General features: G+C 66.2%; 52 protein-coding genes and 2 pseudogenes (1 of these 54 running past the window's edge). 38 read left to right on the forward strand and 16 right to left on the reverse strand.

Annotation, left to right across the window (positions count from 1 at the left end; all coding sequences use genetic code 11):
- Positions 1–143: 143 nt before the first annotated feature.
- The gene (locus tag P5W99_RS15200) at positions 144–956 is read right to left on the reverse strand and encodes a GntR family transcriptional regulator (protein WP_421026022.1); all 813 of its coding nucleotides are present in this window, start codon (positions 954–956) and stop codon (positions 144–146) included.
- 373 nt (positions 957–1,329) lie between these two features.
- Here P5W99_RS15200 and P5W99_RS15205 point away from each other — a divergent pair, with 373 nt between their 5' ends.
- Both P5W99_RS15205 and P5W99_RS15210 read left to right on the forward strand, forming a co-directional pair.
- Positions 1,330–2,316 carry a malate dehydrogenase gene (locus P5W99_RS15205; protein ID WP_035531254.1) on the forward strand — a complete coding sequence of 329 codons (987 nt, stop codon included), beginning with the start codon at positions 1,330–1,332 and terminating at the stop codon, positions 2,314–2,316.
- Between the two features lie 96 nt (positions 2,317–2,412).
- The gene (locus P5W99_RS15210) at positions 2,413–3,444 is read left to right on the forward strand and encodes an HpcH/HpaI aldolase/citrate lyase family protein (protein ID WP_421026023.1); all 1,032 of its coding nucleotides are present in this window, start codon (positions 2,413–2,415) and stop codon (positions 3,442–3,444) included.
- Here the strand turns inward: P5W99_RS15210 and P5W99_RS15215 are convergent.
- Positions 3,422–3,610 (reverse strand): hypothetical protein, encoded by a 189-nt coding sequence (locus P5W99_RS15215; RefSeq protein ID WP_421026024.1) that lies wholly within the window; start codon positions 3,608–3,610, stop codon positions 3,422–3,424. The genes P5W99_RS15210 and P5W99_RS15215 overlap by 23 nt on opposite strands.
- Here P5W99_RS15215 and P5W99_RS15220 point away from each other — a divergent pair.
- The 6 genes from P5W99_RS15220 to P5W99_RS15245 all read left to right on the forward strand — a co-directional run bounded on the left by P5W99_RS15220 (position 3,609) and on the right by P5W99_RS15245 (position 10,070).
- The gene (locus tag P5W99_RS15220) at positions 3,609–4,109 is read left to right on the forward strand and encodes a hypothetical protein (protein WP_421026025.1); all 501 of its coding nucleotides are present in this window, start codon (positions 3,609–3,611) and stop codon (positions 4,107–4,109) included. The genes P5W99_RS15215 and P5W99_RS15220 overlap by 2 nt on opposite strands.
- 24 nt (positions 4,110–4,133) lie before the next feature.
- On the forward strand, positions 4,134–5,585 hold the full coding sequence (locus P5W99_RS15225) for a bifunctional 2-methylcitrate dehydratase/aconitate hydratase (protein WP_434663624.1): 1,452 nt from the start codon (positions 4,134–4,136) through the stop codon (positions 5,583–5,585).
- A gap of 69 nt (positions 5,586–5,654) precedes the next feature.
- Positions 5,655–8,372: an aconitate hydratase AcnA gene (gene acnA, locus P5W99_RS15230; RefSeq protein WP_421026027.1), complete on the forward strand. Its 2,718-nt coding sequence runs from the start codon at positions 5,655–5,657 to the stop codon at positions 8,370–8,372.
- A gap of 524 nt (positions 8,373–8,896) precedes the next feature.
- Positions 8,897–9,490, forward strand: a complete 594-nt coding sequence (locus P5W99_RS15235) for an IMPACT family protein (protein WP_421026028.1) — start codon at positions 8,897–8,899, stop codon at positions 9,488–9,490.
- Entirely contained in the window at positions 9,487–9,669 is a 183-nt protein-coding gene (locus P5W99_RS15240; RefSeq protein WP_421026029.1) for a hypothetical protein, read from the forward strand. The genes P5W99_RS15235 and P5W99_RS15240 overlap by 4 nt, the downstream gene beginning before the upstream one ends.
- A gap of 161 nt (positions 9,670–9,830) precedes the next feature.
- Entirely contained in the window at positions 9,831–10,070 is a 240-nt protein-coding gene (locus tag P5W99_RS15245; protein ID WP_052148373.1) for a DUF2964 family protein, read from the forward strand.
- A gap of 10 nt (positions 10,071–10,080) precedes the next feature.
- On the opposite strand, the gene P5W99_RS15250 is transcribed toward P5W99_RS15245, so the two are convergent.
- Entirely contained in the window at positions 10,081–10,365 is a 285-nt protein-coding gene (locus tag P5W99_RS15250; protein ID WP_421026030.1) for a hypothetical protein, read from the reverse strand.
- Between the two features lie 686 nt (positions 10,366–11,051).
- On the opposite strand from P5W99_RS15250, the gene P5W99_RS15255 reads away from it, so the two are divergent.
- On the forward strand, positions 11,052–11,456 hold the full coding sequence (locus P5W99_RS15255) for a helix-turn-helix domain-containing protein (protein WP_421026031.1): 405 nt from the start codon (positions 11,052–11,054) through the stop codon (positions 11,454–11,456).
- A gap of 23 nt (positions 11,457–11,479) precedes the next feature.
- On the opposite strand, the gene P5W99_RS15260 is transcribed toward P5W99_RS15255, so the two are convergent.
- Entirely contained in the window at positions 11,480–13,099 is a 1,620-nt protein-coding gene (locus tag P5W99_RS15260; RefSeq protein ID WP_434663629.1) for a sensor domain-containing diguanylate cyclase, read from the reverse strand.
- A gap of 265 nt (positions 13,100–13,364) precedes the next feature.
- Here P5W99_RS15260 and P5W99_RS15265 point away from each other — a divergent pair, with 265 nt between their 5' ends.
- Positions 13,365–13,634, forward strand: coding sequence for a hypothetical protein (locus P5W99_RS15265; protein ID WP_434663632.1), 270 nt, complete (start codon positions 13,365–13,367; stop codon positions 13,632–13,634).
- Here P5W99_RS15265 and ppk2 read toward each other — a convergent pair.
- The 3 genes from ppk2 to P5W99_RS15280 all read right to left on the reverse strand — a co-directional run bounded on the left by ppk2 (position 13,628) and on the right by P5W99_RS15280 (position 15,842).
- Positions 13,628–14,548, reverse strand: a complete 921-nt coding sequence (gene ppk2 / locus P5W99_RS15270) for a polyphosphate kinase 2 (protein WP_421026034.1) — start codon at positions 14,546–14,548, stop codon at positions 13,628–13,630. The two genes, P5W99_RS15265 and ppk2, sit on opposite strands and share 7 nt — an antisense overlap.
- Before the next feature lie 87 nt (positions 14,549–14,635).
- On the reverse strand, positions 14,636–15,022 hold the full coding sequence (locus P5W99_RS15275) for a VOC family protein (protein WP_421026035.1): 387 nt from the start codon (positions 15,020–15,022) through the stop codon (positions 14,636–14,638).
- Between the two features lie 76 nt (positions 15,023–15,098).
- Positions 15,099–15,842 (reverse strand): FadR/GntR family transcriptional regulator, encoded by a 744-nt coding sequence (locus tag P5W99_RS15280; protein WP_421027036.1) that lies wholly within the window; start codon positions 15,840–15,842, stop codon positions 15,099–15,101.
- A 236-nt stretch (positions 15,843–16,078) separates the two neighbouring features.
- On the opposite strand from P5W99_RS15280, the gene P5W99_RS15285 reads away from it, so the two are divergent.
- The 11 genes from P5W99_RS15285 to P5W99_RS15335 all read left to right on the forward strand — a co-directional run bounded on the left by P5W99_RS15285 (position 16,079) and on the right by P5W99_RS15335 (position 27,921).
- Entirely contained in the window at positions 16,079–16,897 is an 819-nt protein-coding gene (locus tag P5W99_RS15285; RefSeq protein WP_421026036.1) for a (Fe-S)-binding protein, read from the forward strand.
- 11 nt (positions 16,898–16,908) lie between these two features.
- Positions 16,909–17,694, forward strand: coding sequence for a LutC/YkgG family protein (locus P5W99_RS15290; protein WP_434664485.1), 786 nt, complete (start codon positions 16,909–16,911; stop codon positions 17,692–17,694).
- Positions 17,691–19,169 (forward strand): LutB/LldF family L-lactate oxidation iron-sulfur protein, encoded by a 1,479-nt coding sequence (locus P5W99_RS15295; RefSeq protein WP_421026037.1) that lies wholly within the window; start codon positions 17,691–17,693, stop codon positions 19,167–19,169. Before P5W99_RS15290 ends, P5W99_RS15295 begins: the two co-directional genes overlap by 4 nt.
- 78 nt (positions 19,170–19,247) lie before the next feature.
- Positions 19,248–20,969, forward strand: coding sequence for a lactate permease LctP family transporter (locus P5W99_RS15300; protein ID WP_434663636.1), 1,722 nt, complete (start codon positions 19,248–19,250; stop codon positions 20,967–20,969).
- A 127-nt stretch (positions 20,970–21,096) separates the two neighbouring features.
- Positions 21,097–21,582 carry a carboxypeptidase regulatory-like domain-containing protein gene (locus P5W99_RS15305; protein ID WP_421026039.1) on the forward strand — a complete coding sequence of 162 codons (486 nt, stop codon included), beginning with the start codon at positions 21,097–21,099 and terminating at the stop codon, positions 21,580–21,582.
- 232 nt (positions 21,583–21,814) lie between these two features.
- Positions 21,815–24,616: a monovalent cation/H+ antiporter subunit A gene (locus P5W99_RS15310; RefSeq protein ID WP_421026040.1), complete on the forward strand. Its 2,802-nt coding sequence runs from the start codon at positions 21,815–21,817 to the stop codon at positions 24,614–24,616.
- On the forward strand, positions 24,616–24,993 hold the full coding sequence (locus P5W99_RS15315) for a Na+/H+ antiporter subunit C (RefSeq protein ID WP_421026041.1): 378 nt from the start codon (positions 24,616–24,618) through the stop codon (positions 24,991–24,993). The genes P5W99_RS15310 and P5W99_RS15315 overlap by 1 nt, the downstream gene beginning before the upstream one ends.
- Positions 24,990–26,693 carry a monovalent cation/H+ antiporter subunit D gene (locus tag P5W99_RS15320; protein ID WP_421026042.1) on the forward strand — a complete coding sequence of 568 codons (1,704 nt, stop codon included), beginning with the start codon at positions 24,990–24,992 and terminating at the stop codon, positions 26,691–26,693. The genes P5W99_RS15315 and P5W99_RS15320 overlap by 4 nt, the downstream gene beginning before the upstream one ends.
- Before the next feature lie 2 nt (positions 26,694–26,695).
- Positions 26,696–27,190, forward strand: coding sequence for a Na+/H+ antiporter subunit E (locus P5W99_RS15325; protein ID WP_434663641.1), 495 nt, complete (start codon positions 26,696–26,698; stop codon positions 27,188–27,190).
- Positions 27,184–27,459 (forward strand): K+/H+ antiporter subunit F, encoded by a 276-nt coding sequence (locus P5W99_RS15330; RefSeq protein WP_421026044.1) that lies wholly within the window; start codon positions 27,184–27,186, stop codon positions 27,457–27,459. The genes P5W99_RS15325 and P5W99_RS15330 overlap by 7 nt, the downstream gene beginning before the upstream one ends.
- A gap of 24 nt (positions 27,460–27,483) precedes the next feature.
- Positions 27,484–27,921: a Na+/H+ antiporter subunit G gene (locus P5W99_RS15335; RefSeq protein WP_421026045.1), complete on the forward strand. Its 438-nt coding sequence runs from the start codon at positions 27,484–27,486 to the stop codon at positions 27,919–27,921.
- Here P5W99_RS15335 and P5W99_RS15340 read toward each other — a convergent pair.
- Positions 27,909–28,832: a LysR family transcriptional regulator gene (locus P5W99_RS15340; protein ID WP_421026046.1), complete on the reverse strand. Its 924-nt coding sequence runs from the start codon at positions 28,830–28,832 to the stop codon at positions 27,909–27,911. The genes P5W99_RS15335 and P5W99_RS15340 overlap by 13 nt on opposite strands.
- 170 nt (positions 28,833–29,002) lie before the next feature.
- Between P5W99_RS15340 and P5W99_RS15345 the strand changes: the two genes are divergently transcribed.
- From P5W99_RS15345 to P5W99_RS15375, 7 genes are all read left to right on the forward strand, one after another.
- Positions 29,003–31,150 (forward strand): 3-hydroxyacyl-CoA dehydrogenase NAD-binding domain-containing protein, encoded by a 2,148-nt coding sequence (locus P5W99_RS15345; protein WP_434663644.1) that lies wholly within the window; start codon positions 29,003–29,005, stop codon positions 31,148–31,150.
- Between the two features lie 41 nt (positions 31,151–31,191).
- Complete coding sequence (locus P5W99_RS15350) at positions 31,192–32,400, forward strand: acyl-CoA dehydrogenase family protein (protein ID WP_421026048.1); 1,209 nt, start codon at positions 31,192–31,194, stop codon at positions 32,398–32,400.
- A gap of 21 nt (positions 32,401–32,421) precedes the next feature.
- Positions 32,422–33,558 carry an acyl-CoA dehydrogenase family protein gene (locus P5W99_RS15355; protein ID WP_421026049.1) on the forward strand — a complete coding sequence of 379 codons (1,137 nt, stop codon included), beginning with the start codon at positions 32,422–32,424 and terminating at the stop codon, positions 33,556–33,558.
- Between the two features lie 85 nt (positions 33,559–33,643).
- A complete protein-coding gene (locus P5W99_RS15360; RefSeq protein ID WP_434663648.1) occupies positions 33,644–34,858 on the forward strand; it encodes a CaiB/BaiF CoA transferase family protein in 1,215 nt (404 codons plus the stop codon).
- Between the two features lie 43 nt (positions 34,859–34,901).
- Entirely contained in the window at positions 34,902–35,225 is a 324-nt protein-coding gene (locus P5W99_RS15365) for a DUF485 domain-containing protein (RefSeq protein ID WP_421026051.1), read from the forward strand.
- Positions 35,222–36,913: a cation acetate symporter gene (locus P5W99_RS15370; RefSeq protein WP_421026052.1), complete on the forward strand. Its 1,692-nt coding sequence runs from the start codon at positions 35,222–35,224 to the stop codon at positions 36,911–36,913. Before P5W99_RS15365 ends, P5W99_RS15370 begins: the two co-directional genes overlap by 4 nt.
- A gap of 247 nt (positions 36,914–37,160) precedes the next feature.
- Entirely contained in the window at positions 37,161–39,215 is a 2,055-nt protein-coding gene (locus P5W99_RS15375; protein WP_421026053.1) for a VTT domain-containing protein, read from the forward strand.
- A gap of 43 nt (positions 39,216–39,258) precedes the next feature.
- On the opposite strand, the gene P5W99_RS15380 is transcribed toward P5W99_RS15375, so the two are convergent.
- Positions 39,259–39,528, reverse strand: coding sequence for a hypothetical protein (locus tag P5W99_RS15380; RefSeq protein ID WP_421026054.1), 270 nt, complete (start codon positions 39,526–39,528; stop codon positions 39,259–39,261).
- Positions 39,529–39,746: 218 nt separating this feature from the next.
- Here P5W99_RS15380 and P5W99_RS15385 point away from each other — a divergent pair, with 218 nt between their 5' ends.
- Both P5W99_RS15385 and P5W99_RS15390 read left to right on the forward strand, forming a co-directional pair.
- The gene (locus P5W99_RS15385; protein WP_421026055.1) at positions 39,747–40,826 is read left to right on the forward strand and encodes a Dyp-type peroxidase; all 1,080 of its coding nucleotides are present in this window, start codon (positions 39,747–39,749) and stop codon (positions 40,824–40,826) included.
- Entirely contained in the window at positions 40,819–41,619 is an 801-nt protein-coding gene (locus tag P5W99_RS15390) for a family 1 encapsulin nanocompartment shell protein (RefSeq protein WP_421026056.1), read from the forward strand. Before P5W99_RS15385 ends, P5W99_RS15390 begins: the two co-directional genes overlap by 8 nt.
- Positions 41,620–41,724: 105 nt before the next feature.
- On the opposite strand, the pseudogene P5W99_RS15395 reads toward P5W99_RS15390, so the two are convergent.
- Positions 41,725–42,790: pseudogene (locus P5W99_RS15395) on the reverse strand (TonB-dependent receptor); the annotation flags it as partial.
- Positions 42,791–43,118: 328 nt separating this feature from the next.
- Here P5W99_RS15395 and P5W99_RS15400 point away from each other — a divergent pair.
- The gene (locus tag P5W99_RS15400; RefSeq protein WP_421026057.1) at positions 43,119–43,439 is read left to right on the forward strand and encodes a pyrimidine/purine nucleoside phosphorylase; all 321 of its coding nucleotides are present in this window, start codon (positions 43,119–43,121) and stop codon (positions 43,437–43,439) included.
- 140 nt (positions 43,440–43,579) lie between these two features.
- Here the strand turns inward: P5W99_RS15400 and P5W99_RS15405 are convergent, their stop codons facing one another.
- The 4 genes from P5W99_RS15405 to P5W99_RS15420 form a co-directional block, all read right to left on the reverse strand.
- Complete coding sequence (locus tag P5W99_RS15405) at positions 43,580–44,761, reverse strand: enoyl-CoA hydratase/isomerase family protein (RefSeq protein WP_421026058.1); 1,182 nt, start codon at positions 44,759–44,761, stop codon at positions 43,580–43,582.
- Between the two features lie 3 nt (positions 44,762–44,764).
- Positions 44,765–45,550 (reverse strand): enoyl-CoA hydratase, encoded by a 786-nt coding sequence (locus P5W99_RS15410; protein ID WP_421026059.1) that lies wholly within the window; start codon positions 45,548–45,550, stop codon positions 44,765–44,767.
- Between the two features lie 19 nt (positions 45,551–45,569).
- Positions 45,570–47,285 (reverse strand): AMP-binding protein, encoded by a 1,716-nt coding sequence (locus tag P5W99_RS15415; RefSeq protein WP_434663655.1) that lies wholly within the window; start codon positions 47,283–47,285, stop codon positions 45,570–45,572.
- A 72-nt stretch (positions 47,286–47,357) separates the two neighbouring features.
- On the reverse strand, positions 47,358–48,491 hold the full coding sequence (locus P5W99_RS15420; protein WP_421026061.1) for an acyl-CoA dehydrogenase family protein: 1,134 nt from the start codon (positions 48,489–48,491) through the stop codon (positions 47,358–47,360).
- A 121-nt stretch (positions 48,492–48,612) separates the two neighbouring features.
- On the opposite strand from P5W99_RS15420, the gene P5W99_RS15425 reads away from it, so the two are divergent.
- The 4 genes from P5W99_RS15425 (at position 48,613) to P5W99_RS15440 (ending at position 52,430) form a co-directional block, all read left to right on the forward strand.
- On the forward strand, positions 48,613–49,737 hold the full coding sequence (locus P5W99_RS15425) for an AraC family transcriptional regulator (protein WP_434663660.1): 1,125 nt from the start codon (positions 48,613–48,615) through the stop codon (positions 49,735–49,737).
- A 112-nt stretch (positions 49,738–49,849) separates the two neighbouring features.
- Positions 49,850–50,104 (forward strand): DUF4148 domain-containing protein, encoded by a 255-nt coding sequence (locus P5W99_RS15430; protein ID WP_421026063.1) that lies wholly within the window; start codon positions 49,850–49,852, stop codon positions 50,102–50,104.
- A gap of 315 nt (positions 50,105–50,419) precedes the next feature.
- Positions 50,420–51,721 carry an NCS2 family permease gene (locus tag P5W99_RS15435; RefSeq protein WP_434663665.1) on the forward strand — a complete coding sequence of 434 codons (1,302 nt, stop codon included), beginning with the start codon at positions 50,420–50,422 and terminating at the stop codon, positions 51,719–51,721.
- A gap of 175 nt (positions 51,722–51,896) precedes the next feature.
- Entirely contained in the window at positions 51,897–52,430 is a 534-nt protein-coding gene (locus tag P5W99_RS15440) for a cytochrome b (protein ID WP_421026065.1), read from the forward strand.
- Between the two features lie 94 nt (positions 52,431–52,524).
- Here the strand turns inward: P5W99_RS15440 and P5W99_RS15445 are convergent, their stop codons facing one another.
- A complete protein-coding gene (locus tag P5W99_RS15445; RefSeq protein ID WP_421026066.1) occupies positions 52,525–52,818 on the reverse strand; it encodes a DUF1488 domain-containing protein in 294 nt (97 codons plus the stop codon).
- Between the two features lie 300 nt (positions 52,819–53,118).
- Positions 53,119–53,337, reverse strand: coding sequence for a DUF2964 family protein (locus tag P5W99_RS15450; protein ID WP_421026067.1), 219 nt, complete (start codon positions 53,335–53,337; stop codon positions 53,119–53,121).
- A gap of 356 nt (positions 53,338–53,693) precedes the next feature.
- Between P5W99_RS15450 and P5W99_RS15455 the strand changes: the two are divergent.
- The 3 genes and pseudogenes from P5W99_RS15455 to P5W99_RS15465 all read left to right on the forward strand — a co-directional run.
- A pseudogene (locus P5W99_RS15455) lies at positions 53,694–54,323 on the forward strand (sigma-54-dependent Fis family transcriptional regulator); the annotation flags it as partial.
- Between the two features lie 231 nt (positions 54,324–54,554).
- On the forward strand, positions 54,555–54,884 hold the full coding sequence (locus tag P5W99_RS15460) for a helix-turn-helix domain-containing protein (protein ID WP_421042717.1): 330 nt from the start codon (positions 54,555–54,557) through the stop codon (positions 54,882–54,884).
- A gap of 93 nt (positions 54,885–54,977) precedes the next feature.
- Positions 54,978–55,403, forward strand: partial view of a VIT1/CCC1 transporter family protein gene (locus P5W99_RS15465; RefSeq protein WP_434663670.1) — the start only. The gene runs 708 nt beyond the window's last position; the window shows 426 of its 1,134 coding nt (coding positions 1–426); the start codon lies at positions 54,978–54,980; its stop codon lies off the right edge, out of view.

Below are 55,403 nucleotides of genomic sequence, written 5' to 3' on the forward strand. Positions count from 1 at the left end.
ACTATGTGTTAACACTAATACGCAATTTTAGCGCCTTTTCATATCGCGCTGCAGCGAAATCCCCACCCTGGAACCGCGCGTGCGCGTGCGAGATGTCAGCGCATGAGGTGCGTCCGCCCCTTCCTGCGCGGGCGCTTACCTCATCAACTCAAGTCATTCTGATAGTAGTACCCAGTTGTGACATACCAACCGCGGCGGACCTCGACCGGACGATCTCCATAGGTATAGGACACCCGCTCGACAGATAGCAAAGGAAAACCGGCCGGAATGTTGAGCAGGTCTGCAACCATGGGCTCGGCGGCCACGGCGCGAATCTTCTCGCTCGCACGAATCATGCGCGTGCCGAAATCCGCTTCGAACATGGCGTAGAGCGGTCCTTTGTATTCGGCGAGACGCTCGGCGGTCAGGCCGCGGAACACGCCGCCGGGCAACCAGATTTCATCGAGCACGGTGCTCTCGCCGTCGAATTCCAGCAGGCGTCGGATCAGCACTACCGGATCGGCGGGCTTGAGTTCCAGTTGACGCGCGATGTCGGAGGACGCGCGCATGCGCCGGCACTCGAGCAGTTTGCTCACGTGCGGGTGCTCCGCGCCGTCGTCGGCCAGCAATCGCAAGAAGCGAAACTGCGCGCGCTCTTCATTGTGCGTTGCAACAAACGTGCCCTTGCCCTGACGGCGCACCAGCAGGTTATCGGCCGCGAGTTCATCAATCGCCTTGCGCACGGTCCCCTGGCTCACCTTGTAACGGGCGGCCAGTTCGACTTCGCTGGGGATGATCTCGCCGGGCTTCCATTCGCCGGACACGAGGCTCTGTGTAATGAGCCCCTTGATCTGCTGATAGAGCGGACTGAAGGTGGGAGACGTTGCCGCTGCTGAAGCGGACGCAGACGCGTTGGCGCCACTCTCGGGAGCGGATGAATTCGCGTTGCTGACCGGGTTCGCACTCATGGCGCGCATTTCAACATAAAGCCCCCCGGAAATCTACCCTTTTGGACGCAATAGATATGTCTTATATAAGACATAAGATACTGTTGACTTTACCCATCCCGGCTCCTAAACTGCCGGTCGAGCAAGGGTTTGCGGGCGACTCCGCGAGGGCTGGCAGGCAGCATACACCTCGTAGCGAAATGCGTCGCAGGATCGCCCCGCACACGCTGTTCCTCCGTGCTCACGGGTTATATGGCAGCCCGCCTCCGGGCCGCGGCGCGATGCGCGAAAGCCTCGCACGCCGCCCGGAAGAAGGTTCGCCGGATTCATGAACGCCTGGTGTAGCGCGCATATAGAATGGCGTTTTACCCTGGCGTCTAACGCATCTTCCTGGAGATTTTCAATGGCTAAGTCCGCAAAGCGCGTTGCCGTCACCGGCGCCGCAGGTCAGATCGCTTACTCCCTGCTGTTCCGCATCGCGAACGGCGACCTGCTCGGCAAGGATCAGCCCGTCATCCTGCAACTGCTCGACCTGCCGCAAGCGCAAGCTGCCGTCAAGGGCGTCGTCATGGAACTGGACGACTGCGCATTCCCGCTGCTCCAAGGCGTGGTCATCACCGACGACCCCAAGGTCGCGTTCAAGGACGCCGACGTCGCCCTGTTGGTGGGCGCACGCCCCCGCTCGAAGGGCATGGAGCGCAAGGACCTGCTGTCGGCCAACGCCGAAATCTTCACGGTTCAGGGCAAGGCGCTCAACGACGTCGCCAGCCGCGACGTGAAGGTGCTGGTGGTCGGCAACCCGGCCAACACGAACGCCTACATCGCCATGAAGTCGGCTCCGGATCTGCCGAAGAAGAACTTCACCGCCATGCTGCGTCTGGACCACAACCGCGCGCTCTCGCAACTGGCCGCCAAGTCGGGCAAGCCGGTCGCATCGATCGAGAAGCTCGCCGTGTGGGGCAACCACTCGCCCACGATGTACCCCGACTACCGTTTCGCCACGGTCGACGGCCAATCGCTCAACGCGCTGATCAACGACGACGAATGGAACCGCAACACCTTCATCCCGACGGTCGGCAAGCGCGGCGCGGCGATCATCGAAGCGCGCGGCCTGTCGTCGGCGGCTTCGGCGGCCAATGCAGCGATCGACCACGTGCGTGACTGGGTGCTCGGCACGAACGGCAAGTGGGTCACGATGGGCATTCCGTCGGACGGCTCGTACGAGATCCCCGAAGACATCATCTACGGCGTGCCGGTGACCTGCGAAAACGGCGAGTACAAGCGCGTCGAAGGCCTCGAAATTGATGCATTTTCGCGCGAGAAGATGAACGGCACGCTCAACGAGCTGCTTGAAGAGCGCGAAGGCGTCGCTCACCTGCTCGGCAAGTAAGCCGTTGCAAGCAAACCGGAGTCCGCGGCGGCACAGCGGGTTCCGGTTTTTTTTCGTTCAGGCTCCTGACCCAACACTCGTCTCCTGACGCCGAAGATGCGCGCCCTCTCCCCCGCCGAAGTGCTGTTTGACGGCGAAGCGCCGCCTGTCCTCCTGCCCGTGTGCGACCACTACGCCGGCAGCGAGAAGCTGATGCTGAAATCGCTCGCGCTGCAACAGGAGCTTGGCCCGGTATTCGACATCACGCTCGATTGCGAAGACGGCGCCCAGGTCGGCCGCGAAGCCGAGCACGCGGAACTCGTCGCGTCGCTGATCGGCGGCGAGCACGACCGCTTCGGGCGCGTGGGCGTGCGCATCCACGACTTTCATCATCCGCACTGGCGCGACGACGTGCGCCTGATTCTGCGCGCCGCAAAGCGTGCGCCCGCCTACATCACGCTGCCGAAGATCCGCACCGTGGCCGACGCCGCGGAAATGACAGCGTTCGTCGAAGCCACGCGCACCGAAATGGGCATCGACAAGCCGATTCCCGTGCAGTTGCTCGTCGAAACCCACGGCGCGCTCGCGCGTGTGCTGGACCTCGCCGCACTGCGCGGCGTGCAAGCGCTCAGTTTTGGACTGATGGACTTCGTCTCCGCGCACGACGGCGCGATTCCCGACACCGCCATGCGCTCGCCGGGCCAGTTCGACCACCCGCTCGTGCGCCGCGCCAAGCTGGAGATCGCGGCGGCCTGCCACGCGTTCGGCAAGGTTCCGTCACACAATGTCAGCACCGAAGTGCGCGCCATGGACGTCGTAGCGAACGATGCACGCCGTGCCCGCAACGAATTCGGCTACACGCGCATGTGGAGCATCCATCCGGCGCAGATTCCGGTAATCATCGCCGCCTTTGCGCCGCGCGACGAGGAAATCGCCACCGCCGCCGAAATCCTGCTGGCCGCGCAAGCTGAAAAATGGGGTCCGATTCGCCATGGCGACACGCTGCACGACCGCGCGAGCTACCGCTACTACTGGTCCGTGCTGCGCCGCGCGCGCACAACGGGGCGCGCCGTGCCAGCCGAAGCTGCGCCGCTGTTCGATCGGTGCGACGCTACGCCGGGCCCTGCTATACACGAAGCGGATTCATGAAGGACGGGCTAAATTTTTTCAAATCGCAAAAGTCCTGGCTCATATCGGCAAATAGGTGAAAATAGCGTCCGCTGCGCGCTTTCGGCGCGCGCGCAATGCAACCGGCGGCTGCGCCACGCAGCCTCGCCTGATCAACCGATTTAAAGAGATAAAGGTCCGACTCCATGAAAAAACTGCTGATCGCCACCGTTATCGGCGCGCTGTCCACCACGATGATGCTGGCGGCCACCGAAGCCGCCGCGCAACCCACGACGGCCACCCCCAAGAAGCCGGCACCGAAGCACAAGATCATCAAGCGCAAGGCCAACCCGGCCAAGGAAGCGAAGGTCGATCCGATTCCGGCAGGCTCGGAACACTGGTCGTGCAACGAAGGCCTGGCCTTCGACCTGAAGGGCGACATGGCGCGTGACCAGATCGTCACCGTTCACTGGGCGAACAAGAACTACAACCTGCCGCGCCAGACCACGACGACGGGCGCCGACCGCTTCCACGACGCCGCCACCGGCCTCGACCTGGTCGTGATCCCGACCAAGGCCATGCTGTTCTCCGACAAGGACAGCTCGCGTCTGGCCGACGAGTGCAAGACCGTTGCAATGCAGCAAGGCGCGATGGCGCCGACCCAGGCCAACGCGCTGCGCGCGCCGGCAGCGGGCGCCAGCCAGTAAGCACGGCACATCGGGAACGCCTCGATGTCCGCACACGTCTCCAACGTCAGGCCGCAGCCGGATCGGGTACTGGTCGACATCGTCGACTACGTGCTCGATTTCGAGATCGACAGCGCACTCGCCCTGTCGACCGCCCGCTACTGCCTGCTGGACACGCTCGGCTGCGGACTCGAGGCGCTCTCCTACCCTGCCTGCACCAAGCTGCTGGGGCCCATCGTGCCAGGCACGGTCGTCCCGCACGGCGCGAAGGTGCCCGGCACCTCGTTCCAGCTCGACCCGGTTCAGGCCGCGTTCAACATCGGCGCGATGATCCGCTGGCTCGACTTCAACGACACCTGGCTGGCCGCCGAATGGGGCCATCCGTCGGACAACCTGGGCGGCATCCTCGCGACCGCCGACTGGCTCTCGCGCACGGCCATCGCTCAGGGCAAACCGTCGCTCACCATGCGGCATGTGCTCGAAGCCATGGTGAAGGCGCACGAGATCCAGGGCTGCATCGCGCTGGAAAACTCGTTCAACAAGGTCGGTCTCGACCACGTGCTGCTGGTGAAGCTCGCCTCGACCGCGGTAGTCGGGCAGATGCTCGGGCTCACGCGCGACGAACTGATCAACGCCGTTTCGCTCGCGATGGTCGACGGCCAGGCGCTGCGCACCTACCGCCACGCGCCCAATACCGGCTCGCGCAAGTCGTGGGCCGCCGGCGACGCCACCTCGCGCGCGGTGCGCCTCGCGCTGATCGCGAAGACCGGCGAGATGGGCTATCCGTCCGCGCTCACGGCAAAGACGTGGGGCTTCTACGACGTCTCGTTCAAGGGCCAGCCGTTCCGGTTCCAGCGTCCGTACGGCTCGTACGTGATGGAGAACGTGCTGTTCAAGATTGCGTTTCCCGCTGAATTCCACGCGCAGACTGCCGCCGAAGCGGCGATGATGCTGCACGGCGTGCTCGCGCAACAAGGCAAGAGCGCCCAGGACATCAAGCGGATCACCATCCGCACGCACGAAGCGGCGATCCGCATCATCGACAAGAGCGGGCCGCTCGCGAATCCGGCCGACCGCGACCACTGCATCCAGTACATGGTGGCCGTGCCGCTCATATTCGGGCGTCTCACCGCCGCCGATTACGAAGACGACGTCGCGCAGGACCCGCGCATCGACGCCTTGCGCGCGAAGACGGTCTGCGTCGAAGATCCCCAGTTCACGAAGGACTATCACGACCCGGTCAAGCGTTCGATCGCGAATGCGCTCACCGTCGAACTCAACGACAGCACAACGCTCGAAGAGGTCGTGGTGGAGTACCCGATCGGTCACAGGCGGCGCCGCGACGAAGGCATCCCGCTGTTGATCGATAAATTCAGGACCCACCTCGCGCGCCGCTTCCCCGCGAAGCAGCAGCAGGCGATACTCGATGTTTCGCTCGATGCGGCACGGCTCGAAGCCATGCCGGTGAACGAATACGTCGACTTGTACGTAATCTGAGCAAGCAGGCAGACTGGCAGCAAACGTGTAGCAAAGCGTTATTTCCGCGATTAAACGAAGGAAAACACCATGGCCCACAACCTCCACAAAACGCTAAAGGAATTCGACAGCGGTTCCGGCAAAGGCAAGTTCTACTCGCTGCCGCAACTCGGCAAGCAACTCGGCGTGAAGATCAATCGCCTGCCGGTCTCGATCCGTATCGTGCTCGAGTCCGTGCTGCGCAACTACGACGGCAAGAAGATCGCGGAAGAGCACATCGAGCAGCTCGCGAACTGGAAGCCCACCGCTGCCCGCGTCGATGAAATCCCGTTCGTCGTCTCGCGCGTCGTGCTGCAAGACTTCACCGGCGTGCCGCTGCTCGCCGACATCGCGGCCATGCGTGGCGTCGCGAAGCAGGTTGGCAAGGACCCGAAGGTCATCGAGCCGCTCGTGCCGGTGGACCTCGTGGTCGACCACTCGGTGCAGATCGACTACTTCCGCCAGAAGGACGCGCTCGACCTGAACATGAAGCTGGAATTCCAGCGCAACAACGAGCGCTACCAGTTCATGAAATGGGGCATGCAGGCCTTCGACACGTTCAAGGTCGTGCCGCCGGGCATCGGCATCGTCCACCAGGTGAACCTCGAGTACCTCGCGCGCGGCGTGCACAAGAAGACCGAGGGTGCGGATACGGTGTACTACCCGGACACGCTGGTCGGCACCGACTCGCACACCACGATGATCAACGGCATCGGCGTGGTGGGCTGGGGCGTGGGCGGCATCGAAGCCGAAGCCGGCATGCTCGGCCAGCCGGTGTACTTCCTCACGCCGGACGTGGTGGGCGTGGAGCTCAAGGGCAAGCTGCGCGAAGGCTGCACGGCCACCGACCTCGTGCTCACGATCACGGAAATGCTGCGCAAGGAGAAAGTGGTCGGCAAGTTCGTCGAGTTCTTCGGCGAAGGCACGGCCTCGCTCTCGCTGCCGGACCGCGCGACCATCGGCAACATGGCGCCCGAGTATGGCGCCACCATGGGCTTCTTCCCGGTCGACGACAAGACCATCGATTACTTCAAGGGCACGGGCCGCACGCAAGCAGAGATCTCGGCATTCGAGAACTACTTCAAGGCGCAGGAGCTCTACGGCATTCCGAAGGCCGGCGACATCGACTACACGAAGACGCTCACGCTCGACCTCGGCACGGTTGCGCCGTCGCTGGCCGGTCCGAAGCGCCCGCAAGACCGCATCGAAATCGGCCACGTGAAGTCGACCTTCATCGACCTGTTCTCGAAGCCGGTCGCGGAAAACGGCTTCGCCAAGAAGGCCGCCGACCTCACGGCCGAATACGCGGCGGGCGACAAGGTCAAGCTGCATAACGGCGACGTGCTGATCGCCGCGATCACCTCGTGCACGAACACCTCGAACCCGAGCGTGCTGCTGGCCGCTGGCCTGCTGGCGAAGAAGGCCGTGGAAGCCGGCCTCACGGTCGCGCCGCACATCAAGACCTCGCTCGCGCCGGGATCGCGCATCGTCACGGAATACCTGACGAAGACGGGCCTCTTGCCCTATCTCTCGAAGCTCGGCTTCGAACTGGCGGCATACGGCTGCACGACCTGTATCGGCAACGCGGGCGACCTCACGCCCGAGCTGAACGAATCCATCACGAAGAACGACGTGGTCGCGGCGGCGGTGCTCTCGGGCAACCGCAACTTCGAGGCGCGCATCCACCCGAACATCCGCGCGAACTTCCTCGCTTCGCCGCCGCTGGTGGTCGCTTACGCGATCGCGGGCAACATCACGCGCGACCTGATGACCGAGCCGGTCGGCAAGGGCCGTGGCGGCCGCGACATCTACATCGGCGACATCTGGCCGACCAGCGAGGAAATCAACGCGCTGCTCAAGTTCGCGATGGATGCCGACGTCTACCAGAAGAACTACAGCCAGCTCACGAAGAAGGGCGACCTGTGGAGCAAGATCGAGGGCGAGGAAGGCCAGGTCTACGACTGGCCGAAGTCGACCTACATCGCCGAACCGCCGTTTTTCGGCAACGACTTCTCGATGACGCCGTCGTCGTCGGTGGCCGAGGTCAAGGGCGCGCGGGCACTGGGCATCTTCGGCGACTCGGTCACGACCGACCACATCAGCCCGGCCGGCTCGATCAAGGAAGACTCGCCCGCGGGCAAGTGGCTCAAGGAGAACGGCGTGCAGAAGGCCGACTTCAACAGCTACGGCTCGCGCCGCGGCAACCACGACGTCATGATGCGCGGCACGTTCGCGAACGTGCGCATCAAGAACCTGATGATCCCGGCGAAGGCCGACGGCACGCGCGTCGAAGGCGGCCTGACGATCCATCAGCCGAGCGGCGAGCAGTTGTCGATTTACGACGCCGCGATGAAGTACATCGACGCCGGCACGCCCACCATGGTGTTCGCGGGCGAAGAGTACGGCACGGGTTCGTCGCGCGACTGGGCGGCCAAGGGCACGCAGCTGCTGGGCGTGAAGGCCGTGGTGGCGCGCAGCTTCGAGCGCATCCACCGCTCGAACCTCGTGGGCATGGGCGTGCTGCCGCTGCAGTTCAAGGGTTCGGACAGCGTGCAGTCGCTCGGCCTGACCGGCGATGAAACCTTCGACATCGAAGGCCTGACCGACAACTTCAAACCGCAACAGGACCTGACGCTCGTGATCCACCGCAAGGACGGCAAGGACGAGCGCGTCCAGGTGCTGCTGCGCATCGACACGCCGATCGAGGTCGACTACTACAAGCACGGCGGCATCCTGCCGTTCGTGCTGCGTTCGCTGCTCGCGGCGTAAGCGTCAACAGCGCAGGCAGTTTTGCAGGTGCCGCATCCGGCAACGGATGCGGTCACACTTGGAAGCCCGGTGCAAGCCGGGCTTTTTTTTATTGCCGTGGATTTTTGACAGGCGTAACGTGACATCGCCTCTTGAGAACAGGCGAGCCTTACGACCCCGGCCGATGGACACTGTCCCGACCGGGGTTTTTTCTGTGCGTGATCTTGGGAGAAACGCGGCGCAAGACCTGCGGCGCCGCGACGAATTCGAAATATGACGGATCACCGAATGAGGAGTTCGGCGTCGCTCCAGCCAGAGCTAGATCCGTCATGCAGCGTATTATCGGCCCTGGTGACCGATACGTCATTAGCTCAGGCGCAAGAAACCCTTACGTAATCTGAAAGATTGCGGGACGAATCATGTCCAAGGCGCGTGCCCAAGGCGGCGAACCCCGCGCAAACGCATGCGCCCCATTCCGGCCGCGCAGCCGAATGGCTGCCCGCATCCGCTAACATCACGTTTTTGCTTACGCCGCACTGCCCGCTTTGCCCACTTATACCCTTGCCTCAACCGTCAGCGCGGAACTCGAGATCCGCAAAAGCCGCTTCATCGGCCTCGCGATTCCGGTCGATGGCCGCGAAGCGGCCATGGCCGAGCTGCGCCGCCTGCGCGACGAACACCCCACTGCCACGCATGTCTGCTGGGCGCTGCTCGCGGGCGGCCAATCCGGCATGTCCGACGATGGCGAGCCCTCTGGCACCGCGGGCCGCCCCATTCTCGAAGTGCTGCGCCATCACGATCTCGATGGTGTGCTCGCCGCAGTGGTGCGCTATTACGGCGGCGTAAAGCTCGGCGCGGGCGGGCTCGTGCGCGCCTATACCGACGCCATCGCAAGCGCGCTGCAAAACGCGCAGCGAGTGGAGCGCATCGCCCAGGCGCGTCTGATCGTGGAGGTGAGCTACGCCGACGAAACGCGCGTGCGGCACTGGATCGAGCAAGGGCAGCACACGCTCGTCGACAGCCGCTACACGATGACCGTGCGGCTCACGATCCAGCTTCCCGCCACCGCCCTCGATGCCGCACGCGAGGCGCTGCGCGATCTCACGCAAGGACGCGCGGGCTTTCCAGAACACGAGTGAGCCTGCCCGGCGTGCAAATGGGCAAATGGGAAAAAGCGATGGGCAAAAAAAACCGCCGTATGGCATCGGCGGTTAACAGGGGACGTGAAAAACAAGGAAGCGTGAAGAACAACCGCGAATCGACTATCGAATCGACCCGACGTGTTGATGATGGCGAGACAACATTAAGGCAAACTTAAACGCCCCACAAAGTGCGCACCCCAGCGCGTGAAACTTGCGCCGCGCGACATAACGGAGGCGCGCCGAAAGCGCGAAATCGCCCAATCGCTATAATCGTTTCATCTGGGCGAAGGCCGTATTGCATCGTGCAATCCGCCCGCCATCAACGGGGAATACCGGCATGACTTTCGAACGCTTGAGGGAAGGCGCAGGCCCCGAACGGCGCCATCGCATCTGGAGCAAGCTGCGCATCTTCGTTGCCGCGCTCGGCACACTCGGCTCCGCCACCGGCATTGCCATCGCCGTAACCGGGCTCGTGCAGTTCAATCACACCAAGGTGGTCGCCGGCGTTGCCGTGATCCTCGTCTGCACGGCGGTGTACGTCACGATCCTCGTGCGCGATCGCAATCGCGTCGACTAAATTCACGCCGTTACGCGGGTACCGCAACGTCGGCGTTGCTGCGATAGTGATCGTAGACGCGCTCGCGCTCCTCGCTCGCGAACTGACGCTTCTCCACCAGCTTGAGCATGCGATTGCGGTCGGCGCCGAGCGGCGCGTAATAGCGCTCCGCGTGCAGGCGCCGGAAGCGCTGATAGAAGTCCGGTCCCAGCAGGCCCGAAGCCGTCGCGAGCAGCGACGCGTAGTCGGCCACGTGCGGCTCGCACAAGGCTGCCGCCGCAGCTTCCAGTTTTTCGTAACGCTCGTGCAGCGGCACGCTCGGCGCGAATAGCGCATGAAATGTGCCATAGGATACGAGGCCACGTCGGCTCGCCGCGCGCAGCAGCAGACGTTCAAACCTTTTCGTCCAGTTCTTTGCTCATGCCTTTTAGATCATCAAGCGAATCGTCAATTGGATCTTCAAGTGCCCATGAACCGGTTCGCTTCGAAACACACGGTGAAGCAAAACCAGAAGGCTCATTCGGTCTGAATCGAATTCCCATAAAAATTCATGCAAATCCGAAAAGCGCATTCTGCCCAAAATTACCGATTCGCTCTCGCCAGGTGCCGTGGCAAGGGGCTAAAAACAATGATTACAAACATTTCAATTGCCCGGATGGCGGCGCATCATGTCATGAATGAACAACATTCACAGCATAGTTAAGCGATTTGGATAGGTTCATTTTTTCCGATAGTCCAGGACAATCCGTAAGTCAAGCAGACTATTTTTCCGCTAGCTATACACATTCCCTACAAAAACAATTATTAATATCTCCTGCGGAACGCCAATGCGGTCCGCACGCGCCCTGAGAGGCGCATTGTTTCGCCGTCCGCGACGGCCCGGCATAGAGCAAGAGCCATGCGAGGCCGTGGCAAGCGAGAAGACCCGCACGCACTGAAAGGGTTGACAGGAGCGGCATCCGCAAGCCGCATGTCCGGAATCTTTCGTTGACGAGTGATCACATGCTTACCCGAACCGAGAATTTGCCGAGCGTCGCGCGCAGGATGGCCGCCGGCCAGATGTTGGTGGAAGGCGCGACCGTGCACGCCGTAGCCGACTCCTTGCACCTCTCCGCCCAGACGGTGCGCCGCTACAAGTCGATTGTCGAAGACGGCGGCCTCGCCGCGCTTCAGCAGATGAGCGTGGGCGGCCGGCCCTCCGTGCTCGACAAGGCCGCAATGGGCTGGATCGCGAGCGCGCTACACGGCTCCGCGCGCGAGCATGGCTTTCCGAGCGATGCGTGGACCAACAGCCGCGTGCGCGAGTTGATCGGCCGCCAGTTCGGCGTGCACTATTCGCGCGTCTACACCTGGCAGATCGTCTCGAATCTCGGCCTCGGCCATCGGCTGTCGAAATCGGCGCGCTGAGCAGCCGGCACACGACCATCACACTACGCCGCCGCGCCGCTCCACTGCTTCGCGCAGACCTGGTTGCGGCCCGCGGCCTTGGCTTCGTAGAGCAGGGCGTCAGCGGCGGCGAGCAGCTTCGCGCCGCTTTCGCCTGCGGGCGGCTCGCAGCTCGCGCAGCCCACGCTCACGGTGACACGGCCGTAGTGCGAGCCGCGATGCGCGAGGTTGGCCGTCTCGATGCGCCGCCGGATCTTGTCCGCGATCTTGCGCGCGCCCTCGAGCGCCGTGCCAGGCAACAATACCGCGAACTCCTCGCCGCCGAAGCGTGCCGCCATGTCCGAGGTGCGCTGCGTGCCCGAGGCGATGCGCTCGGCCACGAGTTTGAGCACTTCGTCGCCGGCCGCATGGCCGTAAGCGTCGTTGAACAGCTTGAAGTGATCGACGTCGAAGAACAGCACCGATAGCGGCGTCCGTTCGCGCGACGCGCGGTTCCATTCGGCCTGGAGCCGCAGATCGAGCGCGCGGCGATTCGCGAGACCCGTGAGCGGGTCGGTCACCGCGAGGCGCTGCAATTCGGCTTCGGCGATCACCTTGTCGCGCAGCGCGAACGCGAGCACCCAGGACACCACCACCCAGGCCGCGCCGAAGACCGTCGTCATCGCAACGGCCAGATAAGCGCGGCTTCGCCAGCCCGCGAGAATGTCGTCGATGGCGGGCGCAACGCCCACGATAATGGGCGTGCTGCCCACGTGCGCGTAGGTATAGAGACGCTCCACGCCGTCCGCTTCCGCGTGCGCCGTGAAGGTGCCCGCGTCGTGCCGCGAAATGATTTTGTAGTTGCGCCATACTGAATAATCCGCGCCCACACCGAGCGGCATGGGTGGCTTGCTCGCAACGAGCGTGCCGTCCTGCATCATGATGAAGACGCCGCCATCACGCGCGATATCGACGCGGTCGACGAGCCGCTGAAAGTATTCGAGCCTCACGACGATCAGCGCGACGCCCGCGAACGCGCCATCGGGCGCATTGATGCGCCGCGACAGCGCAACCGAGAGCACGCCGTGACGCAGGCGTGACGCAAAGGGCTTCGAGATGAAGAGGCCCACATCGGGATTGCGCTGCTGGACCCGAAAATAGTCGCGATCCGCGAGCGATACGCCCAGCGTATCGTCGGCCCTCTGCGCAGCCTTCACGTGCCCTTGCGCATCCAGCACATAGGCGCCGCCCAGAAACGATGCCGCCGTCGCACGATCGAACAGCACGCGCTGGCGCAGCGCCGGCGGCAGCGTCCATGTCTCGGGCTGCTGCGCGCCCGCCACCACGGCGTGCAACGAGAGATCGTAGAGCTCGACATTGCGCGCGATGTCGCTGCTCGCGAGACGCACGATGTTGTTCGAGTTCTCGACCGCGTGGCGCAGCTCTTCGGCGCGCCCGGAGTAAAGCGCCATGTAGGTCAAGGCCGCCATCACCGTGGCGACCAGCGTGCCCGACAGCCCTCCGAAGAACGGATTGCGGCCGATCAGCCGCGTGGCCCACTTGCCGCGCGCGAAGATCCAGATGCGCGCGCGTAGTCGCAACTGCGGAACAAATACGGCCTGCGCGGGTGCGGGTGCAGACCTGGCGGATGGCTCTCCTGCAGATTTCTGAACGTGGTCCGGCACGTGCGCAATCTCCGTGAATCGATTCGCGCGAGGACCGCGCAGCACTCGCCCCTCGCGGCGCTGCTGCATGCCTTGCGCAAAAACGTCATCAATGCGTCATAGGCGCTTTGCATGATCGAAGGCGTTGCCTTCGCCGTCGCCTTGCGCCCTCCCTGCCTGCGCGACGCTCCGTGCCCAGTGTGAGAAGCCCGCTCGTCATGCCGGATCTTTCCTTGTACCGCAGCCCGGCGCCGCCTCCACGCGCGGGCGCAGCACGAGCCTGCTGGTGTTTCTGCCCACCGTTGCCGCGGGCGCCGTCTATGTGGGCATGCATCTCGCCGACGACCTCTCGACCGTGCACGAGCACTCCGCGCTGCCGTGGTTCCTGCTCGTGATCGCGCTTTTCATCGCGCTGGGCTTCGAATTCGTGAACGGCTTAAACGATACCGGCGGGTCCTCTATTGGGTGTTCCGCCATACCTTCTGAGACTCTGAATTTCCGGGTTGCGGGCACGCCGCGCGGCCAGCGCGGCATGCCCGGCCAACACCGTCAATAGACGTCCGGCACGATCATGTTCTCGGGCACCGGCTGGCGAATGTAATCGGGGTGATGCACGCGCGCGGGCAGCGTCACGCTCGCGTGCTCGATCTCCTGATACGGCACCTGGGCGAGCAGATGGTGGATGCAGTTCAGGCGCGCGCGCTTCTTGTCGACGCCCTGCACGACCCACCACGGCGCCTCGGGAATATGCGAGCGCTGCAGCATGACTTCCTTCGCATGCGTGTACTGCTCCCAGCGGCGGCGGCTCTCGAGGTCCATCGGCGAGAGCTTCCACTGCTTGAGCGGGTCGTCGATGCGGCTCCGGAAGCGCACTTCCTGTTCGTCGTCCGTGATCGAGAACCAGTACTTGACGATCTGGATGCCGCTCCTCACGAGCATTTTTTCGAACTCCGGCACCGAGCGGAAAAACTCTTCGTATTCCTCGTCGGTGCAAAAGTTCATGACTCGCTCGACGCCCGCGCGGTTGTACCAGCTGCGATCGAACAGCACCATCTCGCCGCCCGCCGGCAGATGCTGCACATAGCGCTGAAAATACCATTGCGTGCGCTCGCGATTGTTCGGCGCGGGCAGCGCGGCCACGCGGCACATGCGCGGATTCAGGCGCTGCGTGATGCGCTTGATGACCCCGCCCTTGCCCGCCGCGTCGCGGCCTTCGAAGATCACCACGAGCCGGTGGCCCGTGCTCACGACCCAGTCCTGCATCTTGACGAGTTCGCCCTGCAGCCGGATCAGCTCGCGGAAATACACGCGGCGCAGCGCGCGCGCCTCGTCGCTGATCTCGAGGCCGATTTCCTGGAGGCGATCGTCGACTTCCATTTCGAGCTCTTCGTCGTAAGCGTCGATCAGTTCTTCGTCGAGACGTCGGCGGCGTTGCCGCTCCGCGCCCGCTTCACGCTCCCGTTCGTTCATGGCGACTGCTCCTCATGCAGTGGATGGCAACCCGCGCCACTATCGGCGCTACGGGTGTCATGCGTATTTCAAATGCATCGACGCGCCTCAGGGCAGCGGCTTCGCGAAGCTCAACTCATGGCCATCCGGATCGACGAGATGAAAATAGCGCTCGCCCCACGGCGCGTCCTGCGGCGCGAAGGCGGGTGTGAGGCCCGCGGCCAGCACCTGCGCGTAAAAGGCGTCCACGTCCGAGACGTGGAAGATCGCGCGGCCCCAACCTTCGACCCGGTCATGCGGCCCTTCGAGCAGATTCAGATAGCACGCGCCGCCCCCGCCTCCACCGCCGAGCACGAACGACGCGAACCCGGCAATCGCTGCACCGGGCCGGTGCACGAAGCCGAGCGCCTCGTAAAAGCGCACGGAACGCACGATATCGCTCACGGTGAACGTGATGGCGCTAAGCGACTCGAGACGCGCGACGGGCGGGTTCATGGCTTGGCTCCTTCTCATCGAGTTCCTGCGGGCGCCGCGCGAACGTCCACGCGCTGCGCCAACCCGAGCGCCAACTTTAGCAGTCTTCAGGCGCGGCAAGCTTCTTGCGTGCCCGGCGTTTCTTCGCACTGGTTGGGCCAGTTGCGGGCGCCCCGTGCTCCTCGCTCACGCGCGTGCGCACGAAGTCGATATGGGTTTGCATCGCCGTGCGCGCCTCTTCCGGACGCCGCGCGAGAATCGCTTCGCACAGCGTGCGGTGCTGCAACAGCAGATGATCCGAGGCATCCGCGTTCTGCTCGCGCAAGCCCGTGCCGTTGATCGTGATGTGCTCGCGCAGCATGCCCAGCACGCTCGTATGCAGATGCAGGAACATCGCGTTGTGCGAAGCCTGTGCGATGACCTCGTGCAGCTTCGCGTCGGCGGCCGCTTCGGCGATCTTGTCGTCGCAGGCGCGCGTGCGCTCCAGTTCCTGCACCAGCGCGCGAATGCGCGCGAGCTCGTCGTCGCTCGCGCGCATCGCCGCGAAATACGCGGTCGCGCCCTCCAGCACACGGCGAAATTCGAGGATGTCGTCGCGCAGCGCCGGATGATCGGCCACCAGTTGCCCCCACGGCGAGGCAACGCCGGTCCGCAACTGGTCGGTCACGAACACGCCCGCGCCCGCGCGACTCGCCACCAGCCCGCGCGCGGCGAGCCGCTGGATCGCCTCGCGCACCGTGTTGCGCGCCACGCCGTACTCCTGCGCGAGCACGCGCTCGGAGGGCAGCTTGGTCCCCGCGCGCCACGTGCCATCGAGCAACGACGTCTCCATTTGCCGCATCACCGTTTCCACGCGTCCGCGCGCGCCGGCCCTGTCCCTCATTGATCGCCCCCGCCCCTCGTGTGCTTCGGCGGTGGCGCGCCTGTCCGCTGTTCAGTCACTGGTCCAACCAGTTTGAGTACGCCACCCGAAGCGGGGATTATGCGCTCACACACCTGCTGTCGCCATCGCGGCGAGGCGCGCCATTCGGCACCGAATCAGGCACCGAACCATACCGAAAGCAATACGAGCGAGACATGAAGCCACGGCAATACCCCACCGGTCCACGCCCGACCGACGTCTACCTGTTCGCGACCTGCCTCGTCGACCTGTTCGTGCCGCAGGCCGGGCTCGACGCGGTCAAGCTGCTGGAGCGCGAAGGGCTCACGGTCCACTTCCCGCGCACCCAGAGCTGCTGCGGGCAGCCCGCCTACAGCAGCGGCAACCCGCGCGAAGCGCGCGAGGTGGCCCGTGCGCAGCTCGGCCTGTTCGATCAACCGTGGCCCGTGATCGTGCCCTCCGGCTCGTGCGCAGGCATGATGCGGCACCACTGGCCCGCTCTCTTCGAAAGCGATGCGGGCGATGAAACCGACGCGGCGGATGCGGCACGGGCTCGTGCGCTCTCGGGACGCATCTACGAACTCACCGAATTCCTCGTGCGCGTGCTGAAAGTAGACCTCGGCATCGCCGGCGCCTATGGCGACGCCGCGCTGAAGCAGCCCGCCGAACGCGTCGTGCTCCATACCTCGTGTGGCGCGCGCCGCGAGATGGGCACGCGCGTGCACGGCGTGGAAGCCGTCGACGCTTTGCCCGGCGTCACCCGCATCGACCACGAGCGCGAATCGGAATGCTGCGGCTTCGGCGGCACGTTCTCGCTAAAGCACCCCGACATCTCGGGCGCGATGGTCGCCGACAAGATCGCCTCCGCGTGCGCGACCGGCTGCAACCGGCTGGTGTCCGCCGACTGCGGGTGCCTGCTCAATATCGGCCATGCCGCCGAGCACAAGGGCGCGCCGCTCGCCGTCGAGCACCTCGCTTCGTTCCTCTGGCGCCGCACCGGCGGGGAGGCCGCATGAGCGCCGCCATGATCGACACCCTGGGCGCCCGCGCGCGCATGCTCGGCCGGCTGCGCGCCAGCGGGAACGCGAATGAAGGCGCCGCGCCGATGCCAGTGGACGCGCTCGACCAGCGCATCGACGCGCACTACGCGGCGCAACGCGCGCAAGCCGCCGGCGCGCTCGCCACCCGGTCGGCCCGCGTCGCGCAATTCCAACGCATGCTGGAGGCCGCGCATGCCCAGGTGATCCGCATGAGCGTAGAGGCGTGGCCCGCCGACCTCGCGCAGCGCCTCGCGGCCGCGGGCGTGAAGCGGCTGCTGCTCGACACGTCGAGCGCGGAAGGCGCGGCACTCGCCAATGCACTGCAGTCCGCCGCAACGGGCATCGAAGCACACGGCTACACAGAGCCGATCGAAGCCTGGAAGTCCGAACTGTTCGACCGCATCGACGCGGGCTTCACCGTTGCGCGCTCGGGCCTCGCGGCCACCGGCACGCTCGTGGTCGTACCCGACGCCCACGCGCCGCGCACCGTCTCGCTGGTGCCGCCGCTGCACGTCGCGCTGATCCACGCGCGCACGCTGCACGCGGACCTGCATGCGGCCGTTGCCGCCGAGCGCTGGCGCGACGGCATGCCCACCAACCTCGTGATGATCTCGGGCCCCTCCAAGACCTCGGACATCCAGCAGACCACGGCTTACGGCGCGCACGGGCCGCGCGCGCTGTGGGTAATCGTCGTCACCGATGACAATGCCGACGAACCCGCCGACGAGACCGGCTCGCCCGCGAATTTTCCCCAGCACGGAGCCGCGCAATGAGCAAGACCGCCAGCCCGGCGCAAGCCGCGCACCACGAAAACCCACTGCATTTCGTGCCCACGGCCGAGTTCCGCGAGCGCGCCCGCGCGGCGCTCCACGACCCGAAGTTGCGCAAGAGCTTCCGCGGCGCGATGGATTTTCTGCAAGGCAAGCGCACCGCGCAATTCCCCGATGTCGACGAACTCGAGCAACTACGCGACCTCGGCGAAGCGGTGCGCCAGCACGCGCTCGCACGTCTGCCCGAGTTACTGGAGCAACTCGAAGCGAAGCTGAAGGAAAACGGCATCCACGTGCACTGGGCCGAGACCGCCGACGACGCCAACCGCATCGTCCACGGCATTGCGCAGCGGCACGCGGCCACGCGCGTCATCAAGGGCAAGTCGATGGCGAGCGAGGAGATCGAGCTGAACCATTACCTCGCAGGGCGCGGCATCGACTGCATCGAGTCGGACATGGGCGAGTACATCGTGCAGCTGGCGGGCGAAAGGCCCTCGCACATCGTGATGCCGGCGATCCACAAAACGAAGGGCGATATCGGGCATTTGTTCGAAGCACACCTTCCCGATACGCCCTACACGGAGGACGTCGACACGCTCATCCAGACGGGCCGCCGCGCGCTGCGCCGCGCATTCGTGGATGCGCAGATCGGTCTATCGGGCGTGAACTTCGCCGCCGCCGACACGGGCACGCTGTGGCTCGTCGAGAACGAGGGCAACGGCCGCCTCTCGACCACGGTGCCCGACGTGCATATCGCGATCATGGGCATGGAAAAGGTGGTCGCGAAGCTCGCGCATATCGTGCCGCTTTCGAGCCTGCTCACGCGCTCGGCCACGGGCCAGCCGATCACCACATATTTCAATCTGATCAGCAGCCCGCGCCGCGCAGGCGAAATGGACGGGCCGCGCGAGGTGCATCTCGTGCTGCTCGACAACGGCCGGACCCAGGCCTACGCCGACGCGCAGTTGCGCGCCACGCTGCAATGCATCCGCTGCGGCGCGTGCATGAATCACTGTCCGGTGTATGCGCGCATCGGCGGGCACGCTTATGGCACGACCTACCCCGGCCCGATCGGCAAGATCATCTCGCCGCATCTGCTCGGGCTCGACGCAACCGCCGACCTGCCGACCGCATCGAGCCTGTGCGGCGCGTGCGGCGAAGTCTGCCCGGTGCGCATCCCGATTCCGGACTTGCTGGTGCGTCTGCGCACCGAGGCGAACCGCTCGCCCGACGAGGCCGTCGCGCATCCGCTGCGCGGCCAGGGCGCGAATCACAGCAGGAGCGAGCAGTTCGTCTGGCGCTTCTGGAGCGGCGCGTTCGCGCATCCGCGCGCCTATCGCGCGCTGCGCTGGGCCGCGACGCGCCTGCGCGCGCTCGCGCCTTCGCAGCAGATGGGCTGGACGCAGCATCGCACGCCGCTCAAGCCCGCGCCGCGCAGCCTGCACGACTTGCTTCGCGAGCGCGATCAACCGCAGTAGGCCGAATACCAGAACATATTTCATCAGGCATGCGAAATTAAATCGCAAATTCGACCCGCATCCATGGAGGAGACCGTAATGCAACCCTGGCATCAGATCTATACCCCGCTCGGCAGCCTCTGGCTGTCCGCGCTCGTGGCCGTCGTGCCCATCGTGTTCTTCTTCGTCGCGCTCGCTGGCCTGCGGCTCAAAGGCCACGTCGCCGCGGCCATCACGCTCGCGCTAGCGCTGGCCGTGGCCATCTTCGAATACGGCATGCCGGTGCGCCAGGCGCTCGTTTCGGCGGGCTTCGGCTTCGCCTATGGCTTGTGGCCGATCGCGTGGATCATCGTGACCGCAGTGTTCCTCTACAAGATCGTCGTGAAGACCGGGCAGTTCGAGATCATTCGCGCCTCCGTGCTCTCGATCACCGACGATCAGCGTCTGCAAGTGCTGCTGATCGGCTTTTCGTTCGGCGCGTTCCTCGAAGGCGCGGCGGGCTTCGGCGCGCCGGTCGCGATCACCTCGGCGCTGCTGGTCGGCCTCGGCTTCGAGCCGCTCTATGCGGCGGGCCTGTGCCTCATCGCCAACACCGCGCCCGTGGCGTTCGGCGCGATGGGCATTCCCATCATCGTCGCGGGCCAGGTGACCGGCATCGACCCGTTCCTGATCGGCGCGATGGCGGGCCGCCAGTTGCCGCTGCTCTCGCTGTTCGTACCGTTCTGGCTCGTCTTCATCATGGACGGCAAGCGCGGCATCAAGGAGACCTGGCCCGCGGCGCTCGTGGCCGGCGCCAGCTTTGCCGTGACGCAATACTTCACCTCGAATCACATCGGGCCTGAGTTGCCGGACATCACTTCGGCGCTCGTGAGCCTCGTCTCGCTCGCCGCCTTCCTCAAGGTGTGGCAGCCGCGTCGCGCGGCGCAGGCAGCGCCGGCCGCGAGCCTGCGCGTGAGCGGCGGCGCGGCGGCGCTGGGCGGCTTCGATGGCGGCTTCGGCAACGCGGCGGCGAACACATTGTCGAGCCGCCAGGCATCGCCTTACAGCATCGGCCAGACCGTGCGCGCCTGGTCGCCGTTCTTCCTGCTGACCGCCATCGTCACGGTGTGGAGCATCAAGCCGTTCAAGGCGCTGTTCGCCGCGAAGGGCGCGCTCGCCGGCACCGTGCTGAGCTTTCATGTGCCGGGACTCGATCAGTTGGTGGTGCGCACCGCGCCCATCGTGGCTTCGGCCAAGCCCTATGAAGCCGTGCTGAAAATCGACTGGCTCTCCGCCGTGGGCACCGCGATCATGCTCACCGCCATCGTCTCCACGATCGTGCTGAAGATGAAGCCGCGCGCCGCCGTTGCAGCATTTTTCGAAACCCTCGGCGAATTGCGCCGCCCGGTGCTCTCAATCGGCCTCGTGCTGGGCTTCGCGTTCGTCGCGAACTACTCGGGCATGTCGTCGACGCTGGCGCTCGCGCTGGCCGGCACCGGCGCCGCGTTCCCGTTTTTCTCGCCGTTCCTCGGCTGGCTCGGCGTGTTCCTGACCGGCTCGGACACCTCGTCGAATGCCCTCTTCTGCTCGCTGCAGCACACCACGGCGCACCAGATCGGCGTGTCGGACACGTTGCTCGTCGCCGCCAATACTTCGGGCGGCGTGAGCGGCAAGATGATCTCGCCGCAATCGATCGCGGTGGCCTGCGCGGCCACGGGCCTCGTCGGCAAGGAAGCGGCGCTGTTCCGCTTCACGGTGCGTCATAGCCTCTTTTTCGCGGCGGTAGTCGGCGTCATGACGCTGATCCAGGCTTATGTGCTCACCGGCATGATCGTGCGGTGAGCAAGCGCGCCGGCAACCGCCGAAAACGCGCTCGCCCTGTGTTTTAAGGGACTTTTAAGCCGCGCTGCCTAGGCTGGATTCGTCCGGCGCGTCACACGCGCCGGCGTATCCGACATAGGAGGTAAAAATGAAAGCACGCTCGACTCCGTGGAAGGGCACGGCCATCTCGCTCGCGGCCGCACTCGCGCTTGCGTTCGGCACACAAGGCGCTTTCGCCGCGACCGCGAGCGCCACGAACACCCCGGCCGCCCCGGCCGCTGCCAGCGCCCTGCCGCCGGCGCACCATGCCGGCAACGTCTCGTACCTGTCCGGCGGCATCGGCAGCGACCAGTCGGCGGCGTTCAAGGCCGCGATGTCGCGCTACCCGCTCTCGCTCGAATTCGCGCGCCAGTCGGCGAACGGCAACGAGTACCTCGCTAACGTGCCCGTGAAGATCGCCGACTCGCACGGCCAGCCGCTCGTCTCCACCCGCACCAACGGCCCGTTCATGCTCGTGACGCTGCCCAACGGCCACTACGTGATCACGGCAAGCCACAACGGCAAGACGGTCCAGCGTCCCGTGGATATCGGCAAGACCTCGCACGCGCACGAAGCCTTCGTCTGGCCGATGTAATCCGGCACGATCGTGCGCCACTGGCGCACGGTCCAGCGGCGCACGCTTCCCTGTCATGATGTGACGCGCCGCGTACATCGATGCCATCCACATCAACTCCGGCCCCGTTTGCGGCTATGATCGTGATCTGCGGCCCACAGGCGCGCCTCGCGCGCCTGCCCAGCCTTACCCGCGCCACGCGGGCAGTCCACGTCCTCAACCCGCACGCAGCGAATTTCCCGGAGGAAGCCGGATGGCATTGGAGTGGCTCGTCGTACTTCCGTTCGTGGGGGCGGCGCTCGTCGCATTCGCGGCCCGGCACGCCCGCGCGCTCGCCACGTGGATCGCGTTCGCGACCGCGCTGCTCGGCCTCGGACTGGTCCTCAGCGAGCGCGTGGGCATGCCCACTTACGGCGTCCTGCAGTGGCGCCGCGAGTGGGTGCCCGAGATCGGCCTCGCGCTTTCGCTGCGCCTCGACGGCCTCTCGTTCATGTTCGCGCTGCTGGTGCTCGCGATCGGCCTGCTCGTGTTCATCTACGCGCGCTATTACCTGGCCGGCAGCGACACGCTCCCGCGCCTCTACCTGCTGCTCCTGCTCTTCATGGGCGCGATGCTCGGCGTGGTCCTCTCGAACAATTTGCTGCTGCTCGTGATCTTCTGGGAACTCACGAGCCTCGTCTCGTTCCTGCTGATCGGCTTCTGGCCATCGCGGCCCGATGCACGGCGCGGCGCGCGCATGGCGCTCACCATCACGGGCGCGGGCGGGCTCGCGCTGCTCGCGGCGGTGCTCCTGCTCGGCCACGTATGCGGTAGTTTCGAACTCAACGACGTGCTCGCGCAAAAGGACACGATCCAGCACGACCCGCTCTTTCCGGCCATTTTGCTGCTCACGCTGTTCGCGGCGTTCACGAAATCCGCGCAGTTCCCATTCCAGTTCTGGCTGCCGCACGCGATGTCGGCGCCCACGCCGGTCTCCGCGTATCTGCACTCGGCGACGATGGTGAAGGCCGGCATCTTCCTGCTCGCGCGCCTCTACCCGGTGTTCGAGGGCACCGCCTGGTGGGCCTATTCGGCCACGCTCGCCGGGCTCGTCACGCTGGTGGGCGGCGCGTCGATGGCGCTGTTCCAGCGCGACATCAAGGGGCTGCTCGCCTACTCGACCATCAGCCATCTCGGCCTGATCGTGCTGCTGTTCGGCCTCGATACGCAGCTTTCCACCGTGGCCGCGCTCTTTCACACCGTCAACCATGCGGTGTTCAAGGCCTCGCTTTTCATGGCCGCCGGCATCATCGACCATGAAACCGGCACGCGCGATCTGGGCCGCCTGCGCGGGCTCGCGAAGTACATGCCGCACACCGCCGTGCTCGCGGGCGTAGCCTCGCTCGCGATGGCGGGCGTGCCGCTCCTGAACGGCTTTCTCTCGAAGGAAATGTTCTTCGGCGAGACGCTCGCGCAAGGCATGTTCGGACCATTCAACTGGGCGATTCCCGTGATCGCGATCGTGGCCGCCGCGCTCTCGGTGGCATACTCGCTGCGCTTCGTCTGGGGCGTGTTCTTCGACGGCGCGGCGCCGCGCGACCTGCCGCATTACCCGCCGCACGAGCCGCCGCGCTTCATGAAGTTGCCGGTCGAGATTCTCGTGGTGGTCTGTTTGCTGATCGGCCTGTTTCCGCAGCGGATCATCGGCAGGATGCTGGAATCGGCGGCGTGGTTCACGCTCGGCGGCAAGCTGCCCGCGTACAGCCTGAGCCTGTGGCACGGCGTGAACACGCCGTTGGTCATGAGCGTGGTGTCGTTCGCGGCGGGCGCGCTGCTGTTCGTGCTGCGCCGCGACGCGTTCCGTCATCATCGATCGATGCTCTCGGACATGAACGCGAGCGAAGGCTTCGACCGCCTCATCCAGCGCCTGGAAAAAGGCGCGGGCGTGGTGGTGCGCGTGTTCGAGACGCGCTCGCTGCCCGACTATCTCGCGTGGATGATCGCGGCGATGATCATCGTGCCCGGCACCGCGTTCGTCGCGCTGGGCGCGTGGGGCGGCGACTTCGTGCGCCTGCCCGTCGACACGATCACGCTGTGGGGCCTCGTGCTGATGGCGCTGCTCGCCGTGGGCGTCGTGATGGTGCGCACGCACACGCTCTACGCGCTCGTGATGCTGAGCACCTGCGGGCTGCTGGTGACGCTCGCGTTCGCGCGCTTTTCCGCGCCCGATCTCGCGCTCACGCAGGTCTCCGTGGAGGTGGTGACGGTGCTGCTGCTGGTACTGGCCATCTACTTCCTGCCCAACCTGCAAACCGCCATCGAGCCGATTCCCGCGCGCATGCGCAACGGCGCGCTCGCACTCGCGGGCGGCGCGCTGCTAGGCAGCGTCGCGTACCAGGTCATGACGCGTCCGCCCGCGCAAGGCATCGCGCCATACTTCCTCGCCAACGCGCTGCCCGGCAGTGGCGGCCACAACGTCGTGAACGTGATCCTCGTGGACTTCCGCGGTTTCGACACCATGGTCGAGGTCAGCGTGCTCGTGGTCGCCGGCCTCGCCGTGAAGGCGCTCTTGCGCGGCCTGCGCCTGAAGGCGCCCGACACTGGGCCGGGCGGTCTGCCGTGGTCGTCGCAGTCGCATCCGCTGCTGCTCGCGATTCTCGCGCGCCTCATGCTGCCGCTCACCGCGCTGGTGGCCGTGTTCGTGTTCCTGCGCGGCCACAATCTGCCCGGCGGCGGCTTCATAGCCTCGCTCATTCTTTCGGTCGCACTGCTGCTCCAATACGTAGCGAGCGGCGTGCTATGGACCGAATCGCGCATCCGCATCAACTACCGCGCGCTCGCGGGTCTCGGCATTCTAGTTGCGGCCGCAACGGGTCTGGGCAGCCTCGTCTTCGGCTATCCATTCCTCACCAGCGCGTTTGGACATCTGCATCTGCCGCTCGTCGGCGAAATCGAGCTGAGCACGGCCATGCTGTTCGATCTCGGCGTACTGGGCGCGGTGGTGGGCACGACGCTCACGATCGTTTCGCACCTGGGCGTGCGCGACAAGGACCTGCAGTCCGTGGAGAAAAGCTGATGGAAGCCGCCTTCGCTGCCGCAATCGGCGTGCTCTGCGCGTGCGGCATCTACCTGTTGCTGTGCGCGCGCGTGCTGCCCGTGATCCTCGGCATCACGCTGTTCTCGTATGCGATCAACCTGTTCCTGCTCGGCATGGGGCGGCTCGCCACGGGCCAGCCGCCCGTGATCGCCGGCGCGGCAGATAGCGCGGCCCGCTACGCGGACCCGGTGCCGCAAGCGCTCGTGCTCACGGCCATCGTGATCGGCTTCGCCATGACGGCGTTTACCGTGGTGCTCGCGCTGCGCTCGCTGGCGCTCACCGGCAGCGATCACGTGGACGGGGAAGGTGGCGAGGCCAATCCGCAGGGCAACGACGGGGAGACGCGCGGCGCATGAACCACGCCCTTCTGCTCCCTATCCTGATCCCGCTGTTCGCGGCGGGCGCCATCGTCGCGCTGCCGCTTCGCGCCAAGCGCTTGCAGCGCGCGCTCAATGCGGCCGCAACCGTGGCGCTGCTGCCCGTCGCAGGCGTGCTGGCCGCGCGCGCGGCGCAAGGCGGGATCGCGAGCTATGCGCTCGGCGCATGGCCCGCGCCATTCGGCATCGTGCTCCAGCTCGACCGCCTTGCCGCGCTCATGCTGCTCCTGACCGCCGTGCTGGCGTGCTGCTGCCTGCTGGGCACGTCGAGCGCCGACGCACGGCGCGGCCGCTATTTCCGCGCACTGTTCCAGTTCGAGCTGATGGGCCTGAACGGCGCGTTCCTCGCGGGCGACATGTTCAACCTGTTCGTGTTCTTCGAACTGCTGCTGATCGCCTCGTATGCGCTGCTGCTGCATGGCGGCGGCACGCGGCGCGTGCGCAACGGGCTGCACTACCTGATCATGAACCTCGTGGGCTCGTCGTTCTTCCTGATCGCGCTGGGCGTGCTGTACGGCATCACCGGAACGCTCAACATGGCCGACATGGGCGAGCGCCTCGCGCACCTGAACGCCGGATCGCTGCCGCTCGCGCAGTTCGCCGGCGCGACCCTCATGCTCGTGTTCGGCCTGAAGGCCGCGGTGTTTCCGATGTCGTTCTGGCTGCCCCAGGCGTACCGCAGCGCGATTGGCCCGGTGGCGGCGCTGTTCGCGATCATGACCAAGGTGGGCATCTACGCGATGCTGCGCTGCGACGCACTGGTGTTCGGCGGCGGCAGCGGCAACGGTGGCGTGCTCGATGCGTTCATGCACGACTGGGTATGGTGGCTCGCCATTGCGACCATCGCGTTCGGCGCGCTGGGCGCGCTCGCCGTGTCGAGCCTGAAAACCACCACGGGCTACCTCGTGCTGGTTTCGGTCGGACTCCTGATTGCAGCCGTCACGCAGCAAACGCCGCTGGCGTGGAGTGCGCTGCTCTACTACCTGATCAGCACGACGCTGTGCACGGGCGCGCTGTTCCTGCTCGCCGATACGCTGGAGCCCGAGTCCGCCATGGCGTCCCACCCGGCGCACGCAGCGAACGCCACAGAAGGCACGAACAGCGTCGAACCTGGCTCGCTCGAAGCGCTCGACGACGCGGCAGCAGCGGCCATCTCGCCCGAGCCGGACCGCGAAGCACCCGCTACGGCAAAGGCGAGCGCGCCGCAACGCATCGAACAGGCGCGCGCCCCGTGGCCCTCGAACGCCGCCGCCCTGCTCTATCTCGCCGCTGCAGTGGGCGCAGCGGGCCTGCCGCCGCTCTCCGGCTTCCTCGGCAAGGCCATGGTCCTCGCGGCCACGCCCACGCACGAGGCGGCCGTGCTATGGCCCGCCGTGCTGGCCTCGAGCCTGCTGCTGATCGTCGCGCTGAGCCGCACCGGCACGCGCCTGCTGTGGGCCGAGCCCGCCGCGCGCGCCGCCGCCTTCGCGCCCGCTTGCGCCCCCAGAGGCAGCGCGGCCAAGCTCGCGGCCTGCGCGCTGCTGCTCGCCTGCGTGGCGGCGGCCACGCTCGGCGCGGGGCCGCTGCGGCAGTATCTCGACGCCACCGCCGCACAACTGTTCGACCGCGACGCCTACGTGCGCGCGATCCTGAGCACGCCCGCACCTGCGCCGGCGCCCACCCAGACCAACGGGAGCTGACGATGCTAAAAAGGCTCTTTGCGCACCCGTGGCTCACCGTCGTGCTGCTCGTCTGCTGGGTGCTGCTCATGAACGATGTCTCGCCCGGCAATCTGCTGCTGGGCGCAGTGCTCGGCACCGTGATCTCGTTCTGCGTGGCCAGGGGGTTGTGGCTGCAGCCGGTGCGCTTCGGCAAGCCGTGGCTGCTCGTGCGCCTGTTCGTGCACGTGCTGATCGACATCGTCGTGGCCAACGTGGAAGTAGCGCTGCTGGTGCTCGGCCCCACCAGGCGCCTGCGGCCCGCGTTCATCGACGTGCCGCTCGACAGCACGCACGAAATCGCGCTCACCATGCTCATCAGCATCGTGTCGCTGAGCCCGGGCACGCTGTGCGCCGAACTCAGCGACGACCGCACGCGCCTCATCGTCCACGTGCTAGACCTCGACGACGAAGCGGCGCTGGTCGCGCTCATCAAGTCCCGTTATGAAGCCCCGTTGATGGAGATCTTCGCATGCTAGCCATCGTGATCCCGGTCTCGTTCGCGATCCTCGGCATCGCCTTCCTGCTCACGCTCGTGCGCCTCGTGCGCGGCCCCTCGCTGCCCGACCGCATCGTCGCGCTCGACACGCTCAATGTGAACGCGATCGCGCTGATCGTCGTGTACGGCATCACCCTGCGCTCGACGGTGTTCTTCGAAGCCGCGCTGCTCATCGCGCTGATGGGGTTTGTGGGCACTGTCGCGCTCACGAAGTATCTGCAGCGCGGCGACATCATCGAACTGAACTGACTGAACTGACGAAGAGGCCAGCCGATGCAAACCGTTGTCGAAGCAATCGTGAGCGCGTTGCTGCTGATCGGCAGCCTGTTCACGCTGATCGGCGCGATCGGGCTCGCGCGCCTGCCCGATTTTTTCATGCGCCTGCACGGGCCGACGAAGTCGACCACCCTAGGCGTGGGCGGAATCGTGCTCGCCTCCGTGATCTATTTCAGCACGCACAACAATTTCGCGAGCCTGCACGAGTTGCTGATTCCCGCGTTCCTGTTCCTCACCGCGCCCATCAGCGCGCACATGCTCGCGAAGGCCGGCATCCAGCAGCGCGTGCGAGTCACGGCGGCCACGCGCGGGCGCCCGCCCACGACCGGCGCGTGCGCGCAACGTGGCGACACGCGCGAGACGCACGAAGCGAGCGATGACGATGAAGCCGCGCAAACCTCGCGCGCGCCAGGCAAACCCGCTCACGACACCTGATCGCCAACGACAGCGCCGCGCCCGCTCTTGCGCGCCTCGGTCAACACGTAGTCGATGAAGGTCGAAGCCGCGCGCGTATGGTGGCGGTTGGGCATGTAGAGCAGGTACATATGCGTGCCGAAGATGCTCAGCCGCCACGCGTCGAGCGAGGTCACGACCAGGCCGTTGCGCAGGTCGTCGTGGACCACGTAGTCGGGCACGATGCCCACGCCCAGCCCCTCCAGAATCGACTGGCGCAGAAACAGAAAATTTTCCGAAATGATCGACGGTTCGAGCAGCACCTCGTGCCGTTCCTCGCCGAGGTAGCCCGCGAGGCGCAGTTGCCGCCCCACCACCGTCGCGGTAATGACTGGCGCACGCGCGAGGTCTTCCAGCGTTTCTGGCATGCCGTGTTCCGCGGCCCAGGGCGCCGACGCGCACGCGACATATCGCACCGCGCCCATGTCGCGCGCCACGAGATTCTGCGGTGGCTCGTGCATCACGCGCACCGCGATGTCCACTTCGTCGCGCAGCAGGTCTTCCACGCGGTTCTCGAACATCACGTCGAGCACGATGCCCGGATACAGGCGCTTGAAGCGGATCAGCCACTCGGACATCACGAGCTGCCCATAGCCGCTCGGCACCGATAAGCGCACGCGCCCCTGGAGGCTTTGCCCTAGCGTGGAAACCGACTCGTGCGCCGCGAGCAGCGCGTTCTGGATCGCGCGTCCGTGTTCGTAGAGCTTCAGGCCGATCTCGGTGGGCTCCACGCGGCGCGTGGTGCGCCGCACGAGTTGCAGGCCGATGGATTTTTCGAGGTGGTTGAGGTGGTAGCTCACATTCGCGCGGCTCATCTTGAGACGCCGCGCGGCCTCGCTCAGGTTGCCGGCGTCGAGGATCTCCACCAGCAAGGTCAATGAATTGACGTCCACGATCGACCTCATTGTCAAATAATCTTTGACAGCATGTCAATCAACCATGGGATTGTCAATTGGCGCTGGCATCCACAGAATGAAGCCCACATTGGAGAACCGCGATCCTGGCCGGCCAGCCGCCGGCCGGCCACCGATCAGGCACCCTAATTCTTCTGGAGACATCCCTCATGGCAATCGACACGGCAGCCCCCTCCTCCGCTTTTTCCCCGGTTAGTCACGAACTGCGCGGCAAGGTGCTGCTCGTCACCGTCGACAATCCGCCCGTGAATGCGCTGGGCGTGGACGTGCGGCGCGGTCTTGCCGCCGCCATCGAGCACGCCGAGGCGAATGCGGCCGTGCAGGCCGTGATGATCGTCGGCGCGGGGCGCAACTTCATCGCCGGCGCGGACATCCGCGAATTCGGCAAGCCGCCGCAAGCGCCCGCGCTGCCCGACGTGGTCAACCGCATCGAGGGCTGCCACAAGCCGGTGATCGTGGCGATTCACGGCGCGGCGCTCGGCGGCGGACTCGAAGTCGCGCTCGCCGCGCACTACCGGCTCGCGGTGGCGGGCGCGAAGCTCGGCCTGCCCGAAGTCCAGCTCGGCCTCCTGCCCGGCGCGGGCGGCACGCAGCGCGCGCCACGCCTGATCGGTGCGGAAGCCGCGCTTTCGCTGATGCTGAGCGGCCGCCACGTGGGCGCGCAGGAAGCGCTCAAGCTCGGTCTGGTCGACCGCGTGGGCGCGAGCGACGACATCCTCGCCGAAGGCCTCGCCTATGCGCAGGAACTGCTGGCGAATCACGCAAACTCGCATGCCCTTGTGCGCCGCACGCGCGACGCACAAGGGCTCGCCGACCGCGCCGCCGCGCAAGCCGCCATCGACGCCGCGCGCGCCGACACCGAGAAGAAGTCGCGCGGCCTGTTCTCGCCAATGAAGATCGTCGATTGCGTGCAGGCCGCGCTCGACGAATCGTTCGAGGAAGGTCTGCGCTTCGAGCGCAAGCAGTTCCTCGCCTGCCTCGAAAGCCCGCAGCGCGCGGGCCTCATCCATGCGTTCTTCGCCGAGCGCGAAGTACAGAAAGCGCCTGAAACGAAGCGCGCCGCGCCGCGCGCGATCGACACCGTCGGCGTGATCGGCGGCGGCACGATGGGCGCGGGCATCGCCGTGGCCGTGCTCGACGCGGGCCTGCCCGTGACGATGATCGAGCGCGACGACGCCGCGCTCGCCCGCGGCCGCGCGCATGTGGAGAAGGTCTACGACGGCCTGATCGCCAAGGGCCGCATGAAGCCCGAAGCGAAGGCGCAGATCCTCGCGCGTTTGAACGGCAGCACCGCGTACGATGCACTCGCGAATGCCGACCTCGTGATCGAGGCCGTGTTCGAAGACATCGCCGTGAAGCAGGCCGTGTTCGCCGAGCTCGACCGCGTCTGCAAGCCGGGCGCGGTGCTCGCGACCAACACCTCGTATCTCGACATCGACGCCATCGCGGCCAGCATCGGGCGTCCGCAAGACGTGGTGGGCCTGCACTTCTTCTCGCCCGCGAACATCATGAAGCTGCTCGAAGTCGTGGTGCCGAAGGCCGTCCGCCCCGATGTGGTGGCCACAGCGTTCGAGCTCGCGAAGAAGCTGCGCAAGGTGCCGGTGCGCGCGGGCGTGTGCGACGGCTTCATCGGCAACCGCATCCTCGCCGTGTACCGCACGGCCGCCGATCATCTGATGGAAGACGGCGCCTCGCCGTACCAGATCGACCGGGCCGTGCGCGAATTCGGCTTCCCGATGGGCCCGTACCAGGTGGTCGATCTCGCGGGCGGCGACATCGGCTGGGCCACGCGCAAGCGCCGCGCGGCCACGCGCGACCCGAACGCGCGCTACGTGCAGATCGCCGACCGCCTGTGCGAGCGCGGCTGGTTCGGCCAGAAAACGGGCCGTGGCTTCTACCTGTACCCCGAAGGGGCACGCGCGGGCACGCCCGATCCGGAAGTGGAAGCCATCATCGCCGCCGAGCGCGAGCGCGCCGGCATCAAGCCGCGCACGTTCAGCAACGAGGACATCATGCGCCGCTACATGGCCGCGATGATCAACGAAGGCGCGAACGTGGTGCACGAAAAGATCGCGCTGCGCCCGCTCGACGTGGACGTGACGCTGCTGTACGGCTATGGCTTTCCGCGCTATCGCGGCGGCCCGATGAAATATGCCGACACCGTGGGCCTCGCGAACGTGCTCGCCGACATCCGCGAATTCGCGAAGGAAGACCCGCTGTTCTGGCGTCCTTCGCCGCTGCTCGTCGAACTGGTCGAGCGCGGCGCGGACTTCGCGAGCCTCAATCACATCGACTGAACACGGCCTGCGCTCATGCGGGGCAGCAAGGAGCAAGACTCATGGATCTGAAATTCACCGCCGAAGAAGAAGCCTTCCGCAGCGAAGTGCTCGACTTCCTGCGCGAGCGCCTGCCGCGGCGGGTGGCCGAAAAAGTGCGCAGCGGCAAGCACCTCACGCGCGATGACATGGCCGCGTGGCACGCCACGCTCAACGAAATGGGCTGGCTCGCGAATCACTGGCCGAAGGAGTATGGCGGCCCGGGCTGGAGCGCCGTGCAGAAGTTCATCTTCGAGAACGAATGCGCGATTGCGGGTGCACCGCGCATCGTGCCGTTCGGCGTGAACATGCTAGGCCCCGTGCTCATCAAGTACGGCAACGAGGCGCAAAAACGCCACTGGCTGCCGCGCATTCTCGACGGCTCGGACTGGTGGTGCCAGGGCTATTCGGAGCCGGGCGCGGGCTCGGATCTCGCCTCGGTGCGCACGAGCGCCGTGCGCAAGACCGACGCGAGCGGCGACTACTACGTGGTGAACGGCCAGAAGACGTGGACCACGCTCGGCCATTACGCGAACATGATTTTCTGCCTCGTGCGCACCGCCACGGACGTGCGCAAGCAGGAAGGCATCAGCTTCCTGCTGATCGACATGAACACTCCCGGCATCGAGGTTCGCCCGATCATCACGCTCGACGGCGAACATGAGGTAAACGAAGTGTTCTTCACCGACGTGCGCGTGCCGGCGGAAAACCTCGTGGGCGAAGAGAACAAGGGCTGGACCTACGCAAAATACCTGCTGACCTACGAGCGCACCAACATCGCGGGCGTGGGCTTTTCGGTGGCCGCGCTCGCGCGCCTGAAGCGCGCCGCGCAACAGGTCACGCGCAACGGCAAGCCGCTCGCGCAGGACCCGCAGTTCGCGGCGCGCATGGCCAAGGTCGAGATCGACCTGGAAAACATGAAGACCACGAACCTGCGCGTGATCGCAGCCGTGGCGGGCGGCGGCGTGCCGGGCGCGGAGAGCTCGATGCTGAAGATTCGCGGCACCGAGATCCGCCAGGAGATCTCGTCGCTGCTGCGCCGCGCGATGGGCCCGTACGCAGCGCCCTTCGTCGAAGAAGCGCTGCAGGAAGGCTACGAAGGCGAGGCCATCGGCCCCGACGAAGCCGCCAGCGCCGCCGCGCTTTACTTCAACAACCGCAAGCTGTCGATCTTCGGCGGCTCCAACGAGATCCAGAAGAACATCATCTCCAAGATGATTCTCGGTCTTTAAGAAAGTAAGAGAGACCCGGTCATGAACTTCCAGCACACCGAAGACCGCCGCATGCTTGCGGACACGCTCAATCGCTTCATCGCGGAGCAATATGGTTTCGACGCGCGCGACAAGATTGCGCGCTCCAGCGAGGGTTTCAGCCCCGACATGTGGCAGCGCTTCGCCGAGCTCGGCGTGATCGGCGCACTGTTCGACGAAGCCGTTGGCGGATTCGGCGGCCAGGGCTTCGATGTGGCCGTCGTGTTCGAATCGCTCGGGCGCGGCCTCGTGGTCGAGCCGTTTCTCGATACGCTGATCGTGGGCCGCGCGCTCGCGCACGCGGGCAGCGAGGCGCAACGCGCGCGCATCGCGTCGTTCATCGACGGCTCGCAGATCGCAGCGCTTGCGCACGACGAACCGGGCTCGCATTACGAAGCTTCGCGCGTCGTCACGCGCGCCGAAAAGCACGCCGACGGCTGGGTGCTGCAAGGCGCGAAAGGCGTCGTGCAGCATGCGGAACATGCGCACGTGCTGCTCGTTTCCGCTCGCGTCGCAGGAAGCGAATTCGACGAAGCCGGCATTGCGCTCTTCCTCGTGCCGCGCGACGCGAAGGGCGTGAGCGTGCGCGGCTATGGCAAGATCGACGGCGGACGCGCGGCGGAAGTCACGCTCGATCATGTGACACTCGGCGCCGACGCGCTCGTGGGCGCGCAAGACGCGGGCTTCGCGACGCTCGAGCACGCGCGCGGCTACGGCCTGCTCGCGCTCGCTTCGGAAGCCGTGGGCGCGATGGACGTCGCGCGCGATCACACGCTCGAATACCTGCGCACGCGCAAGCAGTTCGGCGTGCCCATCGGCAGCTTCCAGGCGCTGCAGCACCGCATGGCCGACGTGCTGCTCGAAATCGAGCAGGCGCGCTCTGCCGTGATCAACGCGGCGGCCGCCATCGACGCACCGCGCGTGCCGCGCGAGCGCGCGCTTTCGGCGGCGAAGTACTCGATCGGGCGCATTGGCGCGCGCGTAGCCGAAGAAGCCATTCAACTGCACGGCGGCATCGGCATGACGTGGGAGCTGCCGCTCGCGCACTACGCCAAGCGCCTCGTGATGATCGACCATCAGCTCGGCGACGAGGATCATCATCTCGCGCGCTACATCGCGCTGGAATCCGCCGCGGCATGACCGTTGCGAGGGCCGACGGCCGCCTTCCCATGGCGGACATGCGCGGCGCGGCCTTTCATTCACAACGAACCAGGAGTGCCTGCTGATGCAGACCGACAACAAAAGCCTGCCGCTCGCAGGCGTACGCATCCTCGATCTTTCGCGCGTGCTGGCCGGACCGTGGAGCGCGATGGTGCTCGGCGACCTGGGGGCCGAGGTCATCAAGGTCGAGCATCCCGGCCGCGGCGACGACACGCGCGACTGGGGCGTGCGCGTCGGCAAGACCGAGACGGCCTACTTCAATAGCGTGAACCGCAACAAGCGTTCGATCACGCTCGATCTGCAAACGCCGGAGGGCCAGCAGATCGCGCGCGAGCTCGCGAAGACCAGCGACATCTTCATCCAGAATTTCAAGTCGGGCGGCGCGGCGAAGCTGGGCCTCGGCTATGAGGCGCTGAGCGCGGAGAACCCGCGCCTCATCTATTGCTCGATCACCGGCTACGACAGCACCGGGCCCGAGGCGAAGCGTCCCGGCTACGACCTCGTCGTGCAGGGCGAAGCGGGCCTGATGGCGCTGAATGGCGAAGCGCATCAGCCGCCGCTCAAGTTCGGCGTTGCCGCCGTCGATCTGTTCACGGGCATGTACTCGGCGCAGGCGATGCTCGCCGCACTGTACGAGCGCGAGCGCACCGGGCACGGGCGCCACATCGAAATGGCGCTGTTCGACTGCGGCCTCATGATCACCGCTTACTACGGGCTCGAAGCGCTGCTGCTGGGCGAAGACCCGCCGCGCTACGGCAATGCGCATCCGTCCATCGTGCCTTATGGCGTGTTCGACGCCGCCGATGGTCCGCTCGTCATCACCGTGGGCAACAACGCGCAGTTCGAGGGCTTCTGCCGCGAGGTGATCGAGCGCGACGACCTCGCCGACGACGCGCGCTACAAGACCAACATCCTGCGCGGGCAGAACCGCGAGACGCTCGTGCCCGAACTCACGCGCGAACTGGGCAGCCGCCCGCGCAAGCTGTTGCTCGAGCGTCTCGCCAACGCCGGCATTCCATGCGGCGAGGTGGCGGGCCTGCGCGAAGCGCTGCTCTCGCCACGCGCCATGCAGGGCGGGCTCGTCACGCAGCAGCCGCATCCGCACACGGCAAGCGGCACGACGCCGGTGCTCGCGCCGCCGTGGCGCTTCGACGGCGAACGCATGCCCGTGCGCCGCGCACCGCCGCAACTCGGCGAAGGCACGCGCGACGTGCTGGAGGAGACGCTTGGATATTCGGCGGAAAGAATCGCCGAGCTGAAGAGCAAAGGCGTGATTTGATCGAGACACTCGACATAAAAACACAAGAGACACAGGAGACACCATGACGACCCCAGCGATCGACACGATCAAGGCACACCCAGAATACCGGCAGCTCGTTGCCGTGCGCCGGCGCTTCAGCTTCACGCTCACCGCGCTCATGATCGCCCTCTACTACGGCTTCATCCTGATCGTCGCGCTCGCGCCGCACCGGCTCGCGCAGCCGCTCTATGCGGGCGCCACCATCAGCGTCGGCATTGTCGTGGGCGTGGCTATCATCGCCGGCGCCATCACGCTCACCGGCCTCTATGTGCTGCGCGCCAACCACCGCTTCGATCCCGCCATGCGCGCGCTCGTCGCGAAGTTCCAGGGCGAGGTGCAGGCATGAAGTCCCTTCGCCTTTTCTGCGCATTCGCACTCGCCACCGCCAGCAGCCTCGCTCTTGCCAATATGCCGGGCGGCGCGGCCGCGCCCATGTCCAAGCCGCAGCACAACCCCGTCGCCATCGGCATGTTTCTGCTGTTCGTGCTCGTGACGCTAGGCATCACCCAATGGGCCGCGCGCCGCACGCGCACCGCGCGCGACTTCTACACGGGCGGCGGCGGCATCAGCGGCTTGCAGAACGGTCTCGCGATTGCGGGCGACTACATGTCGGCGGCCTCGTTCCTCGGTCTCTCGGGCATGGTGTTCATGTTCGGCTTCGACGGCCTCATCTACTCGATCGGATTTCTGGTCGGCTGGCCGTTCGTGATGTTCCTGATCGCCGAGCCGCTGCGCAACCTCGGCAAGTTCACGTTCGCCGATGTCATTGCGTATCGCTTCGAGCAAGGCCCGATCCGCCTGATGACCTCGGCCAATGCGCTGATGGTCGTGATCTTTTACCTGGTTGTGCAGATGGTGGGCGCGGGCAAGCTGATCGAATTGCTGTTCGGCCTGCCGTACTGGATTGCCGAGATCGTCGTGGGCGCGCTGATGGTGATCTACGTGTTCTTCGGCGGCATGAAGGCCACCACGTGGGTGCAGCTCATCAAAGCGGGGCTGCTGCTGTGCGGCGCGACCTTCATGGCCGTGCTCGCGCTCGCGCACTTCGGCTTCAGCCCGAACGAGATGTTCCGCGAGGCCGTCAACGTGCACCCGGGCGCGCTCTCCATCATGGCACCGGGCAAGCTGATCCGCGATCCGCTCAACGCGCTCTCGCTCGGCATCGCGCTGATGTTCGGCACGGCCGGCTTTCCGCACATCCTGATGCGCTTCTTCACGGTGCCCAACGCCAAGGAAGCGCGCAAGTCGGTGTTCTACGCGACGGGGTTCATCGGCTACTTCTATTTGCTCACCTTCGTGATCGGCTTCTCGGCGATCGCGCTGCTCGCGCAGCATCCGGAGTTCTTCCGCGTCGACGCGGCAGGCCACTTCAATCTCACGACCGACCTGCTCGGCGGTTCGAACATGGTGGCCGTGAAGCTCGCCCAGGCGGTGGGCGGCAATCTCTTCTACGGCTTCATCGCGGCGGTCACGTTCGCGACAATCCTCGCCGTTGTCGCTGGCCTCACGCTCTCGGGCGCCACCACGGTCTCGCACGATCTCTACGCAAGCTGGCTTGCGCGCGGGCGCAAGAACGAGCAGCGCGAGATGCGCATCTCGCGCGTGGCGACGCTCGTGCTCAGCGCGGTGGCGATCGGCCTCGGCATCCTGTTCGAGCATGCCAACGTGGCATTTCTCGTGGGGCTCGTCGCAGCCGTTGCGGCCAGCGCCAATTTCCCGGTGCTCGTGATGTCGATCTTCTGGAGCGGCATGACCACGCGCGGCGCGGTGGCCGGCGGGGTGCTCGGGCTCGTTTCCTCGGTGCTGCTCACGGTGTTCTCGAAGTCGGTCTGGGTGGACGTGCTCCATCATGCGCATGCCCCCGTGTTCCTCGACAATCCGGCGCTGGTCTCCGTGCCGCTCGCGTTCGTCGGCATCTGGGCGGTATCCCGGCTCGACACCAGCGCACGCGCGCGCAAGGAGCGCGAGGCGTTCGCCGCGCAGGAGTTCTATGGGCAGACCGGGCTTCTGCCGATGGAGGCCGTGGAGCATTGAGGCACTGAGAAGCGACTGAGAAGCCGCGACGGAGCATCAGCGCCGCTTTGCATACCATCGCGCCCCGCAGCGTCAAGCACGCTGCGGGGCGCAGTGCTTTTGGCGAGGCAACCGGCACCCGGCCGCCCCCGCTCCACGCGCGCATTTGCGCAGCCGGTTATATTGCGCATGGGGCGCCGCGTGCAGCCCCTGCCCGTTGCCCTTTGCCGATCAACCGCCGCCCCGCCAGCACCCAGTCGCCTTTCCGATGGAGCACGCCTACGTCCAGTTGCTGCACCTGCTTGCCGCCTATCCGGGCTGGACGCTCGCGTTCGTGGCCTTCGCGGCCTTCGCCGAATCGCTCGCGCTGGTCGGCACGTTTTTCCCGGGCAGCACGGCCATGTTCATCGCGGGCGCCTTCGCCGGCACCGGCGCGCTCAATCTGGGCTGGCTGTTCGCCTGGGCCATCGCGGGCGCCGTAGCCGGCGACGCGCTGAGCTTCTGGCTCGGCCGCCGCTATCGCGGCTCGATCGCCCAAGTCTGGCCGTTCAGCCGCTACCCCGTGATCCTCGAGAAAGCGCAGGTCTACTTCCAGAGCCACGGCACGCGCAGCGTGATTCTCGCGCGCTTTGTCGCGCCGATGCGCGCCGTGGTGCCGGTCGTCGCGGGCATGGCGGAGATGTCGCCGATGCGCTTCTTCGTGATGAACGTGATCTCGGCGCTCGTCTGGGCGCCCGCGCACATCTTGCCGGGCGTGGTGTTCGGCGCATCGCTGCAACTCGCGGGCGCCGTGTCGTTCCGGCTCGTGGTCGCGCTCGCGATCATCGTATTCGCGGGCTGGCTGGTGTGGAGCATCACGCGGATTACGCTCGGCCATCTGGACGCCTGGGCCAGCGCGTCGCGCCGTGCCGTGGCGCGCTGGGCGGCGGGCCACCGGGGCCAGGCCGGGCGCCGTCTTGCGCGGGTGCTCGATCCGCGGGAGCCGGCGCTCGGCGCGTTAATCGCCGTCACGGCGCTGGTGCCACTGTGCGCGACGGTGTTCTCTTACGTGCTCAGCGATCTGCTGAACGGCGACCCGCTCGTGCAGATCGACCAGTCAGTGCGCCAGTTTCTCCAGTCGATCCATACCACCTGGGCCGACGATGTCCTCATTCACGTCGAGACGCTTGGCAGCAACTACACGCTCGCGGCGCTCGTGGCCACCATCACGCTCTGGCTCGCATTCGAGCGGCGCTGGCGCACCATCGGCTACTGGGCGCTCGCCGCAGGCGTCTCGCAGGCGCTCATCGTCGCGCTGCGCGTGGCGATCCACCACGACGTGGCCGGCGCCGCGCATGTGGGCGCCTATGTGTTCCCGAGCGACCGCGTGGCCTCGATGGTGATCGTCTACGGCTTCGCGATGTTCCTGCTCGTGCGGCGCGTGAACGTGGTGCAGGCGGCCATGGTCGCGATGTTCGGCAATGCGATCGTAGTGGCGGTGACGTTCGCGGGGCTCTATTTCGACCGCTTCCTGTTCTCCGATGCCATCGGCGGCGCGGCCTTCGCCTCGATCTGGGTGTGGATGGTCGTGCTGCTCTCGCTGTGGCGCTATCCGCAGCGGCCAGCGAATCGCAACTTCATGCCATCGGTCGTGTTCGCCGTGCTCGCGCTGGCTTTCGCACTGCAGCGCGGCGCGGCGGAGCGCGCGGAGGCGCAAGCTTCGCGTACCGAAGCGCCGCCGCAAACCATCACGCAGCTCGTGTGGACCGATTCGCTCTGGAGGACCTTCGCGTGCTACCGCATCGACATGAAAGGCGAGCGTCGGGAACCGATGACGATCCAGTGGGCCGCCAGCGCCGCCGACCTGCGCGTGGCGCTGCACGAAGCCGGCTGGAGCGAGGGCGCGCAATTCTCGCTGAGGAGCGTGCTCTCGCTGGTCGCGCCGAACGTGGACGCGCTTGCGCTGCCGCTGCTGCCGAAGCTGAACAACGGCATGCCCTCGCCGCTGGTGTTCGAGCGCGCGCATCTGCCCAATGACCCCGCACGTCCGGGCAGCCGCCGCGACGTGCTGCGCTTCTGGCCCACGGGCTATGCGCTGGCTCCGGCGCAAGCCGCGGACGGCGCCGCGCCCACGCCGATCTGGGTGGGCTCGCTCGTGCACGAGCGCTTGCGGCGCGCGTCCTGGCCGTTCAACATGCTGGTGACTTATGCCGGCAGCCACGACAGCGCCGGCCCTGAGCTGGCCGCACCCGGCCAGCCGACAAACTGGCGCGCGATCACCATGCCCGGCAGCGAGGGCTGCGAGGGCCGCTCCGTGATGCTGATCGTTTCAGGCGGGCATTGAACCCGTCCTGACTCCGCCGATGCTCGCGCGTTAGCCGCCCTGGCTAATGGCTTTCGCCCCAGCTTCCCGTCGCGTGAAAGCGATCGATGCGCTCACGCGCATCGGCATACGCCGCATCGAGCGCGGCGTCGGCGCCGACATGGTTGCGCATCAGATCGTGGAAGCGGACGCTGCGCCCTTCCACATGCGCGTCCGCGCCATGGCGGCAGATGTAGCCGCTGTAGTGAAACAGCGGCTCGGGCGAGCGCGGCCCAAATGCCGGAATCGGCAGCACCCAGATCTCGAAACCTTCATGCTCGGTGTGATCCCACATGGTCTGTCTCTCGAACGCTGTGACGATGCCTATCGTCGCACGTCAGGGCACTCGCCTGCAAACCGCCCGTTTCCGCGAGTTTGGCTACACTATGCGGGCAGCCGGCGCGCCTGCGCCACGCCCGTGCCCGGAACCGCCGCAAGCCAACCAACCACCAACCACAAACCAACCACAAGCCGCCCCCGACGCAGAACCCAGTCCAGCGACCCGCCCACACCATGACGCAGCCCAATTCAACGCCCGATCCCCAGCCTGTCTCCACCACCGTCACCCGCAACGCGATCTTCATCGTCGCGACCGTCAACGAAGACGCCGCGAGCCGCGCTACCGTGCGCGCCTGGTGCGCCGACGTCGCCAACCTCGCGCGCGCAGTCGGCAAGCGCGTGCCGGGCGGCAATCTCTCGTGCGTGGTGGGCTTTTCGTCTGATGCATGGGATCGCCTGTTCGGCGACCCGCGCCCCGCCGAGCTCCATCCGTTCCGCGAATTCGGCTCGGGCGAGCGCGTGGCCGCGGCCACGCCCGGCGACCTGCTGCTGCACATCCGCGCGGACCAGACCGACCTGTGCTTCGAGCTGGCCACGCAACTGATGAACCGCCTCGAAGGCGCGGTCACGACCGTGGACGAAGTACACGGCTTCCGCAATTTCGACATGCGCGCGATGATCGGCTTCGTCGACGGCACCGAGAACCCCACCGGCAACGAAGCCGAGCACTTCACGGTGATCGGCGCGGATGAAGACGCCGAGTTCGCGGGCGGCAGCTACGTGCTGGTGCAGAAGTACCTGCACGACATGAAAGGCTGGAATGCGCTGACCGTGGAGGCGCAGGAGCGCATCATCGGGCGCACCAAGCTCCAGGACATCGAGCTCGACGCAGACGTGAAGCCGAGTTGCTCGCATAGCTCGCTCACCACGCTCACCGACGCCAACGGCGACGAAGTCAAGATCGTGCGCGACAACATGCCGTTCGGCCGGCCGGGCTCGGGCGAATTCGGCACCTACTTCATCGGCTATGCGCGCTCGCCCGCGCCCATCGAGCAGATGCTGGAAAACATGTTCGTCGGCAAGCCGCCCGGCAATTACGACCGTCTGCTCGATTTCAGCCGCGCGGTCACGGGCAGCCTGTTCTTCGTGCCTTCGCAGCCGCTGCTCGAAGCGCTCGCCGAGCGCGAGCCGAGCCTGGCCGGCGCAGTGAGCACGAGCCTGGAAGACCAACCCTCATTCGAGCCCGCCGCCGCGGCCTGCGCGGACGGCTCGCTCGCCATTGGATCTCTCAAAGGAGCACCCCGGCATGAATAATCTCCATCGCGAGCTGGCGCCCATTTCCGCGGCCGCATGGTCGCAAATCGAAGAAGAAGTCGCGCGCACCTTCAAGCGCTCGCTCGCGGGCCGCCGCGTCGTCGACGTGAACGGCCCCGGCGGCGTGGATCTCGCCGGCGTCGGCACCGGTCACCAGAGCGGCATCGAATCGCCGCTCGAAGGCATCCGCGCGCGCCAGCGCGAGGTGAAGGCGCTGGTCGAGCTGCGCGTGCCGTTCGAACTGTCGCGCGAAGCCATCGACGATGTCGAGCGCGGCGCGCAGGATTCCGACTGGCAGCCGGCCAAGGACGCGGCCACGCGTCTCGCGTTCGCCGAAGATCGCGCGATTTTCGACGGCTACAAGGCGGCGCAGATCACGGGCATCCGCGAAGGCACCTCGAACCCGATCTTGCAGATGCCGGCCGACGTTGCCGATTATCCGGTCGTGATCGCGAGAGCGCTCGAGCAGTTGCGCCTGCAAGGCGTGGACGGCCCGTACGCGGTGCTGCTCGGCTCCGACGCCTACACGGCCGTGAGCGAGGCGAGCGATTCGGGCTACCCGATTCTCGAGCACATCCGCCGCCTCGTGAAAGGCGAGATCATCTGGGCGCCGGCGCTCGAAGGCGGCAGCATCCTCACGACGCGCGGCGGCGACTTCGCGCTGCACCTGGGCCAGGACGTTTCGATCGGCTATGCGTCGCACGACGAGAACACCGTGCGCCTCTATCTGCAGGAGAGCTTCACGTTCATGATGCTCACGTCCGAGGCTTCGGTCACGGTTGCGGGAGAGTAAGCGAACATCGGGGCGCGCCTGCATGGCGCGCGTGCAAGAAAACGCAGGGGGCGCCCGTTGTACTTCAGGCGCCCCCTGCCTCGTTTACATCCCCGGCTCAAAGCCTCACTGACAAAAATTCAGCGTGACCATCGCCGAGCGGCCCGGCACCCAGGTTGCGTAGATCGGATACGCGCTCTGGTAATACTTCTTGTCGAAGAGATTGTTCAGGTTCAGCTGCAAGTCCACCGACTTCGTCACGCGCCACGGCACCGAGGCGTCGAAGCGCGCGTAGCCCGGAATCCACTTGCGCGTGGTCGACGTGACCGACGCATATGTCTCGCTCGATACGGTTGCGCCGGCGCCCAGCGTGAGCTTGGGCATCACGTCATAGCTGGTCCACAGCGTGAAGTTGTGCCTGGGCACCATCACCATCGGCAAGCCCGAATTCTGCGGGCTGGTCGGGCCTGCGTTGGTCGTGATCGCATCGAGATACGAATAGCCGCCGAACATGGCCCACTTGTTCGTCACGTTGCCCGCGAAGCCGAACTCGAAGCCGCGCAGGCGCTGCGAGCCCGCGTTGATGGTGCCACCCAGGCCATCGCTCACGCGCGCATTGGTCTTGTCGGTCTGGAACAGCGCGGTGGTGAGCGAAAGACGTTCGTGGAGCACATCCCACTTCGCGCCCAATTCGATATTGCGCGCGCTCGGGCGCGAGGTCCTGGTTGGTCGCCGTGATCTGGTCGGTGCCGCCGCCGAGGCCCGAATTCGCGCCCGGCGGACTCGCCGACGTGCCGTACGACGCGTACAGGCTCACCGTGCGCACCGGCTTGAGCACGAGGCCGAACTGGTAGCTGAAGAGATTCGAGGTGTTCGACAGATCGGGCACACCCGCCTGCTGCGCCGTGACGTCATAGCGGTCGAAGCGCAGGCCCGCGTTGAAGATCCAGCGCTCCGAAAGCTGCACGCTATCGAACAGGTAGGCCGAAGCGATGTTGGTCTGCGGGTTCGTGGTCGGCCCCGGGAAGCTCTTGTCGCCGTTGAGCAGCACGCTGCCGGTCAACGGGTTGTTCGGGTGCCAGTACGCGAGCGGCGTGCAGTTGTAGGCCACCGAGCACGGCCCGCCCGAGCGGATGTTGTTGCCCTTCGAATCGGTCACGAGATAGCCCTCGTAGCGGTCCTGCTCGTGGCTGACTGGCCACGATCGGTGGGCACCGGCGTGCCGCCCGTGGATCGAAGGCGGAGACGTCTTGAGCCGGGCGTCACGGGCCGCCCGCGTCAAAGGAATCCTGTGTTGAGCCTCACTTGCGAATGCGTATGATTTTCATTTACTAAATCGATTGTAATAAATCATCAGCGAGGTGTAAACACACACGGCGCATTTCACGGGGGATTTCGCGGGATTTCGCTGAAAGCGCGCGGCGAGTGCCGGTATGATGTCGGTCCCGCTGCGTGCGCGCAGAACCGCGCCCGCCACGCGCCAACGCATCCATTTCACGAAGACTCAGAGGAAGACCGCCATGACGGCTGCAACACAATTCGACCAGGTTTCCGTGGTCCGCAAGGCCAACGTCTATTTCGACGGCAAGTGCGTCTCGCACACCGTGCTGTTCGCCGACGGCACGCGCAAGACGCTCGGCGTGATCCTGCCAGGCCAGCTGAACTTTGGCACCGACGCCCCCGAACTCATGGAAGTGCAAGGCGGCAAGTGCCGCATCCGTCTCGACGGCAGCGACGAGTGGAAGACCTACGGCGCAGGCGAGTCGTTCTCGGTGCCGGGCAAGAGCCGCTTCGACATCGACGTGATCGAGACGCTCGACTACTGCTGCAGCTATCTGTAAAGCGCACCGGCGCGCTTGCAGTTGCAAGCCCTGCCCGCCCTGCTTCGCGCACGGCGGGCATTTTTATTTCTTCGTGCGGGTCTATGGGGGGGCTTATGGGGCCGATGGAGACGCCGCGCAGATCCATCGCGCGGCGCGCATCAGGCACCCAGAGCGGCGAGCGGATGCGTCTCCTCGCGCCACGGCGAGCACAGGAAATGCTGCACACGCTCGTCGCGCAGTTCGGCGAGCGTCGCGGGCGCCCAGCGCGGCTTGCGGTCCTTGTCGACGAGATGCGCGCGCACGCCTTCGCAGACGTCGCCCTCTTCGATTGCGCGCACAACGATCCCGAGCTCCATGCGAAAGCTCTCCGCCAGCGTCATCTGGCGGCCGCGCAGCAGCGCCTCGCGCGTGACTTCGAGCATGGTCGGCGAGTAATGCGTGAGCGCTTCGAGCGTGGCCGCAAGCCATGCCCGCACGTCCTCGGGCTGCTCGTGCTCGAGATCGGCGCGCAACGTATCGACGATCTGCTCGACGCGCGCACGGCGCACGAAGTGCCGCGCGATCAGCGGTGCGCGCGCAGCCAATGCGCTTGCCGGTGCGCTTGATTCACTTGATACCCCTGATGCACCCGGCGCATCGGGCGCCATGTCGAACACCGCGCGCAGCGCCGCGAGCACGTCCCCATCCATGCTCGCTTGCGCGAGGCGCGCCTCGTAACCGTCGAGCCATTCGCCCGGCACGCAAATATCAGCGAGGTGGCAGTGGAGCGCGTCGGCGCCCGTGAGCAGCACGCCGGTCAGCCCCACATACAGCTCGGTCTCCACCGGCATCTTCGCGAGAAAATGCGTGGCGCCCACGTCGGGCAACATGCCGATGCGTGTTTCCGGCATCGCGATCTTCGTGCGCGTGGTGGCCACGCGTAGTGCCGCCGCCTGGCCGAGGCCCATGCCGCCGCCCATCGTTACGCCGTCGAGCAGCGCGACGAGCGGCTTGTCGAACGTATGCAGCGCGAAATCGAGCCGATATTCGTCGACGAAGAACTGCTGCCAGCCATCGTCGCCGAGCCGCTTGCCCGCGCGCGCGAGACTATCGATCGCGCGCACGTCGCCGCCCGCGCAAAAGCCCTTCGGACCCGCACCTTCGAGCACGAGCGCGACGATCGAGTTGTCATGGCGCACGCGTTCGAGCAGCACCGCAATCTCGCGCACCATCGCATGCGAGAGCGCGTTGAGCGCGGCGGGACGATTCAGCGTGATAATCGCGACGCGGTTGACCACGCGGAACAGCACGTCCGGGCCGGCCTCCGATGCTGTTTGAGCGGAAGCGGGTGTTGCATTCATTGCTTAATTCTCCGTATCAATTTGCCATTGCGGCTTGCGCTTCTCGAGGAAGGCGTTAACACCTTCGCGCTGGTTGGGCGAATCGAACAGGTCGATGAAGCGCTCCCGCTCCACGGCGAGCGCCGCGCCACGCGGCACGCCGTTGCGCGCCTGGTGAATGAGCGACTTGCTGAACGACACGGCCTGCGGGCTCAGCGACGCCACGCGCGCGGCCATGGCGAGCGCGACGTCGCGCGCACCGCCCTGCGGCACCACTTCCTCCACGAGGCCGATGCGCAGCGCCGTGGCGGCATCCACGCGCTCGCCGGTCAGGACGATGCGCTTGGCCCAGCCCTCGCCCACGAGCCAGGGCAGCGTCTGCGTACCGCAACCGCACGGTAGCAGGCCCACGGCGGGTTCGGGCAGCGCGAGTTGCGCATGCTCCTCGGCGATGCGGATATCGCAAGCGAGCGCACATTCGAGCCCGCCGCCCATCGCGTAGCCGTTGATCGCTGCAATCACCACGGGCCGTGCGTTCTGCAGCGCCTCGAATGCGGCGCCGAATGCCGAGGCTGCCGTGCGCGCGACTTCGCGATCGCCCGTGGCGAACGCGTTCAGGTCCGCGCCCGCGCTGAAGAACTTCGTGCCGTTGCCGGTGATGACGATGGCGCGAACTTTCGCCTCGCGGTTGAACGCCTCGATCACCTCTTGAAGCTGGCACAGGCCATCGACGGTAAAGGCGTTCGCGGGCGCTCTCGCCAGCGTGATGAGCGCCACCGTGTCGTCACACATGTACTCGAATTCGATCATTTCGGATTCCACTCTGTTTTCATCGCAACTCGGGGAAATCCTCTTCCCAGTATTCATCGGGCTGGCGCGCGGGTTCATCCGTGCGCTCCATTTCGCGGCGGCGCAGCTCGACGCGACGGATCTTGCCCGAGATCGTCTTCGGCAAGTCGCTGAACTGAAGCCGGCGAATGCGCTTGTACGGCGCGAGCTTTTCGCGCGAGAAGCGGAACACCTCGCGCGCGAGATCGGGTCCCGCCTCGTAGCCCTGGCGCACGATCACGAACGCCTTGGGCACCGAAAGCCGCAACGGGTCGGGGCTCGGCACCACGGCCGCCTCGGCAATCGCCTCGTGCTCGATCAGCACGCTCTCCAGTTCGAACGGGCTCAGGCGGTAATCGGATGACTTGAATACGTCGTCGGCGCGGCCCACGTAGACGAAGTAGCCGTCGTCGCGGCGCATCGCCACGTCGGACGTGTGGTAGTAGCCGTTGCGCATCGCCTGCTCGGTGGCCTTCGCGTTGTTCGCGTAGCCGGTCATCAGGCCGAGCGGGCGTTGAGCCGGATCGGACCCGAGCGTCAAGGCAATTTCGCCTTCGCTCACGGGCTGATCGTCGGGATCGACGAGCTCGACACGGTAGCCCGGCAGCGGCCTGCCCATCGAGCCCGCCACCACGGGCTGGCCCGGCGAGTTGCCGATCTGGCAGGTGGTCTCGGTCTGGCCATAGCCGTCGCGGATCGTGATGCCCCACGCGTGGCGCACGCGCTCGATGATCTCGGGATTGAGCGGCTCGCCCGCACCCACGATCTCGCGCAGCTTCACTGCGTAGCTCGCGAGCGGTTCCTGCACGAGCATGCGCCACACCGTGGGGGGCGCGCACAGCGTGGTCACGCCGCATTGCACGAGCACACCGAGTACGTCTTTCGGCACGAAGCGCGCGTAGTTGTAGACGAACACGCAGGCCTGCGCATTCCACGGCGCGAAGAAGCAGCTCCACGCGTGCTTGGCCCAACCCGGCGAGCTGATGTTCCAGTGCACGTCGCCGGGCATGAGGCCGATCCAGTACATCGTGGAGAGGTGCCCAACGGGATAGCTCTGATGCGTGTGCTCGACGAGTTTCGGCTTCGAGGTGGTGCCCGAGGTGAAATAGAGCAGCATCGGGTCGCTTGCGCGCGTCGGGCCATCGGGCTCGAACGCGGCGCTCGCTTCACAGGCGCGCGAGAGATCGATCCAGCCGTCTCGCGCCCCGCCCACCGCGATGCGCTTCACGCTCGCGTCGAGCGCATCGAATTTCGCGAGCTCGGCTGCATCGACCACCACGAAGCGCGCGCCGCCGGCCTCCACGCGCTCGCGCACGTCGTCGGGGGCAAGCTGCGTGGTGGCGGGCAGCACTACCGCGCCCAGCTTCATCGCCGCCAGCATCACGTCCCACAACTCGACACGGTTGGGCAACATCAAGAGGAGTCGATCGCCGCGGCCCACGCCGTTTTCGCGAAGGAAATTTGCCATGCGCGAGGAACGCTCGGACATCTGCGCGAACGAATAGCGCGTGCCGCCTTTCGCGAGATCGTCGACGATCCAGAGCGCCGGGTTGTCGTTGCCGCGCGCCATCACGTCGAAGTAGTCGAGCGCCCAGTTGAAGGTGTCGAGCTGCGGCCACGCGAACGCTTCATACGCACGCGCGTAGTCGGTGCGGTGACGCAGCAGCAGCTCGCGTGCGTCGATGAAGGCCTGCGCGGAAGGGGTGAACCCGGTCATCGTCGTCTCCTGATTGAATCGCGGCGCATGTGCGCTTTTTTATCGGTGCATCAATTACTTCGCCATCCTTTCTTATAGCTCACGCGCGATCACCATGCGCTGCACCTCGCTCGTGCCTTCGTAGATCTGCGTGATGCGCGCGTCGCGGTAGTGGCGCTCCACCGGGTAATCGTTCAGAAAGCCATACCCGCCGTGAATCTGGATCGCGTGCGAGCACACTTCCTCGGCCATTTCCGACGCATAGAGCTTGGCCTGCGAGGCCTCGGAAAGACAGGGCTTGCCGAGCGTGCGCAGCTTCGCCGCATGATGCACGAGATGGCGCGCGGCGTTGATGCGCGTTTGCATGTCGGCGAGCATGTTCGCCACGCTCTGATGCCGGATCAGCGGCTCGCCGAATTGCACGCGCTCGTGCGCATAGGCGCGCGCCGCGTCGAAGGCTGCGCGCGCGATGCCGAGCGCCTGCGCCGCAATGCCAATGCGCCCGCCTTCGAGATTCGACAGCGCGATCTTGAGGCCCTCGCCGCGCTGGCCAAGCAGGTTCGCCTCGGGAACCGCGCAATCGACGAGCGAAATCGGGCAGGTGTCCGAGGCGCGAATGCCCATCTTTTTCTCGTGCGGCCCCACGTTGAAGCCCGGCGTATCGGTGGGCACGACGAAGGCCGAGATGCCGCGCTTGCCCGCATCGGGATCGGTCACCGCGAACACGATCGCCAGCTTCGCGCGCGAACCGTTCGTCACGAACTGCTTGTTGCCGTTGAGCACCCACTTGCCGTCGCGCAGCTCGGCGCGCGTGCGCAGATTGTTGGCCTCGGAGCCGGCCTGCGGCTCGGTCAGGCAGAACGCGCCGATCAACTCGCCGCTCGCGAGCTTCGTGAGCCAGCGGTCCTTCTGCTCCGCATTGCCGTACTGAAGGATCGGCCCGCAGCCCACCGAGTTGTGCACGCTCACGAGCGTCGCGCACGACGCACAGCCCGCGGCAATCTCCTCCATCGCGAGCGCGTAAGCCACGTAGTCGGTATAAGAGCCGCCCTGTTCCTGCGGCACGATCATGCCGAGAAAGCCCAGTTCGCCCAGTTGCTTGACGACCTCATCGGGCAGCTTGCCGTCGCGGTCCCATTGCGCCGCGTTGGGCGCGAGGCGCTCGCTCGCGAAGTCGCGCGCGGCGTCGCGGATCATGCGCTGGTCGTCGGTATAGAACTCGTCCATCTCTGTCTCCTTCGCTGCGCGCTCGCGCCGCGAGACGCGCGTTGGGTGCATCCACTGTCGCGCCGTGCAGCCGCCGCCGCAAGGCCCATGAAAAGTTTAGGCATCCGCGCGCCCCCATTCGATGCCCGCCACGATCAAAGTCAATGAGCGAATTTGCCATAATGTCTTCGATAACCGCACCGGAGGCCAATCCTTGCAGCCAGGGCAAACCAGCAAAGTGAGCGAAAAAGGCACGATCGCGATAAGCCTCGTGCGTGAGACGGTGGCGCGCGCGCGCGCGCGCGGGTTCGACGTAGCGCCCGTCGTCGAGGCGGCAGGCATCGCGGCGAGCGCGCTCGATGCGCCGCACGTGCGCGTGAGCGCCGCGCAGTACGGCGCGCTGTGGTCCGGCATCGCGCGCACGCTCGACGACGAATTCCTCGGCCAGGACTCGCACGCCATGAAGAGCGGCAGCTTCATCGCCATGACGCACGCGGCGCTGGGCGCGCAGACGGGCCGCCAGGCGCTGCAGCGCAGCGTGCACTTCATGCGCCTCGTGCTCGACGACCTGACCGGCGAAGTCGATATCGACGCCACGCGCGTGCGCATCGCGTTCCGCCAGCGCGCGGGCACGCACGTGCCGGCGATGTTCGCCTACGCCACCTGGTTCATCCTCGTCTACGGCTTGCTGTGCTGGCTCGTGGGGCGGCGCATTCCGGTGCTTGCGGCGCGCTTTCGCTGCGCTGCGCCGCCCGACGCGCGCGAGTACCAACTGATGATCTGCGAGGACATGGCCTTCGACCAGCCCGATTCGTGGTTCGACCTCGCACCCGCGTTCCTCGACCTGCCCGTGATTCAGAGCGCTGCCTCGGCGCGCGCTTTCCTGCGCAACGCGCCCGGCAATTTCGTCGTGAAGTACCGCAATCCGGCCTCGTTCGCGGCGCGTGTGCGGCGCGCGCTACGCGCCCTGCCGGCTCACGCGTGGCCCGACGCCGACACCCTCGCACAGCGCCTGAACGTCGCGCCCGCGACCTTGCGCCGGCGCCTGCACCAGGAAGGCCACAGTTGCCAGTCGATCAAGGACGAACTGCGCCGCGACCTCGCGCTCGAGGCATTGCGCGACCCCGCGCGCTCGGTCGCCGACGTCGCGGCCGCTGTGGGCTTCGCCGAGCCGAGCGCATTCCATCGCGCGTTCCGCAAGTGGACCGGGCGGCGCCCTGCCGAATATCGGAAGCCGCACATACTGGCGGAGCCGAAGGCGCGCTGAACACGACGCTCGGATGGGCGCGCAGCGAGGGTGTCGATCTAATTGCAAACCTTACTATTAGCGAGATAAGACCTATAATTTTAGGGTTATCCCTAATACGAAAGGCATGACCATGAACACTCTTTCGCGTGTGACGCTTGGCGTGCTGGCAGCGGCTTGTTGCGTTGTGTCGGCAAGCGCGCTGAGCCAACCGTACAATTCGTCGGGCCCAATGACGCGCGCCCAGGTGCGCGCAGACCTCGCTGATTGGCGCGCGGCGGGCTACGATCCGCTCGACTGGATTCACTACCCCGAAAACGCCCAGCGCGCCGCGGCAATCGTCGCGCAACGCCGCGCTTCGGGAATGATGCCGCAATCGCCGCAGTAAGCGCATCACGCTGAAGGCCCTCCCTTTTACGGGAGCACCGATCCGCCAGCAAGCGCGGACCGATGCTCCCGTTTTGCGCTTTTTTGCCGGCTGAACAAGCCCGCACGCGCCGCTTCCCACAGCCGACTCACTTGACGCACGGCAAACTGTTGCGGCCCTTCCACGCTCGTCCAAGCTTTTCTGCGCTCGCGGAACAATTGTTTACAATCGCGCCCATCAACGCGTGAGCCGGCCCCGCGGGCGACGTCCCATCGTCTCTCGCCCTCGCCGAACGCCAAAACGAACAACCCGCACGACTCTCGAGGCCCAACCTCCATGGACGCCATCAAACGCTATTTCGGATTCGAAGAAGCAGGCACGAACCTGCGCACCGAAGTGCTAGCCGGCTTTACCACCTTTCTCACGATGGCGTACATCATCTTCGTGAACCCGGCGATTCTCGGCGATGCCGGCATGCCGAAAGACGCCGTGTTCGTCGCCACCTGCCTCGTCTCGGCGCTCGCCTCGATCATCATGGGGCTCTATGCGAACTACCCGATCGCGCTCGCGCCCGGCATGGGCCTGAACGCGTACTTCGCGTACGCCGTCGTCAAGGGCATGGGCTTCACGTGGGAGGCGGCGCTCGGCGCGGTGTTCATCTCCGGGTGCCTGTTCTTCGTGGTCACGCTGCTGCGCGTGCGCGAGGCCATCATCAACGGGATTCCGCATTCGATCCGCGTGTCGATCACGGCCGGCATCGGACTCTTTCTCGCGATCATCTCGCTCAAGACGTCCGGCGTGATCGTCGCGAGCCCGGCCACGCTCGTCGAGCTCGGCAACCTGCACGACGCGCACACCCTGCTCGCGATCGTCGGCTTTTTCGCCATCGTCACGCTCGACGTGCTCAAGGTGCGCGGCGCGATCCTGATCGGCATCGTGGGCGTGACGATCCTCTCGTTCTTCTTCGGCGGCAATCAGTTCCACGGCATCTTTTCGGCGCCGCCCTCGATCGCGCCCACCTTCGCGCATCTCGACATCAAGGCCGCGCTCTCGACCGGCATCCTGAACGTGGTGCTCGTGTTCTTCCTCGTGGAGCTGTTCGACGCAACCGGCACGCTGATGGGCGTGGCCAACCGCGCCGGCCTGCTCGTGCACGGCAAGATGCACCGTCTGAACCGCGCGCTGCTCGCGGACAGCACCGCGATTCTCGCGGGCTCGGTGCTCGGCACCTCGTCGACCACGGCCTATATCGAAAGCGCTTCGGGCGTGCAGGCGGGCGGGCGTACAGGCGTGACGGCGCTCACCGTGGCCGTGCTGTTTCTCGCGAGCCTGTTCGTCGCGCCGCTCGCGGGCGTGGTGCCCGCCTACGCCACGGCGCCGGCGCTGCTCTATGTGTCGTGCCTGATGCTGCGCGAGCTCGCCGAGCTGCCCTGGGACGACGCCACCGAAGTCGTGCCCGCCGCGCTCACGGCGCTCGCGATGCCGTTCACGTATTCGATCGCGAACGGCGTGGCCTTCGGCTTCATCTCGTATGCAGGCCTGAAACTGCTGACGGGCCGCATGCGCCAGGTGCGCCCGATCGTCTGGATCATCGCGGCGGTCTTCCTGTTCCGCTATTTCTACCTGGGCTCGGCGTAAGTCCTTCAGATCTCTGGTGTTCGCGCACGCCCCGGCGGCGTGCGCCCGTGATGCGGATCCGGCGGAGCCATATCAAGGATTCCGGCCACGCAGCCGCACGGTGCACGGCGGCATCCTTATCATACCGATACTCGACCATCCCGACGATAACGATCCATCCAAAAGGAGCCGCCCCGTGGCCACCTACCCCGCCTCCGCAGAACGCTACTCGAAGCCCGCAATCTTCTTTCACTGGGCTGTCTTCCTGCTCGTCGCGCTGGCCTATCTCGCCATCGAAGTGCGCGGCCCCAAAGGCTCGGACAGCCGGGTGTTCTGGAGCAATGTGCACTACTGGGCGGGCACGCTCGTGCTCGCGCTCGCCGTGCTGCGCCTGTTTTGGCGCATGTGGGAAGGCGCGCCGCAGGACATCGATTCGAACCGCCTGCTCACGTTCCTTTCGCGGCTCGTGCACGTGGCGCTTTATGTGTTCATCTTCGTGCAGCCTGTGCTCGGCATCCTGACGATCAATCTGGCCGGCAAGCCCGTCACGCTCGCCGGCATCGACCTGCAGATCATGCTGGTGAGCGCGGACCCGGTCGCGCGCAAGGCCGTCAAGGCCGCGCACGAATTCATCGGCAACGCGTTCTACTGGATCATCGGCATTCACGCGCTCGCGGCCATCGCGCACCACGTGATGTTCCGCGACAACACGCTGCGCCGCATGATCTGACGCGCACGCGCGAGCCCGCGCAGAAAATAAACGCAAACGCCCCGCGGCCTCTGTCAGGTCGCGGGGGAATCTCGAAACACCAGCAACAGAAAATTCAGGACGCCGCGCCGTGCGCCTGCACGAAGCGCACGTAGCCGCTGCGCAGCGTAAGGCATTGTGCGCGCGTTTCGGAAAGCAGGCGGCGCGCGACCGCCTCGATGCGCTCGCGATGGTGATCGAAAGCGTCAAGCATGTCTTCCGCGCGCGGGGACGCCGCGCCGAAGTGGTCCTCCAGCGCCGCCGCCGTGATCGTACATTCCACCCGCTCTCCATCGATCATTGCCGGAAACGCCAAGGTCAAATCGGGTCCCGAGTACTCGGGCGCCTCATTCGGAAACTGGATCTGCATGGGAATGGCCTTAGGTTGAGGGTCAGCGGGCCGCGCTTGTACGATGCACCTCCTCGGCATACGCGCGGATCAAATGCCGACCGCCGCAAGTGTCGCTACGTTCGACACGATTGCGGCGGCCGTCTGGATTCACTTTAGGATACTTCGCGCGACCCGCAAGGGCGACTTTGTCACACGCGCGAAAAGATTCGCGCGGCCGGGTTTTTCCGGCGTTTCTTCAGCGTTTTGCGAACCGGCCGTTGCGCGCGCAAGCACGTTCCGCGCCGCACGCGGCATGGCGCACTGCAACATCACACGCGCTCACGACTCGCGATGCCGTCGATGCTCGATCTCGATGTCCTTCGGGTGCACGGTGAGCATCGCCACGAACGCGACGATGCCGCATGACACGATCGTCATGCCGTACAGCACGACCCGAGACTCGTCGAAGAGCAAGCCGTGAATCGCGACCGCGAGACCCGCGAGCGCGACAAAGACGGCGAGCGCCGCCACCAGGATCCTCAATTCGCCTTGGACCATGACAGCCCCTCCGCAAGACGCCGCGGCCGCGCCAAAGACCCCGTCATACCCGCTGCGCCGCCGCCGGGACGCGCATGCGCACGCCCTTGTCTTCATCCTGGCACTCGTGTGCGCAAAGGCAAGCCGCACGTGATGCCGAGGTTGCGACGCCCACTCCGCACCTGGCCGCGGGCGGCAGAATTGGCCCGCAATCGCCTGGGCGCACGCCCGCCTTCCTGTGCCATGACCCGACCGATGCGGGAGCGCATCGGGATGCTGCGGCGCAACGCCCGGTGCAGCGTCAAATCAAATTTGGAGACACGCGTGACCCGACACCCCTCCGTCACCGTCCAGCCCCCAAGAGGGCCCGCGCGGACATGATCGCGCAAGCGCACGCGCGCTCGCGCGCCATCGGTCTGCGCGTCGCCGAAACGCCGGATTTCCGGCCGCTCGGCCGTACCGATCTGCGCGAGCTGATCGACGCGAAGCGCACGCTCTACGCCCAGGCGCGGCCCGTGATGGATGCGCTGCACGCGCAGATCGTCGAACCGAAAGCATGGTGCTGCTCACCGACCGCAACGGCGTGATCCTGCACAGCCTCGGCGACACTGGCTTTGTCGAAAAGGCGCGGCGCGTGGCGTTGAGCCCGGGCGTCTCGTGGGCCGAGCGCGACCGCGGCACCAATGCGATCGGCACGGCGCTCGTCGACGGCCAGCCCACCACGATTCACGCGGGCGAGCACTTCTTGCACTCGAACCACATCCTCACTTGCTCGTGCCCGCCCATCGCCGATCCGTGGGGCCGCACGCTGCGGCGCGCTCGACGCGAGCGGGGAATCGCACGGCGCGCACACGCACACGCTCGCGCTCGTGCGCATGTCGGCGCAGGTGATCGAGAACCATCTGTTCAAGACCGAATTCGCGGGCGCGATTAAGCTGCAATTTCATGCGCGCGCGGAATTCATCGGTACGTTGTACGAAGGACTGGCCGCTTTCTCCGCCGATGGCACGCTGCTATGCGCCAACCGCGGTGCGCTGTTCCAGTTCGGTTCAGCGCGTCGCTTGCGGCATTGCAGCAGCGCGGTTTCGAGGCGCTGTTCGGTGAGCCGTTTCCGGCGTTCAGACGCAGCTCATGCGCGCACGCAGCGAAGCGCGCGACGAGCTCATCGCGCTCACGCTGCCAAGCGGCGTGCGCGTGCTCGCGCGCGGCACGCCGGGCGCGGCGGTCGCCGGCGCGCTGTGCTGCGCACCGCCGCGATCATGGCCGAAGGCGAAGACGCCATCGACCTCGCGCATCTGCCCGAAGATCTCGCGCACGACTGCGCGCCCGCCGGCGATGACGCCAACGCGTCGGGCGCATCGACCGGCGAGACGCATGGCGCGCCTGCGCCTTTCGCCGCCTGCGCTCCAAAGGAAAGCGTCGATGCCTCGCGGCCCGCGCGCCTCGCGGACTGGCAGGCGCGCCTGATCGACGATGCGCTCTCGCGCCACCACGGCAACGTCTCGGCGGCAGCGCGCGAATTGGGGCTCGCGCGCAATACGGTTTATCGGCATCTGCGGCGGCGCTGAGGGACGCGCGCGGTCCGCCGGAAGCACGCAAGTGCCACGCGCGGCGAAACGAGCCAGGTTAAGCTTCGCTGGAACGCATTTCCCACGCGCATCATGGCCTCCGCCCAGGAACTCCACCGCTACCGGCGCAATCTCGCCGACGAACTCGACAGCGCCGCTGTCTACGACACGCTCAGCGCCGTCGAAAAAGACGCCGGCCGCCGCCAGATCTTTGCCGAGCTCGCGGCGTCGGAACGCGAGCACGCCCAGGTCTGGCACGACAAGCTCGCCGCCAACGGGGTACGCGTGCGCTCGCACCGGCGCAGCGCGAAGACACATCTCTTGCAAACGCTTACACGCATCTTCGGCCCCTCGCTCGTGCTGCCCACCGTCGCAGCCGCCGAATACGCCGACCGCGACCGCTACGCGCGCGAGCCCGGCGCGGAAACGCTCTCGGCACAGGAACATCAGCACGCCGCGATCGTCCAGTCGATCGTCGCGAGCAAGCGCACGCACGGCCAGCAGTCGAAGGGCGCACAG

The organism is Paraburkholderia sp. A3BS-1L (assembly GCF_051125215.1).
Lineage (GTDB): Bacteria > Pseudomonadota > Gammaproteobacteria > Burkholderiales > Burkholderiaceae > Paraburkholderia.

What these genes read in the sequence shown, in the direction of transcription:
- P5W99_RS15200 (WP_421026022.1), bottom strand. Translation starts at nt 956, where the DNA reads ATGCGCGCCATGAGTGCGAACCCGGTCAGCAACGCGAATTCATCCGCT.
- P5W99_RS15205 (WP_035531254.1), top strand. Translation starts at nt 1,330, where the DNA reads ATGGCTAAGTCCGCAAAGCGCGTTGCCGTCACCGGCGCCGCAGGTCAG.
- P5W99_RS15210 (WP_421026023.1), top strand. Translation starts at nt 2,413, where the DNA reads ATGCGCGCCCTCTCCCCCGCCGAAGTGCTGTTTGACGGCGAAGCGCCG.
- P5W99_RS15220 (WP_421026025.1), top strand. Translation starts at nt 3,609, where the DNA reads ATGAAAAAACTGCTGATCGCCACCGTTATCGGCGCGCTGTCCACCACG.
- P5W99_RS15215 (WP_421026024.1), bottom strand. Translation starts at nt 3,610, where the DNA reads ATGGAGTCGGACCTTTATCTCTTTAAATCGGTTGATCAGGCGAGGCTG.
- P5W99_RS15225 (WP_434663624.1), top strand. Translation starts at nt 4,134, where the DNA reads ATGTCCGCACACGTCTCCAACGTCAGGCCGCAGCCGGATCGGGTACTG.
- acnA (WP_421026027.1), top strand. Translation starts at nt 5,655, where the DNA reads ATGGCCCACAACCTCCACAAAACGCTAAAGGAATTCGACAGCGGTTCC.
- P5W99_RS15245 (WP_052148373.1), top strand. Translation starts at nt 9,831, where the DNA reads ATGACTTTCGAACGCTTGAGGGAAGGCGCAGGCCCCGAACGGCGCCAT.
- P5W99_RS15255 (WP_421026031.1), top strand. Translation starts at nt 11,052, where the DNA reads ATGCTTACCCGAACCGAGAATTTGCCGAGCGTCGCGCGCAGGATGGCC.
- ppk2 (WP_421026034.1), bottom strand. Translation starts at nt 14,548, where the DNA reads ATGAACGAACGGGAGCGTGAAGCGGGCGCGGAGCGGCAACGCCGCCGA.
- P5W99_RS15275 (WP_421026035.1), bottom strand. Translation starts at nt 15,022, where the DNA reads ATGAACCCGCCCGTCGCGCGTCTCGAGTCGCTTAGCGCCATCACGTTC.
- P5W99_RS15280 (WP_421027036.1), bottom strand. Translation starts at nt 15,842, where the DNA reads ATGCGGCAAATGGAGACGTCGTTGCTCGATGGCACGTGGCGCGCGGGG.
- P5W99_RS15285 (WP_421026036.1), top strand. Translation starts at nt 16,079, where the DNA reads ATGAAGCCACGGCAATACCCCACCGGTCCACGCCCGACCGACGTCTAC.
- P5W99_RS15295 (WP_421026037.1), top strand. Translation starts at nt 17,691, where the DNA reads ATGAGCAAGACCGCCAGCCCGGCGCAAGCCGCGCACCACGAAAACCCA.
- P5W99_RS15300 (WP_434663636.1), top strand. Translation starts at nt 19,248, where the DNA reads ATGCAACCCTGGCATCAGATCTATACCCCGCTCGGCAGCCTCTGGCTG.
- P5W99_RS15305 (WP_421026039.1), top strand. Translation starts at nt 21,097, where the DNA reads ATGAAAGCACGCTCGACTCCGTGGAAGGGCACGGCCATCTCGCTCGCG.
- P5W99_RS15310 (WP_421026040.1), top strand. Translation starts at nt 21,815, where the DNA reads ATGGCATTGGAGTGGCTCGTCGTACTTCCGTTCGTGGGGGCGGCGCTC.
- P5W99_RS15315 (WP_421026041.1), top strand. Translation starts at nt 24,616, where the DNA reads ATGGAAGCCGCCTTCGCTGCCGCAATCGGCGTGCTCTGCGCGTGCGGC.
- P5W99_RS15320 (WP_421026042.1), top strand. Translation starts at nt 24,990, where the DNA reads ATGAACCACGCCCTTCTGCTCCCTATCCTGATCCCGCTGTTCGCGGCG.
- P5W99_RS15325 (WP_434663641.1), top strand. Translation starts at nt 26,696, where the DNA reads ATGCTAAAAAGGCTCTTTGCGCACCCGTGGCTCACCGTCGTGCTGCTC.
- P5W99_RS15330 (WP_421026044.1), top strand. Translation starts at nt 27,184, where the DNA reads ATGCTAGCCATCGTGATCCCGGTCTCGTTCGCGATCCTCGGCATCGCC.
- P5W99_RS15335 (WP_421026045.1), top strand. Translation starts at nt 27,484, where the DNA reads ATGCAAACCGTTGTCGAAGCAATCGTGAGCGCGTTGCTGCTGATCGGC.
- P5W99_RS15345 (WP_434663644.1), top strand. Translation starts at nt 29,003, where the DNA reads ATGGCAATCGACACGGCAGCCCCCTCCTCCGCTTTTTCCCCGGTTAGT.
- P5W99_RS15350 (WP_421026048.1), top strand. Translation starts at nt 31,192, where the DNA reads ATGGATCTGAAATTCACCGCCGAAGAAGAAGCCTTCCGCAGCGAAGTG.
- P5W99_RS15355 (WP_421026049.1), top strand. Translation starts at nt 32,422, where the DNA reads ATGAACTTCCAGCACACCGAAGACCGCCGCATGCTTGCGGACACGCTC.
- P5W99_RS15360 (WP_434663648.1), top strand. Translation starts at nt 33,644, where the DNA reads ATGCAGACCGACAACAAAAGCCTGCCGCTCGCAGGCGTACGCATCCTC.
- P5W99_RS15365 (WP_421026051.1), top strand. Translation starts at nt 34,902, where the DNA reads ATGACGACCCCAGCGATCGACACGATCAAGGCACACCCAGAATACCGG.
- P5W99_RS15370 (WP_421026052.1), top strand. Translation starts at nt 35,222, where the DNA reads ATGAAGTCCCTTCGCCTTTTCTGCGCATTCGCACTCGCCACCGCCAGC.
- P5W99_RS15375 (WP_421026053.1), top strand. Translation starts at nt 37,161, where the DNA reads ATGGAGCACGCCTACGTCCAGTTGCTGCACCTGCTTGCCGCCTATCCG.
- P5W99_RS15380 (WP_421026054.1), bottom strand. Translation starts at nt 39,528, where the DNA reads ATGTGGGATCACACCGAGCATGAAGGTTTCGAGATCTGGGTGCTGCCG.
- P5W99_RS15385 (WP_421026055.1), top strand. Translation starts at nt 39,747, where the DNA reads ATGACGCAGCCCAATTCAACGCCCGATCCCCAGCCTGTCTCCACCACC.
- P5W99_RS15390 (WP_421026056.1), top strand. Translation starts at nt 40,819, where the DNA reads ATGAATAATCTCCATCGCGAGCTGGCGCCCATTTCCGCGGCCGCATGG.
- P5W99_RS15400 (WP_421026057.1), top strand. Translation starts at nt 43,119, where the DNA reads ATGACGGCTGCAACACAATTCGACCAGGTTTCCGTGGTCCGCAAGGCC.
- P5W99_RS15405 (WP_421026058.1), bottom strand. Translation starts at nt 44,761, where the DNA reads ATGAATGCAACACCCGCTTCCGCTCAAACAGCATCGGAGGCCGGCCCG.
- P5W99_RS15410 (WP_421026059.1), bottom strand. Translation starts at nt 45,550, where the DNA reads ATGATCGAATTCGAGTACATGTGTGACGACACGGTGGCGCTCATCACG.
- P5W99_RS15415 (WP_434663655.1), bottom strand. Translation starts at nt 47,285, where the DNA reads ATGACCGGGTTCACCCCTTCCGCGCAGGCCTTCATCGACGCACGCGAG.
- P5W99_RS15420 (WP_421026061.1), bottom strand. Translation starts at nt 48,491, where the DNA reads ATGGACGAGTTCTATACCGACGACCAGCGCATGATCCGCGACGCCGCG.
- P5W99_RS15425 (WP_434663660.1), top strand. Translation starts at nt 48,613, where the DNA reads ATGCCCGCCACGATCAAAGTCAATGAGCGAATTTGCCATAATGTCTTC.
- P5W99_RS15430 (WP_421026063.1), top strand. Translation starts at nt 49,850, where the DNA reads ATGAACACTCTTTCGCGTGTGACGCTTGGCGTGCTGGCAGCGGCTTGT.
- P5W99_RS15435 (WP_434663665.1), top strand. Translation starts at nt 50,420, where the DNA reads ATGGACGCCATCAAACGCTATTTCGGATTCGAAGAAGCAGGCACGAAC.
- P5W99_RS15445 (WP_421026066.1), bottom strand. Translation starts at nt 52,818, where the DNA reads ATGCAGATCCAGTTTCCGAATGAGGCGCCCGAGTACTCGGGACCCGAT.
- P5W99_RS15450 (WP_421026067.1), bottom strand. Translation starts at nt 53,337, where the DNA reads ATGGTCCAAGGCGAATTGAGGATCCTGGTGGCGGCGCTCGCCGTCTTT.